The organism is Trinickia mobilis (genome assembly GCF_017315705.1).
In the GTDB taxonomy this organism is placed as follows: Bacteria; Pseudomonadota; Gammaproteobacteria; order Burkholderiales; family Burkholderiaceae; genus Trinickia_A; species Trinickia_A mobilis.
In genome coordinates this window covers 1-57,671 of record NZ_JAFLRF010000016.1, presented here as the reverse complement: position 1 = coordinate 57,671, position 57,671 = coordinate 1, and the positions used below count along the sequence as shown (strand labels likewise).

The window sequence follows — 57,671 nt, the reverse complement described above, 5'->3', positions numbered from 1 at the left end:
CACCGTCAGCGGCAAGCTGCGCTTTTCGAACTCGCGCAGGATGCGCCAGACACCCGCGCGCGAGCCGTACTCGTAGATCGACTCCATGCTCATGTGCCGCGACGGATAGGCCGCCGCGCCGACGATCTCGGACAGGAATTGCTCGGACGCCGGGTCGCCGTGCAGCACGCAGTTTTCGCCGCCCTCTTCGTAATTGAGAACGAACTGGACGGCCACGCGCGCGCGGCCGGGCCAATTGGCCTGCACCGGATAGCGGCCGTAGCCGATCAGGTCGCGAGGATAGTTGGGGTCGAATGACATGGTCGGAAAAGCCTTAGTGCAGGGAAACGCACGGGACGGGAGACGCGCGGGAATCCTGGGCCGTGAAACTGGGCTCGTGCGCCCCGAAAACAAGCGGAAAACCAGATGTTTTCGAGACGCACCGGGATGAGGCCAGTGTAGCGAAAACGTCCGGGAGCGCCCATACACCCGGACAGATAGTGCGAGTCAGACAGAGTGTATGTGCGGCGCAGCAACGGCCTTGTCGGCCGTGCCGGAGGACGGGTTTTCCCGAGGTTTTGCCGCCGGCGCGGCCCCGCCTGCGACCGCCGCCGGACGGGCGATCGCGGGCGCCGGACTGAAGCGCTCGAAGGCGCCGTCGTAGCGCTTCGGCAGCGGCCGCGCGTAATCGCCGCGCTTTGCGGTAAAGAGCTTCAGCGCCACGAGCGCCTCGACCCATTTGACCGCCGCCGTCACGCCCTCCACAACCGGCGCGCCGATCGCGTCCTCGATTTCCGCGCACAGCTCGGCCATGCCGGCGCAGCCGAGCACGATCGCGTCCGAGCCGTCCTCGTCGAGCGCGCGGCGGCATTCGTCGGTGATGAGGCGGCGCGCCGCCGAGCCCGGGCGATCGAGGTCGAGTACGGCCACATCCGTCGCACGGACATTGCGGCAAAACCGTTCCATCCCGTACCGCTCAGCCAGATGCCAGGCCATCCCGCAGGTGCGCGCGAGCGTCGTCACCACCGAGAAGCCCGGTGCCAGGACGCTCGCCGCGTGCATTGCCGCCTCGGCGATGCCGATCACCGGCCCGCGCGCCAGCTCGCGCGCCGCGTACAGGCCCGGGTCGCCGAAGCACGCAATGACGTAGCCGTCGAAGCCTTCCCGCTCACCGGCGCTGATTTCGGCGAGCAGGCCGGGCGTCGCGAGCGCCTCGTCGTAATAGCCTTCGATCGAGGGCGGCCCCATCGTCGGGCTCACCGCGACGACCTCGGTGCCGCTCGCCACGACGCTCGCCGCGCAGCGGCCCATCGCGTCGGTCATTCGCTGCGTCGTATTGGGATTGATCAGTTTGATTCGCATGTCCGTTCTCTGCTTTGCTGAAAATTACTTCGTGCTCACGAGGAGCCGATACACGACACCGCCAACCAGCACGCCGATGAACCACGAGAAGTTCGCCAAACCCTGCAGCGCCGGGATCATCACGCATGCCACCGCGATCGCCGCCGCAGGCAGCAGCGCGAACACCGCGCGATAGTTGACGCCGTTGCGATACCAGTACGCGCCCTTCTCCGAGACCGAATAGAGATCGTCGAGCGTGACCTTCTGGCGCTTGACCAGGTAGAAGTCGACGATCAGCACGCCGTAGAGCGGTCCGATGAAGCTGCCGAGCACATCGAGCGTGTAGTGGATCACCGCCGGGTTGTTGAACAGGTTCCACGGCGTGATGAAGATCGACGCTATCGCGGCCAGCATCCCGCCCGCACGCCAGCTGATGAAGCGCGGCGCGACGTTGGAAAAGTCGAACGCGGGCGAGACGAAGTTCGCGACGATGTTGATGCCGATCGTGGCGATCGTGAAGGTCAGCGCGCCGAGGATCACGGCCGTCGGATAGTCGATGCGGCCGACCGTCTCGACAGGATCGGTAATCAGTTCCCCGAACACCGGCAGCGTCGCCGCCGTCGTGACGACCGTCACGAGCGAGAACGCGAGGAAGTTCACCGGCAAGCCCCAGAAATTGCCGCGCTTCACGCTGCCGAAGCTCTTGCAGTAGCGGGAGAAGTCGCCGAAGTTCAGCATGGGGCCCGAGAAGTACGAGACGACGAGCGAGATCGCCGTGATCATCACCGGCACGACTTCGAGACCGTGGTATTTCACGCCGCCGAGGTTCAAGCCGATGTTGCGCCAACCCGCGCGCCAGATCATGTAGCCGGCGAGAATGAACATCACGACGTACACGGCAGGACCGGCAAAGTCGATGAACTTCTTGATCGTCTCCATGCCGTTCCAGAACACGAGCGCCTGCAGCACCCACAGCAGCATGAAGCCGGCCCAGCCGATCGTCGACAGGCCCGCGAAGCCGTGGTGATGAACGTCCGCGTACGGCATCAGTTGCGGGAAGAACTTGAGCACGACGATCACGAGCGCGCTCGACGCGAGATAAGTTTGGATTCCGTACCAAGCCACCGCGATCAGGCCGCGAATCACCGCGGGCACGTTCGCGCCGAGCACGCCGAACGTCGCCCGGCAAGCGACCGGATACGGCACGCCGTTCAACTGGCTCGGCTTCGCGATCAGGTTGCAGAACGCGTTGACGATGCCGATGCCGATCAGCAGCGCCACGAGCACCTGCCAGCTCGTCAGGCCCAGCGCGAAGAGACTCCCAGCGAACACATAGCCGCCGACGCTGTGCACATCCGACATCCAGAACGCGAAGATATTGTAGGCGCCCCAGCTTTGATGCCGCAGCGGAGCGAGGTCCTCGTTGTAGAGACGCTCGCTGTAGCCCGCCGGAAGATGCGCGTCGCCATGGGCGCCGCCTGCCTCGCTCGCGCCGAACGCCGGCATCGGGGGGCTGTCTTGTGTTGCACTGAACTGAGCCATGACCTCTCCTTGATGAGTGTCGATCGATAGACAATCAAATGTCGATTCGTTCGGCGCCATGCCGTGCCACCCCATGAGGACGACTAACGGCAGCATCGCCAACGCCGCGGATGTCTCCGTACTTACGTACTTGTGTTTTTCGCTGCGACGCGGGCCGCGGGCCTCGTCGAAGCGTTGGGGAGGCGCCGAACCGGAGGGGGTCCGGCGCAAGGTCCGTGCCGACGGCCTTTGCAACGTGTGCTCGGGCCGTGACGCGGAAAATCGCTTCAAATCCGTTCAGGTTCGGTGCGCCGTGCACGCCGCGCGTGCGGGAATGCACAAGCGTTCAACGCAACAACCATTGCCGGCAGTGCATATCGCTCATTTGCCGCCGGATTCCGACCCCGCCAGCGAGCCGAAGACTTCGCGCAGGTCAGTCGCGGCTTGTGCCGGCCGGTCGAGCATCTTCAATTCGACGCTTTGCAGATGGCTCGACATCAACGCCGCTGCCTGCTTCGTGTCTCCTTCCTCGATCGCTGCGAGGATCGCCTCGTGATCCTCGAACGAACACGGGCTGCGTCCAAGCGATTCGTACAATGCCGAGATCAGCGTCGAGCGCGCGACCAGCCCTTCCAGGCAATCGCACAGCACCGTGTTGCCCGTCAGCCCGGCGAGTTCGGTGTGGAATTCGCCCGAAAGCCGTATCCACGCCGGGAAATCGCGGTTTTCGAACGCCTTGCGCTCGCGCCCGATCATGCCGCCGATCGCCTTCAGGCGCCGCGCCCCATGGCCGCGCCCTGCGCAAACCCGCTCGACTACCGCCAGCTCGATAATCCGGCGCATCTCGAACACCTCGTGCACCTCCTGAAGCGACGGGCTGGCCACAAAGGCGCCGCGGTTCGGCTCCAGGTCGACGAGGTGATCCGTCGCCAGTTGAGCGAGCGCCTGCCGGATCGCCCCGCGCTTCGCGCCAAATACCTCGCACAACTGCGCTTCGGTCAGCTTCGCGCCAGGCGCCAGCCGATGCTCGAGGATCGCAGCGCGAATGCGCTCGGCGATCGCTTCGGGTTTCAATCCGCCGGACTCGGCAAGTTTCGTGTCGGACATCATGTGCGTCTCGCTATGGGTTGTATCCTAGATGGGACATTAAAATTGTCAACAATTTTTTTGGCGATTTTCAACAATCTGCCGCGCGTCAGCCCTGTGAGGCTTAGGGCAGGCCTCCTCAAATCCCCTATCAGCCTACTTAAATGCTGAACGGCCGGATCATATCGCGCACTATTTTGTCAACAATTTCAACAGCTGGGCAGCGCGCGCACGGATTGATGCCCGATAAACGCGTAGACGGTTAGTTGCGATCGCCGGGCGATAAAAAAGGCGGGGACGCCCCGCCCTTGGCCCGCTTCTCCCGCGTCAGGCCTAGCTCAGATGCGGGTAATCGGAAGCCGTCAGCCTGAAACCATGCGAGTTCGCGACCAAGCGCGCCTTCGCGCCGACCGGGACCGTCACCAGGTTGTCGACATGGCCGAACGGCAGCCCCGTCAGCACGGGAATACCGATCACCGAACGGATCTGCTCGACCATCGCGTGCAGGTCGTAGCCGTTGTCGTAGTCGAACGCCTGGCCGCCCGAGAAGTCGCCCAGCACGAGCGCCTGCTGTTCGGCCAGGATCCCGGCCAGATGCAGTTGATAAATGAGGCGCTCGATCCGGAACGGCTGCTCGTTGACGTCTTCGAGAAACAGGATGCCGCCCTGCACCGGCGGCATGTACGGCGTGCCGACCAGCGCCGCGATCGTCGCCAGATTGCCGCCCCAGAGCGTCCCGGTCACGTCGACTGTTTGCGTCTGAGGGACGTCGACCACGAGCGTGAAGAACGGCTTGGTCACCGTGTCCCAGAAGTGATGCATCGTGTAGGCGCTCAACTCTGGCGCACCGAAATTGGTGGCGAACATCGGGCCCCCGAAGGTCGTTACGCCCGAGCGCGCGAGCAGCGCGAACTGAATCGCCGTGAAATCGCTGTGGCCGACCAGCACCACCGGCTGGTCGCGCAGGCGCCGCTGCAACCCCTCGTAGTCGAGCCCGTGCAGGATGCGCACCGCGCCGTAGCCGCCGCGCACGGCAAGAACGACGTCAGGCAGCGGCTGCGTTGCGTCGGCGAGGCGGTTCAGGTCGGCTGCGCGCTCGCCGTCGGTGCCGCCGAAGCGCTGGTAGCGGCGCCGGGTGGCCTCCAGACCTTTGACTCGATGTCCTTGCGCGTGCAACCGGGCGAGCCCGCGCTCGACGGCGGCCGGATCCTGCGGATACCCCGAAGGCGCGATCAGTTCGATGGTGCGGTGAGCAGTCATGGCCGTGTGCCGACGAGACGATATTGAAAAGTTTAGACGGGCTCGGCCGGGCCGCGTTCGCGCGCGGCTTCCGCCTCGGCCGCCCGCGCAGCCCGGATCGCGCGGCGCCGGTCGGCGAAAAACGACTTGAGCGCCTGGCCGCACTCGGCTTCCAGCACGCCGCCCGTCACCGACGTATGGTGATTGAGCTGAGGATTCGCGAAGGCGTCGACCACGCTGCCGCATGCGCCCGTCTTCGGATCATAGGCGCCGAACACGACGCGGGCGATGCGCGCGTGCATGATCGCCCCGGCGCACATCAGGCAAGGCTCGAGCGTCACGTAGAGCTCGCAGCCGGGCAAGCGGTAGTTTTCGAGCCCCTGCGCGGCCGCGCGAAGCGCCGCCATCTCGGCGTGGGCCGACGGATCGTGTCCGCTGATCGGATGATTGAAGCCCGTGGCGATCACCTCGTCGCCGCGCACGAGCACGGCGCCGACCGGCACTTCGCCCGCGGCGCGCGCCTTTTCGGCAGCGGCTTGCGCGAGCGCCATGAAGCGGCGGTCGCGCTCGGAGCGCTCGGCAGGATCGGGAGCGCCCGGATTCGGGCGCGACGGCGTGGGAAGCGGATCTGCCGATGGCTCGGCGGGCGTCGCAAGCGCGCAGCTAGAAGCTTCTTCGGCGCTGGCGGATTCAGTGCCGCCGGCTAGGTTGCCCGGCGACATGCTCACGGCTGCTCCATAGGCGCGCCGGCATCCGCGCGTGCCCGCTCGCACAACCGTTGCGCGATGCGTTCGCAATACTCGCGCGGCGCGAGCATCGGGGCGCCGCGCAGCGATTCGAGCGCCATGTCGAGCGCGAGCAGCTTCGCCTCCAGCGCGCAGCGCATCGCCGGGTCGCCGACCGCGCTCAATTCTTTCTGGAGATTGCGCAGCGAGCGCAGCTGTTCGACCGCGGGCGGCAGGAAGCCCGCGTTCTTCAAGATCCGGTTCGCAACGCGCACTTCCTCAGGAACGAGCAGGTCGTCATCCAGTTCCTGGGGCGCGCCGGCACCCGGCAAACCGTCGAACTCGCCCCGCGCGGCCGCGGCGGCAATACGCTGTTCGACTAACGCATCAAGCAATTTCATCTGCGATCCACGACATGGCGGCCCCCGCATTCTAGCAGGCACCCAGATCGCCTCCTGCACCCATCCTGGAAATAAGCGGACTGCGCGCAAAGCCTCGCGGTACGCAATTCGAGACGGATCGCACCGCAACGACGCTATCCTGAATGTCTGCGCCCGAGCGCCAAGTGCTTGTCGCACAATGGCATCGCCGATCGCCGTTAGTGCCCGGCGCGGTCCTGGCGCACATCGCCCCAGCCTGCCGCCTTACTTGCCGAGTTTGACGCGCAGCTCGCGCGCGGTCTCGAGCAATCCCTCGTAGCCCGAGCGCGAATGCGCGGGCAGATCGGGATCGCCGACCAGCGCCCCGAGCGTTTCGATCAAGCTGTACAAGAGCCCTTTCGCAGCGCCTTTGGCAATGCTGCCCGACGAGATCAACGCGTCGACGTGGTTGACTGCGGCGTCGAGATGTTCGAGCCGCTCCTGGCCTTCAGCCGGCTTTTCCGATGGGTCGGACATGGTATTTTCCTCGCGATTCGAGCGGGCCCCGGCGGACGCCGCTGCTTTCTTTTTCTTATATACCCGCGGCGGACGCACGTCCACCGCTCGCCACACCCTGCCCGTTAGCCGTCGACCGCGGCCGATCGCCGGCGAACGTGCCCGTCAGCGCGTCGAGGCGCGGGCCGGAACTCGACGCCCTCGCCTTCAATACGTCTCGAAGTGCAAGCGGCCTTCGCGCTTGAGCCGCGCCCACAGCTCGGCCCAGTCGAGCCCGTCGGCGCCGGCAATCTCCTGCAGCGCCTGCAGCACGCCGTCCTCCATCCCCTTCAGGCCGCACACGTAGAGGTACGTGTTGTCGTCCCTCAAGAGCTGCGCCAGATCGCCGGCACGCTCGCGCATCGCGTCCTGCACGTAGCGCTTCGGCATCTCCGCCGTGCGCGAGAACGCCAGGTTCGTATCGATGAAATCCTTCGGCAGGTTCGTGAGCGGCCCGAAGTACGGCAGCTCCTCTTTCGTGCGCGCGCCGAAAAACAGCATCAGCTTGCCGGTCGCGCCTTTTAGCCGCCTGCGCCGCCGGTACTCGGTCATCGCGCGCATCGGCGCCGAACCGGTGCCGGTGCAGATCATCAGCAAGTGCGAGTTCGGATGATTCGGCATCAGGAACGTCGTGCCGAACGGACCGATCACCGTCACCGTGTCGCCCTTCTTGAGATTGCAGAGGTAGTTCGAGCAGACGCCGTCGGTCGGGTTGCCGCCGTGATCGTGCGTCACGCGCTTCACGGTCAGCGAGACGTTGTTGTAGCGCGGACGCTCGCCGTCGCGCGGGCTCGCGATCGAGTACTGGCGTGCGTGATGCGGCTTGCCGTCCGCGCTCGTGCCGGGCGGCAGGATGCCGATCGACTGCCCCTCCAGCACCGGAAACGGCATCGCGCCGAAATCGAGCACGATGTGGTGGATGTCGCTTTCGACCGACGCGTCGGTCAGCCGGTAGTTGCCGACCACCGTCGCCGTCGTCGGCGACTGGTGCGTGTAGAGGTTCACGTAGGGCTTCGCGGCCGACCACGGCGGCACCGACGCCCCTCGCACCATGTCGGAGGCGACGATCTCGTCGTCCGCTTCGGCCTCGGCGGCCGCGCCCGGCGGCTCGGGGAACGCCGCCGCCGTCGTGTTCTGCGCGGGCAGCTCGTCCCACGTGAGCTGCTCGTCGATGCCGTACGCCTCGGCCTTCAGCACGTGGCGCCAGTTGTCGATCGCGCCGGTCGGGCATGGCGCGATGCAGGCCATGCAGCCGTTGCAGACGTCCGCTTTCACGACGTAGTTGCGCTCGTCGTGCGTGATCGCATCGATGGGGCACGTTTCTTCACACGTGTTGCAGCGGATGCAGATCTCGGGATCGATCAGGTGCTGCTTGATGATTTCGACGGATTCGGGGGCATTCATGTTTCGTCTCTCCGCTAGGCCCGGCCGCGCGATGAATCGAGGCGCCACCCGGACGACGGATGTCACGCGGGCCTGCACTCGCTCAGCCCGCTCAATTGAAACGCACGTATTCGAAATCGAGGGGCTGCCGGTTGATCCCCATCGCGGGCGGCGCGATCCAGTTGGCGAACCTGCCCGGCTCGGCCACCCGCCCCATCAGCGACGCGACGAACGCGCGGTCGTCCGGTGCCGGCAGCCACTTTGCCTCGGCGGCGGCCCATTCCGCCTCGCTCACCACGCGGCCGTCCGGCGACACGCGGATGCCGGCGAAGGTGCCGATCTGCCGATTGAACGCCTTGTGCGGCACCGTCAGGCGGAAGTCGATGCCCGCCTTCTCCAGCACCTTGTTCCAGCGGTTCACGCCCGCGACCGAGTCCTTGATGTAGTCGTCGCGCAGAACCTCGTTCATCGCGTTGAGCATCGGCGCGTCGCGCTCGACGAGCTTGCCGTCTTCCACGCCGAGCAGACGGTAGGTCTGCCCGTGCAGCTGGTGGTCGTCGTCGCGCTTGGTCTCTTCGTAACGGCCCTTGAGGCCCGCGCTGTAGAACGTTGCCGCATTCGACGATTGATCGGCGCCGAACAGGTCGATCGTCACCGAATAGTGGAAGTTCAGGTAGCGCTGGATCGTCTCGAGATCGATCACGCCGGCCGCGCGGAGTGTCGCGGCGTCGCCGGTCTTCAGCTCGTTCATCACCTGCGCGGTGCGCTGCACGACCCGCGACACGCCCGATTCGCCGACGAACATGTGATGCGCTTCCTCGGTCAGCATGAACTTCGTCGTGCGAGCGAGCGGATCGAAGCCCGACTCGGCGAGCGCGGAGAGCTGGAACTTGCCGTCGCGGTCCGTGAAGTACGTGAACATGAAGAACGCGAGCCAATCGGGCGTCTTCTCGTTGAACGCGCCAAGGATGCGCGGATTGTCGCCGTCGCCCGAGCGCCGGCCGAGCAGCGCTTCGGCTTCCTCGCGGCCGTCGCGGCCGAAGTAGCGATGCAGCAGGTACACCATGGCCCACAGATGGCGGCCCTCCTCCACGTTCACTTGGAACAGGTTGCGCAGGTCGTACATCGACGGCGCGGTGAGGCCGAGGTGGCGCTGCTGCTCGACCGAGGCGGGCTCGGTGTCGCCCTGCGTGACGACGATGCGGCGCAGGTTCGCGCGATGCTCGCCCGGCACGTCCTGCCACGCGGCTTCGCCCTTGTGCTCGCCGAAATGAATCTTGCGCTCCGCCTCGCCAAGCGCAAGGAAGATGCCCCAGCGGTAATCGGGCATCTTCACGTAGTCGAAATGCGCCCAGCCGCCCGGGTCGACGCTCACCGCCGTGCGCAGATAAACGTCGAAATGGTGCGAGCCTTCCGGTCCCATGTCCGACCACCACGACAGGAAGTTCGGCTGCCATTGCTCGAGCGCGCGCTGCAGCGTGCGGTCGTCGGCCAAGTTGACGTTGTTCGGGATCTTGTCGCTGTAGTTGATCGTGGACATGTCGGTGCCTCGTGAGGGATCGTGAGGGAGTCGGCGGATGCGGGCCCGGCGTTAGACGCAGTCAGACGGCGCAAGTCAGACGCGCGCCGCGTCGAACTGCGCCTTCGCGCCCTTGCCGTACACCTTGAGCGCGCCCTTCTCGCCCACCGCGTTCGGCCGGTTGAAGATCCAGTTCTGCCACGCGGACAAGCGTCCGAATATGCGCGTCTCCATCGTCTCCGGGCCGTTGAAGCGCAGGTTCGCCTCGAGACCCGTCAGCGCATCGGGCGACATCGCCGCCCGTTCTTCGAGCGCGATGCGGATTTCGTCCGCCCAGTCGAGGTCGTCGGGCGCGGCGGTCACGAGGCCGAGACGCTCGGCCTCCAAGGGCTTGACCGGCTCGCCGATCGTCGCGCGCGCGGCATCGAGCGGCGCGGCCTCGTCGTAGAAGCGGCGCCCGATGCGCGACTGGCGCGTGATCATCGGAAAGAGGCCGAAATTGACCTCCGACAGCGTGATCGCGGGCTCCTCGTCCTCATTGGCGGGCAGCGCCGCCATATAGCCGCGGTCGGCGGCGAACGCGAATTCCGCGAACGTGCCCGCAAAGCACGAGCCGGGCTCGATCAGCGCGAAGAGCGAGCGCGACGACACGTCGATGCGCGCAAGCGTGCGGCGCAACATGCCGATCGTCTCGCGCACGAACCAATGATCGCGGTGCGCCATCAGCGACGCATCGGCCGCGAGCACCGCTTTCGCGTCGCCTTCGGTCTTGAAGATCCAGGTGCCGATGTCGAGTTCGTTGGTTCGCATCGAGAGGATCGCGTCGTCGAGCTCGCGCGCGAACTTGAGCGGCCACCAGTTCGCGCCGGCCGCGACGATGCCGTCGATGTCCGCCGGCTGCACGCCGGCGGGTGCCTTGGCGGTGAACGTCGCGGTGCGCTTCGTGCGGTCGATCGCCACGTCGACGGTGCCGTAGCCCAGGCCGGCCTCGCCCTCGGCGCGTTCGATGCGGGTCAGCGCAACGCCTTTAGCGCCGGCGGGCCGGTCGCTTTCTCCGGCGAGTTCGAGCGCGCGGGCGTGGATCGCCTGCTCGAACCGGTTCGGCTTCACCACCTCGTCGACGAGCCGCCATGCTTTTGCGCGCTCGCCGCGAATGCCCTCGACCACCGTGCAGAAGATGTCGGCGTGATCGTGCCGCACGCGGCGCTTGTCGGTGAGGCGCGTCAGGCCGCCGGTGCCCGGCAGGACCCCGAGCAACGGCACTTCCGGCAGCGCCACCGACGACGACCGATCGTCCACGAGCCAGATTTCGTCGCAGGCCATTGCGAGTTCGTAGCCGCCGCCCGCGCACGAGCCGTTGACCGCCGCGAGAAACTTGAGCCCCGATTCGCGCGAGGCGTCTTCCATGCCATTGCGCGTCTCGTTCGTGAACTTGCAGAAATTCACCTTCCACGCGTGCGACGACAGGCCGAGCATGAAGATGTTCGCGCCCGAGCAGAACACGCGGTCCTTGAGGCTCGTCACGACGACCGTGCGGACTTCGGGATGCTCGAAGCGGATGCGCTGGAGCGCGTCGTGCAGCTCGATGTCGACGCCCAGGTCGTAGGAGTTGAGCTTGAGCTTGTAGCCGTCGCGAATGCCGCCGTCTTCGGCGATGTCGATGCCGAGCGTGGCGACCGGGCCGTCGAACGCGAGCTTCCAGTGCTTGTACTGCGAGGGGTCGGTACGGTAGTCGACACGGGACTGCGGTGTGGACATGAGTGTCTCCTGGTGGTCGCCGTCGTTTTAATGAACAATAGTGCACACCAAGAACCAAGTAAAGCATTTTAATGCATATATTGAGGCGGCCGGGGTAAACCCCGCGCGGCCTCGTACGGCCTCGTACGGCCTCGTACGGCTACGTTTCGGCTGCGAGGCGTGCGGCGAGCCGGTCGCGGAACTGCAGATAGGCGTCGGCGAGCGTCTTGTCGCTCGTGTCGTACGTCATGTCGGCGCGGCCGTACAGTTCGCTGCGGCCGGCGAGAATCCGCTTGAGGTCGTCCATCGCCTCCCGGTTTCCTGACATCGGCCGCAAGTCGCCTTGCGCGATCACGCGGCGCATATGCTCCTCGGGCGACGCCTGCAGCCAGGCCGTGAAGCAGTGCGCGAGCAGCATGCTGAACGTCGCGGGCTCGGACACGAGCCCTCCGGGCGAGGCGATGACCGCCCGCGGGTGCTCGGCGATCACCCCTTCGAGGGCCCGCTGCTCGTAACGCCGGTAGGCGCTCGCCCCGTACAGCGAATGGATCTCGGACGGCGGGCAGCCCGCGAGCTGTTCGATCACGCGGTTCAGCTCGATGAACGGCACCTTCAGCTCCTGCGCGAGCATCCGGCCCAATGTCGACTTGCCCGCGCCGCGCAAGCCGATGAGCGCGATGCGCTCCTTGCGGTGCGGATCGGCGGGCGCCGCCTGGAGCAGGTCCTGCAGCGCGGCGCGGCAACGGTGCAGGGCGGCCTGGTCGCGATCCTGCAGCAGTTCGCGGATCAGCAGCCATTCGGAGGACGACGTCGTGACGTCGCCGATGATCTCCGCGAGCGGGCAGCCGAGCGTGGACGCGATCTGCCGAAGCACTTGCACGGACGGATTGCCCGCTCCGGATTCGAGGTTCGCGAGATGTCGCTCCGAAAGTCCCGTTTCGGTCGCCAGCGCCTTGCGCGTCATGCCGCGCCGAGCGCGCAGCAGGCGCACGCGCTCGCCCATGGCGGCCATGAACGGGTCGCGTTCCGCAGCCTCGGCGCCGCGCGCTTCGTTGTCCGCGGTCTCCTGCCCCGCGCCCTCGGGGTCGGATTGAGACGCTTCAGGGTAAACCTGCTTCATGTTTTTCGTTCCATGACTTCAGTATATGCACTATAGTGCGTGACACGCGCTGTTGCAGACGATAATTTTCGCGAAAATGCTGATGTCCGACAAATCGGAGCGTGCCGCGGCGGCGGCCGCCTGCACCTAGCGGAGCCCCACGCCCGCCACCGGACGGAGACGAGACATGATGGAGAACCCGGCGACGGCGCCCGCGAAGGTGGCCGCGCCGCCGGCCCAGGCGCCGGCGCCCCCGTTCAACTTCGCCGCGCATGTTTTCGGATTGAACGCGTCGAGAGCGCAGAAAGCGGCGTATATCGACGACCACGGCGCCACCACCTACGGCGAACTCGAATCGCGCGCGCGCCGTTTTGCCGCCGCGCTTCGCCGGCTCGACGTGCATCCCGACGAGCGCATCCTCCTCGTCATGCTCGACTCGGCCGACCTGCCTGCCGTCTTTCTCGGCGCGTTGTATGGCGGCGTCGTGCCGGTCGTCGTCAATACGCTGCTGACGCCCGCCGACTATGTGTACATGCTGACGCATAGCCGCGCTCGCGCCGCCGTCGTGTCGTCCGCGCTGCAGTCCGTCGTCGCGCAGGCGCTCGCCGAGTCGGGCCTCGAAAACTGCGTGCAGATCGTCGCGCGCCAGCCCGCCGAGCCCGAGGGCGCCGGGCACGACTTGCGGGTGCTGATCGACGCGGCCGAGCCCGCGGCGCACGCGCTCGCGACGAACGCCGACGACATCGCCTTCTGGCTCTATTCGTCAGGCTCGACCGGCAAGCCGAAGGGCACCGTTCACACGCATGCGAATCTCTATTGGACCGCCGAGCTGTACGGCAAGGCGATCCTCGGCATCCGCGAGACGGACGTCGTGTTTTCCGCCGCGAAGCTGTTCTTCGCCTACGGACTCGGCAATGCCTTGACGTTTCCGCTGTCGGTCGGCGCGACAACGGTGCTGATGGCCGAGCGTCCCACGGCCGATGCGGTGCTGCGCCGCCTAGTCGAGCACAAGCCGACCGTGTTCTACGGCGTGCCGACGTTGTACGCGAACATCGTGGCTTCACCGAACCTGCCCACGCGCGAAGAGGTTGCGCTGCGCATCTGCACCTCGGCGGGCGAGGCCCTGCCGCGCCAGATCGGCGAGCGGTTCGCCGCGCATTTCGGCTGCGAGATCCTCGACGGCCTCGGGTCGACCGAGATGCTGCACATCTTCCTGTCGAACCGGCCCGGCGCGGTGCGCTACGGCACGACCGGCATCCCCGTGCCCGGCTACGAAATCGAGCTGCGCGACGAAAACGGCCGCCTCGTCGCCGACGGCGAAATCGGCGATCTCTACATCAAGGGCCCCAGCTCGGCGGTGATGTACTGGTGCAACCGGGAGAAATCGCGCGCGACGTTCCTCGGCGAGTGGGTCAGAAGCGGCGACAAATACCAGCGCCTCGCCGACGGCTGCTACGTCTACTCGGGACGCAGCGACGACATGCTCAAAGTGAGCGGCCAATACGTGTCGCCGATCGAGGTGGAGATGGTGATGATGCAGCACGACGCGGTGCTCGAAGCGGCGGTCATCGGCGTCGATCATGGCGGGCTCGTGAGGCCCTGCGCGTTCGTCGTCCTGAAGCAGGGCCGCGAGGCGAACGATGAACTTGCCGACGAAATGAAGGCGTTCGTCAAGGCCCGTCTTGCGCCCTTCAAATACCCGAGAGAGATCCACTTCGTCGGCGATCTGCCGAAGACCGCGACGGGCAAGATCCAGCGCTTCAAGCTCCGCGAACAAGCCAGCCAAAAGAATTGAACTACCCCGACGCTCACTATCGTTCGCTGCCCCCCGAGGGGGCGGATGCCTCCCTTGGGGCGGCCCGGCGGGAGGCATCTTGAACTCCCCCCACGCTCACTATCGTTCGCTGTCGACCGGAGTTAGTGCTTTAGCGCTTACTCCGGTCCCATGCAAAGCTCCCCCCAGGGAGGCACCATGAACACCACTGCGTACGACGCCGCGCCCGCGCACGGCAGCGGCTTTGCCGACCTGGCCGCGACCGCTGACCGGGCGGCGCTTCGCCTCGAATATCAATGGCTCGACGCCGACCTGACGCATGCGCCGATCGCTCTGTTCCTGCACGAAGGTCTCGGTTCGATCGCGATGTGGAAGGACTGGCCGAAGACGCTCTGCGAGCGGCTCGGCATGCGGGGCCTCGTCTATTCGCGACCGGGCTACGGACGCTCGACGCCGCGGCCGCACGGCGTCAAATGGCCCGTCGATTTCATGGCGCACCAGGCGCGCGACGTCTTGCCGGCATTCCTCGACGCGCTCGGCATCGACGCCGCCGAGCGAGCGCGCATGTGGCTGATCGGCCATAGCGACGGCGCCTCGATCGCGTTGCTGTACGCGAGCGCCTTTCCGGATGCATTGCGAGGCGCCGTGGTGATCGCGCCGCACGTATTCGTCGAGGACCTGACGGTCGAGAGCATCGCCGAAGCGAAGATCGCGTATGAATCGACAGACTTGCGCGCGCGCCTCGCCCGCCATCACGCGGACGTCGATTCCGCGTTCTACGGCTGGAACGACATCTGGCTGGACCCGGCCTTCCGAAGCTGGACCATCGCCGATGAACTCGCGGGAATTCGATGCCCGCTGATCGAGATCCAAGCCGAGGACGACCACTACGGGACGATGGCGCAGATCGAGACGATTGCGCGCCACGTCCCGCATTCGCGGCTGTGCAAGCTCTCGAGCGGCGGACACTCGCCGCATCGCGGCACGCCCGAAACACTGACGAACAAAATCGCCCGCTTCGTGGCGAGCGTCGAGCATGACGGCGCGCCGTAACAGTGCGCGTGCGCACCCGACACGCGGAAATCCTTGCGGCGAGGCGATTGGCTCCTTGCTCGAAGGGCGTAGGGGACCGGCTCAGCCGGCCGGCTAAGGTGGCCGGCTAAGGTGGCCGACTAAGCCGCTCCAGCCGCCTCGCGAATTTTGAATTCCCTGACAGCAAGCGCGAGGCTCGCGGCCTGATCGCGCATGCTGTGGGCCGCCGCCGACACCTGCTCGACCAAGGCCGCGTTCTGCTGCGTCACGGTATCCATCTGCGCGACCGCGTGATTGACCTGCTCGATGCCGGTGCTCTGCTCGGCGGACGCCGCTGAAATTTCGCTCATGATGCCCGAGACCTGCTTGACCGAATGCAGGATCTCTTCCATCGTCCTGCCCGCTTCGCCGACGAGCGCCGAGCCGTCCTGCACCTTGCTCGCCGAATCCCCGATCAAGGTCTTGATTTCCTTTGCCGCTGCCGCACTGCGTTGCGCGAGCGTGCGCACTTCGCCCGCCACCACCGCGAAGCCGCGCCCTTGCTCGCCCGCGCGCGCCGCCTCGACCGCCGCGTTCAGCGCCAGGATATTCGTTTGAAACGCGATGCCGTCGATGACGCCGATGATGTCCGAGATCTTGTGCGAGCTCGCGGAAATGTCCTCCATCGTGCTCACCACGCGGCTCACCACGTCTCCGCCGCGCGCGGCGATGCCGGATGCCTTGGCCGCGAGCGCCGTGGCCTGCGTCGCGTTGTCCGCGTTGTTCTTCACGGCGCCGGTCAGTTCCTCCATGCTGGCCGCCGTCTCCTGCAGCGATGCCGCCTGCTGCTCGGTGCGCGACGACAAGTCGAGGTTGCCCGCCGCGATTTCCTGCGCCGCAGAAGTGATCGACTCCGTGCTCGCGCGTATCTCGCCGATCACGGACGACAAATTCGTTTGCATGCTGGAAATCGCGTGCAGAAGGCTGTCGTCGTCGCCGGGCTGCAATCGGACGGAAGCCTGCAGATCCCGGCTCGCAATCCGGGTCGCGATTTCCGCTGCATACTTCGGCTCGCCGCCGAGGCTTCGCTTGATGTTGCGCATGATCAGCAGCATCGCGATCGTCACCGCCGCCCCAATCGCGGCCAGCACCGCCAGATTGGTCAGCAGGTTGCGGTAAAACACCTCGTTGATGTCCTGCATGAAGACGCCGGTGGCGAGGGTCCAGTCCCACGGCTCGAAGTATTTGACGAACGTCACCTTGGGGGCGCGCGTGTCGGTGCCGACCAGGATGCCCTCGTAGTCGACATAGCCCTCGCCTTCGCCGCGCGCGGTTTTGACCATCTCGACGAACAGCAGCTTGCCGTTCGTATCGCGGATAGTGCTCACGTCCTTGTTGCGCAGGCTCGCGTTGGTCGCGTGCATCACGACGACCGGGCGGGAATCGAGTATGAACAAATAGCCGTCGGTGCCGTAGCGCATCGTCGACAGACGCTGCTTCGCCTCCTGCTGCGCCGCTTGCTGGGACAGCTTGCCGGCCGCCACTAGAGCCGCGTAGTCTTTGACGATGCCGTCAGCGGTATCGATGATGTTCTTGAGATCCGCGCGGCGATCGCGAATCATCGTGCTGCGTTCCTGCAGCGCACCCCAGCCGCCAAGAAGCAGCAGGCCAAGCCACATGAGCGTAAGTGCGGACCAGAGCTTGGCATTCAGACTGATACGTTTCATGATGAATATCTACTAAGGAGCCCGATTTTTTTTATACTCGCGGCGACAGCAACATTAACGGCAGCATTGCAAAAACATTGAGCGTCCCGCGCTCGATTCGAACCGTGAGCTCAGCGCATCGAGCTTTCGCTCACTTGCCTACGCTGACCGCGCTATCGGCCTCACGTTCCGGCGAAGCGCTTCCTTCGCTCACGGCGACGCCGCGCGAAGCGAGCACTTCGCGCGCGGCCCGGTAGTCGAAGGCGCCCTCCCAGCGCGCCACGACGATCGTCGCGACGGCATTGCCCACCAGATTGACGAGCGCCCGCACCTCGTTCAAGACGCGATCGATGCCGAGAATCAGCGTGACGCCGGCCACCGGAATGATCGCGTGGGCCGACAACGTCGCCGTCAGCGCGACGAGTGCTGCCCCCGCTACGCCCGCACCGCCTTTGGAGGTAATCATCAGCGCCGCGAGCAGGCCGACTTGCTGCAGCAGCGTCAGGTGAATATTCATCGCCTGCGCGATAAAGAGCGAGGTCATCGTCAGGTAGAGTGCGGCGCCGTCCAGGTTGAACGAGTAGCCCGTCGGCACCACGAGCCCGACGATGGACTTCGGGCAGCCGAGCCGTTCGAGCTTTTCCATCAAGCGCGGCAAGACGGACTCGGTCGTCGACGTGCCGAGCACGATCAGCAGCTCTTCACGCAGGTATCGGAGCAGCGCCCACAGCGACACGCCCGCCAGGCGCGAAATCGTGCCCAGCACGAGCACGACGAAGACGATACAAGTCGCGTAGTAGCAGACGATCAAGAGCCCGAGTTGCTGCAGCGTGGCGATACCGTACTTGCCGACCGTGAACGCCATCGCGCCGAACGCGCCGAGCGGCGCGAGGCGCATGATCATTTCGACGATGCGCATGAGCGCGTCGCCGCTTTGTTCGATCACTCTGGACAGGAAGCGCCCGCGCCGCGCGATGATGGACAGCGCGATGCCGAACAGCACCGAAAACAGCAGCACCTGCAGAAGATTGCCGCTCGCAAACGCGCCGATCACCGAATTCGGCACGATCTCTTCGAGCAAGCCGCTCGATGCCTCGGCATGAACCTCCGCGACGTAGCGGCTCACGGCGTGCGCGTCGAGGGCTTTCGGATCGATGTTCATGCCCGCGCCCGGATGCGCGACGTTCGCGACGACGAGCCCGATCAAGAGCGCGACCGTCGTGACGGCCTCGAAATACAGGATCGTGCGCAAGCCGACGCGGCCGACATGCTTGAGGCTTTCCATCCGCGCGATGCCCAGGGTCACCGTGCAGAACACCACCAGCGTGATGACCATCTTGATGAGGCGGATGAAGGTGTCGCCCAACGGCTTCATCTGCACACCGAAATCCGGTGCCAGGAAACCGACGAGAATGCCGGCGGCAAGTCCGATCAGGACTTGCACGTAAAGATGTTTGAGCAGGCGCAAGGTCGTGTCTCCTCAACTCGCTGCTGCTGGACAGGGAAAAAGCGTGACGTCGCGCACGCTGTGTTTTTCATTGCCCCGCTCGCGACACCCGCGCGCACCGCCGGGGAATGGCTCTTTCTTTATGTCTGCCCGCGCGGGGGTGCGCACGCGCCGCTTAGCGCTCGTCCGCACCCCGCGCCTTTGCCGGGAGGCTGCCGCCCCGGCTGGTATCGCTCAAGCGCTTTCGAACAACCGCGTCAGCACAAACTCGCGATGACCCAGCGCCTCGGCTGCGGTCCACCGGCCATTGACGGTTGCCAGCATCGATTCGAGCAGCTTGTCGCCGGCCTGGTCGAGGTTCTGCTCGCGCTGCAGCAGACCCGACACGTCGACGTCGATATGCTCGGACATCGTCCGCACCGTGCGCGGGTTCGCGCAGATCTTGATGACCGGCACGATCGGATTGCCGATCACGTTGCCCTGCCCCGTCGGGAAGAAATGCACGGCGAAGCCGGACGCCGCGCACAGCGTGACCATTTCGGCGGCGGCCGATGACGAATCCATGAACCACAGTCCCGGCCCGGTCGGCGCCTCGGCCTTGTCGAGCACGCCGTCGATCACGCACTTCTTGCCGATCTTCTGGATGTTGCCGAGCGCCTTCTCTTCGATCGTGGTCAAGCCGCCTGCGATGTTGCCCTTGGTCGGCTGCGATTCCGAGAGGTCGTCCGTCTTCCAGCGGTTGATCATGTCCTGATAGCGGTCGAACATGAACTGGAAGCGCTCGCGCACCTGATCGTTCGCGCAGCGCGCGGCGACGAGCTGCTCGCCGCCCGTCAGTTCGGAAGTTTCGCCAAAGACCAGCGTGGTGCCGAGGCCATAGAGCTTGTCGAACGCATTGCCGACCGTCGGGTTCGCGCCGCAGCCCGAGGTCGTGTCCGACTCGCCGCATTTCGTCGACACCCAGAGATCGGAGATCGGGCACGTCTCGCGCTCGAGCGAGGTCGCGTACTGCACCATCTCCTTGGCCGCCTTGGACGCGCGCAGGATCGTGTCGTGATCGCCATGCAGCTCGATGCCGAAGCCCATGACGGGCTTGCCCGTTTGGGCGATGCCGTCGACGACGCGCTTGGTCCAGCCGTCTTCGATCCCGATCACCACCACGGCGGCGACATTCGGATTGCACCCCGCGCCGATCAGCGTGCGGAAATGCAGGTCGAGGTCGGCGCCGAACTGCAGGCGCCCGTACGGATGGGGCAGCGCCATCGTGCCCTTGATGTTGTTTTCAACGGCTTGCGCCGCCGCATTCGACAAATCGTCGACCGGCAGGATGATCACATGGTTGCGCACGCCGACGCGCCCGTTGGCCCGGCGATAGCCGCGAAAAGTCGTGTTGTGGTCGATTACGCTCATGGTGCCTCTCTGCTCTGGCTTGACTGAAAGGAAAGGGATGCCGCGGTGGAGGTAGCGCTTACCAGCGCTTCGTCTTGATGTTGTGCACGTGAGCGTGCTCGCCGGCGCTGATCGGCGCGACGACCCTGCCGATATCGACGCCGTACTTGAACACCGTATCGCCGACGCTCATATCCTTGAGCGCGACCTTGTGGCCGATCGGGATGTCCTGTTTGGCCAGGACGGTGATGACCTCGTCGTCGTCCATGATCCATGCATTCAGGCGCTCGCCTGCCTTGATGCCCTCCACGACCGCCACGCCGACGGTGTCCTTCGATTCGTGCAACACGATATGGATCATCTTTCGCTCCTGTAATGAGGTTGAGCTGATATCCATATCAACTATATCATCTATATGTGTCACGTCAATCGCGCAAGGTAAAATCGGCACGACAAGCCGGAACCGAGGGCCGGAATTCATTAATCTGGGAGGTCGCGATGAATGCGCGTACGTTAGGTGTCTCCGCCGTCGGCGGAACGCGCTACAAGGAAGTGAAGAACGCGCTCCTGGCGGCGCTTGCCGCACAAGAGTGGAAAGGCGGGGAAGCGATTCCGTCGGAAAAGCGCCTTTCCGAGCGCTTCGGCGTGTCGATCGGCACGCTGCGCAAGGCTATCGACGAACTCGTCGCCGACAACATCCTGATTCGCCATCAGGGGCTCGGCACGTTCGTGGCCCAGCACCAGCGCGACCAGCACTACTTCCGGTTCTTTCGGATCGCGCGCCAGGACGGCGACAAGACCTATCCCGTCGTCGAACTCGCCGGCTTCAAGAAGGCGAAGGCCTCGCGCGAAGTGGCGGAACTGCTCGAAATCGAACCGGGCGCGCGCGTGTTTACGTTCACCAACCGGCTTGCTCTGCATGGCGAAGCCATGATGATCGACAACATCACGGTGCCCGAATCCTGCTTTCCGGGGTTGACCGAAGCCGCGCTGCGCGGACGCCCGAGCACGCTCTACAACTTCTATCAGGAGGCGTTCGGCATCAATGTCGTCGGCACCAGCGAACGCGTGCGTGCGGCGAGCGCCAACGAACTCGAAAGCGAATTGCTCGATGTCGCTCAAGGCGATCCGCTGCTCGAGGTGCGGCGCGTCGCCTACTCGTATCATCAGCAGCCGGTCGAAGTGCGCATCTCGCACGTGAACACCGAGCGCTATGAATACGTGGTCGGGATGACCTCGCGCGACGAATCCACCTGATGGGATGTCGGCGCGACGAGCGGAAAATCGGCGTCAGCGCGGTTTGCTCCGCGCGCTCTTCTTGGCGCTTCCGCCGCGCGGCACGTCTTTAGTCGTCAGGGCAGCGCCGCCGTTCATCTGCTCGACCGACGACAAGGCGTCCACATACGACAGGAATTGCTGGAGATATCCCGGCGACAGCTCGCGCATCAGCGAGAGCGACCGGTGCACGAGGCTGCTCGAATTGAGCGGCCCGGCGTTCTTGGGTACTTGGTGCTCCGATTGCCGCAGCTGTCGCTCAGTGCTCAGCTTGGACCAGGTTTCCCTGAAGTAGTCGAGCAACTCCGGTTCCGGAAGGGAAGACGGCCGGAAGATGGTGTTGTCCGCCAGTGGCTCGCCTTTCGCGGACGCCCGGCTGGCGAGGGAGTCGATGAGCCCGCCAAGCGCGCCGCGACGAGGCTCGCGCGGCGCCGCCTCGTGATCGGCATCGGCCGTCTTGGCTGCGGCGTTTTCCAGATCGCTCGCATAGGCCTCGAGCAGGGTGGACAGCCGCTCGTCCAGAATGCGCCGTGCCTCGCCCCGGTGGCCGGAAGCCCGCCGATCGAGCGCTTCGATGAAGCGGAAACGCACAGGGTCCAGCCGATCGGCGCCGCGCTCGCGCCACGCGTCGAGCGTCGCCCGGGCGAGTGTCTCGCCGCTACTCACGATGCCCGCCGTTCGAAGCCGTCGACCTCGGGACCGGCGCGATTTCCACGCGCCGGTTCTTCGCCCGCCCCTCTTCGTCGGCATTGGAGCTGACCGGCTGCTCCGAGCCGAACGCGGCCGCAAAGACCGACGAGGCCGGAACGCCTTCGTCGATGAACGTGCGCGTCACCGTCAACGCGCGCTGGGCCGACAGCTCCCAGTTGTCGGCGAAGCGGCGATTGCCCGAGCGCACCTGCTGGTCATCGGCAAAGCCGCTCACCATCAGGATTTCGTCGCGAGCCTTGAGGTAGGCGGACAGCGGTCCGGCCAAGCTCTTCAATAACTCCCGGCCCTCGGGCTGCAATTGATCGGAGTTCAGCGCGAACAGCACGCTGCCGCTGATGCCGATGCGCCCGTTGACGAGCGTGATCCGCCCCGCCGCCAGCGGGCCCGCCAATGCCTGCTCCAGCGTCTTGCGGCGCTGCGTTTCCATCTGCCGCGCTTTGACCTCCTTCTCGAGATTGGCCGAGAGCTGAAGCTGGATGCCGATCACGCAGACGAGGATCAGCACGAAGGCCCCGAGCAGCGCCGACATCAAGTCGCCGAACGCGGCCCAGATCGGCGCTGCCGGCTCGACGCCGCCGTCGATTTCTACGCTCATTCTGCTTCCGCTCCCGCCGGCGCCCGCTGAATCGCGATGCGCTGCAGGTCTTCGACGATCTGCTTCTGCGACATCATGCTCAGGTCGATGACTTCCCGCGCCTGGGCCACGTAGTAGGCAAGCTGTTCGTCACTGCGCGCGAGGGACTTGTCGAGCGCGGCTTCGATCCGTTGCAGGTGGGTCACGAGCTTGTCGTTCGACTCGCCGAACACCTGCACGGCCGCGCCGAACGCTTCGCCGAGGCTCGCCACCTCGACCGCGCTGCCGGTGACCTGTGCCGCCACCGCCGAGAGATTCCGCGTTTCGGCTGCGACTTTGTCAGTGAACTGCGTGCCGACGCGAGCGAGCAGATCCGCGGACGTGGCGACCAGCGCGTCGACGGCCGAACGCTGCTCGGTCGAGGCATGGTTCACGGCGGCGAGCAGCGTCTCCAGCGTGGCCAGCAGGCGGCTGCGCTCCTCCAGCATCGCGGTGTCGCGCGCCATGCTGTCGGAGAGCTTCTGACGCAACTCGGCGACGACTTCGGCCGCGGCCCTGGGCGCTTCCGACGCCGCTTGCACGAGCCGCGCGATCTCGGCGCTCGTGCCGCTCGCGTGCGCCTGCGTTTCAGAGGCGATGTCGCGCGCGGTGCGCGCGAGCGTGTCGCAGATTTCCTGCTGCTGGCTCGCCGCAAGCGCGCCCGCTTCCGCCCACTCGTTGCGCAGACCGGCGGCCATCGCAGCGAGCGACTCGGTCCAGGCCGCGAGACGCTGCTGATCGCGCGACGCCAATTCGGCCTGCAAATCCGCATGCGAGTGATTCATCGCTCGAAGCAGCGACGCCGAGTGCTGCTCGAAGGCCGCCGCGGCCGCCGTGAGCGCGCGCTGGTTGTGGTCCGCCAAGTTCTCGCCGACGCGCGCTTGCCGCGACAGCGCCTGATCCCAGATGTCCGCGACGTGCTTGGCTGCCGTCTCGATACCGGTCGACAGGCCGTCAAGCTGCCGCTCGACGGCGTGCGTCACGGTGTCGTGGAACGTTGCCGCCTCGCGCTTGAGACCGTCCATGGTGGCCGCGACGACCGGCTCGAGCGCCGCACTCGCCGCGCGCGCACTGCCGGCAACGCTCTCCTTCAGCGACTGCCCCACGGAGGAGGCGAGACGGGCATAGGCGGCTTGCGCGTTGTCGAGGAAGACTTGCTGGCTGGCAATCTGCCGCTCGCTCAAAGCGAGGCTCTGCTGCTCGATGGCCGTCATCATCGTCTGCAGACGCTCCACCAAGGCCGGCATCATCTCGGCCTGCCGCTGCAGCAGCTTGAAGCGCTCCTCGCGCTGATGGGCGTGCGAATAGATCCGCAACACGGTCGCGATCTTCGCGTCGAGCTGCTGAGCCGCCCCGATCCGTTCGCGCCGGCATAACGCGGACAGCAGCCCCAGCATCGCGGAAGTGGCCACGCCTGCAATCGACGTGCCGAACGCAAAGCCAAGCCCCTTGACGGGCGCAGCGAGCGACGCGCGGATCGCGTCGAGGTCCGTCGCGCTTTCGAGCGCCGCCCCGGTGCCCCGCAACGTCGCCACCATGCCGAGCAGCGTGCCCAGCATGCCGAGCAGCACGAGCAAGCCGACCAGATAGGGCGTGAGCGCCGGTCCCGGCAAGGCCGCGCGCTCCCCGTCGATGCGCACTTGCACCGCGCTGCGCAGGCTGGGATGCAATGCGTCGAGCCAGGCGCTGAGCCTCGCCGGCGGCTCGGACAGGTTCGCGACGGCACGCGAGAGCGTGGACGTCGCCTGCTGATAGCGCCGCAATTCGAACGCACCCGCGAGGTAGCAGAGCCCAATCAACATCGTGACGGCCAGCGCCAACGGGTTCGTGCCGACATAGCCGGCACCGATCCAGCACACGGCGAAAAGACCTGCTAAGAAAACAACGAGATCAATACGAAATTTAGGCATGGCGTCTTGGTTAGCTGGCGCGCAGGGCCGCGAGCAGCCCTGCGACCGGTTGAAACCGAACCTCGAGTTCGGCGAGCAACACGCTCTGCATGTCCTTGCGGAACACGTCCAGCCAGGCGCCGGGCGTGATCGTGGGGGCGTCCTGCGACGCTTCGGCGCCGGCGAGCCTCTGCAGCTCGGCTTGGCGCAAGCGCTCGAAGTGCCCCGCGAGCCACACGGGCACGGTGGCGAAGAGACTCTGCTCGCGCGCGGCGAGCGCTCGTTCCATGACGGCATCGACCATCGCGAGCCGCGCCATGCCGCGCGGCCGACCGGCGAGCAAAGCGCGCAGACGGCCGCGCAGCGTGCCGATCTCCGTCTCCATCACCTGCTGCAGCGACACATAGCGCTGGCGAAAGACCGGGTAACCGGCTGCTTCGTCCACCGGGGCTTCCTGGGCGCGCAATGGCGCACGCCCGTCGCGCCGGTTGGACGCGAACGCGCTATCGCCGACGATGGCTTTCGTCAGCGAGCTGCGCACCTGGGCACACAGTTTCGCTTCGTCGCGGCCCTCGCCGCGCACGCCCGAGGCAGGCGCCGGGGGATTGCCGTTCAATGCCGTGGACAGCGCGATGGCGTCGGTCCAGCCGAGCCATTGGCTCAACCGGTCCGAGAGCGATTGGCCGGATTCGGGAATATCGACGTCCGCCAGGCGTGCGAGTAAGCGAACGAGCGGCGCGCCGCCGAGAGCGGCGCGCTGAGGGGCTTGCACCATACTGCGAAAGGCAAAAAAGGCAGTAGTTTACACGCTGACGGCACACGGACCGTCAAACTCGCCGTGGTCGGAACGCTCGCCGCCGAGGCGGTGACCCGGCAAGTCCTACAAATTTTCACGGATCATGGCGAACACGTCGGCGGACTGCCCCTGCAGCATGGCTTTCGCCGAATACAGGACCATTCCGTACGCGGCCCCCCACTCGATCTTCGGCGGCATCACGAGCGTCATCGTATCGACCTTGACGTTCAGAAGCGCGGGGCCGGGCTCGTTCAACCATGTCACGACGGCGTCTTCGAGCTCATCGGCTTTCGCCACCGTGCGCCCCCACAATCCGATCGCCTCGGCAACCTTGCCGAAGTCCGGGTTGAGCAGCCCCGTATAAAGCGGGAGCATGCCTTCGGACTTCTGCTCGATGTCGATAAATCCAAGCTTGCCGTTGTCGAACACGACCACCTTGATGGGCAGCTTCTCCTGCACGGCCGTCATGAGCTCACCGAACATCATGGCGAGCCCGCCATCGCCGGACATGGAAATCACCTGGCGTCCGGGCTGGCACTTTTGCAGCCCCAATGCCATCGGCATGGCCGCCGCCATCGTGCCGTGGAGCAGACTCGAAAACACCCGGCGTTTTCCGTTCGTGTCGATATGCCGATAAAGCCAGACCGTGGGCGTCCCATCGTCGGCGCAGAAGAGTGCATCGCTCGCTGCATGCCGGTTGATCAGCTCGGTCAGATAGATAGGCGGAATCGTTCCGCGGTTCGAGGCGACGGCCTTGGACCGGTGGGTTTCCACCGCGCGGGCATGCCGTTCGACGAGCTTGTCGCGGAACTCGGTCGACGTGCGCGGTTCGAGGCGCGGCAACAACGCCTCCATCGTGGACTTGATATCTCCGACCAGCCCTAATGTAACCGGATGCCGGCGGCCGAGATGATCGGGGGCGAGGTCGATCTGAACGATCTTGGCCTTTTCCGGGTAGAACTGCCGCCATGCGAAGTCGGCGCCCAGCAACAGCAAGGTCTCGCACTCGGATACCGCCAGATAGCCCGCTTCGCTGCCGATAATGCCGGTCATGCCGACGTTGTACGGGTTGTCGTGTTCCAGCGCGTCTTTTGCGCGGGACGTGTGCGCAATGGGCGCCTTGAGCCGCTCGGCTACCGCAAGGATTTCGGCGTGGGCGCCACGGCATCCCGCCCCCCCATAGATCGCGATCTTTTCGCCCGAATTGAGGATGTCGGCGACACGGTCGAGGTCTGCGTCACTCGGCCGGACAACGGGCACATTCGTGTGGACCGAATACGGGACGTCATCGCTGGTATCGGCATGGGCGATGTCGACCGGAACGATCAGCACAGCGACGCCGCCCTTTGCAATTGCGGTCTGACAGGCAATCACGGTTTTGCGCCGCGCCTGCTCCGGCGTAATGATCATGTCGCAGAACACGCTGCACGATCCGTAGATCGCCTTGAAGTCGACTTCCTGCGGAAAGTTGAAGCCGAGTTCCTCGCTCGCCACCTGGGTGGCGATCAGGATGACCGGAGCCCGATTGCGGTTGGCGTCCACCAGGCCGTTGATGAAGTGAAGGCTGCCAGGCCCGCAGCTTCCCGCAACGGCCGTGAGGCTGCCGGTCAACATGGCTTCGGCTTCGGCGGCGAACGCCCCCGCCTCCTCGTGGCGCACATGGACCCACCCGATGCCGCTTTCGTTGATGTGGTGAGCGATGAGATTCAGCGTGTCGCCCACGATCCCGTAGCAATGCTTTACGCCCGCCGAGGCGAGCGTGTCCACAATGACTTCGGCAACTTTCTTGCTCATGTCGGCTCTCCTGAAAGTGCTCCATGCATGAAATGATCAGCCGCCGTTGTGAACCGCAGGCCCGGAGTTCGTCACTGCCGGTCGCGCCGATTCCATCGGTGGGGAGGATTCACTTATCTTGCATGGACTCCTGATTGCCCGATATCACCCCAAGAGGGGATCGGCGCCATGACGGCTCCCCCATGTCTCACGCTTGAAGCGTGCATCAGCTGGTCGACAGCGCGAGCAGGCGTCGGCCGATCTGATCGCCTCGCGGCAATGAATTCGACAGCCGCTCGAGCGTCGAAGTGAAACGGCGCTGTTGCACCTCCGCCTGTTCGGCGTCGCCGCGGGCCTCGTGAATAGCCGCCGCGGTGCGGTGAAGCCGCCAGTCCGCCAGCGGAGTTTCGAATCCTGCCGCGGCCGCGAACGCGGAGTGGATACGGTCGAGTGCCATGACCGGATCGCCGCTCGCGAGCGCCTCGCGCGCAACGACTTCCCAGGCGAGTGCCTGCCACGTCCGGTCTTCGGTGGCGAGGGCGAGCTTCAGGAACGCCTGGGCGTGCGATCGGGCGGTGCGCGGGTCGCCCGCCATCATCGCGGCCTCGGCGGTACCCCATTCGGTTGCCAGTCGCCAGTACCAGTCGAACATGATGGGCGTGGCGTCCATCTGCCGTCGCGCTTCGGCAAACAACGACGCGGCGCGTACGCCGTCCTCCAATCCTATGTACGCGAGGCCGGCGAGCACGATACACGCACGATGTTGCACGGGCAGCAGTGCGCCGGGGTCGCCTTCCACCGCCCGAGCGGTCGGATTTGAAGCCGGCACGAACCGTTCGTACATTTCGATGATCGACTCGTAGTCCATCGTGTGGACGAGCAACCACCCTCTATAGACCTCGAGTGTGCGGGCCGAAAAATAGTCGCCGTTCTCGCGGAACGAAGTCATGCCCTGGTCGAACGATTCCATCGACCGGCCTAGCTCGCCAAGGAAAAGCTGAGCCCACGGCGTACCCAGCCGGAGCATCCACGTCGCCCTCGCGAGGTCGAAGCCCGGATGTTCCACCGCATGCTCGAAGAGGATCCGGTAATTCGCCCGCACAGTTCCGAGCGCTTCGCGATACCGGGTGGAAATGATGCACAGCATGCTGTATTCCATATTCGCCCGGGCGATCAGCAATGGATCCCCCGTCTCGCGCAACGCGCGAATCGCAGTCTCGCACTCGGTCAGATCGGCATGCGACCAGCCGTTGGTCCAAATACGGCGTACGTAGGCACTCACGCGGACCAGCGCACTGACGCGCATGTCGGGATGCGATGCACTGAGCGCAAGCGCTTCGTTCAGCACCTCAATGCAACGTTGCCTGTCGCTCCAGCTAAAGACGTAGGCGAGGCCGAGCATGGCGCGCAATTGCGCATCGAGCCGGCCAATCGAGCGTGCCTGCTCCTCGAGTTCGACCCAGGCTGCCTTGGCGCGCGGATCGTGCGCCGCAGCGTATAGCGACGCGCGTGCCTCGGCAAACTCGAAGCTTTTGAGCGGACGCAAATCAGCCGGCAACTTTGCGATGAGCAAAGCGGCAAAGTCGAGAATCGACTGCGCCTCGCGATACGCGAAGCGAACCTTGGCGGTTTGCAGCGCAATGCGCAGAGAATCGATCGCTTTGAGCCAGTCTCTCGCGTCAGCGAAATGTTGTCCGAGCTCGTATGCCACCTCCGCTCTCTGGTCACGGGCATAGATCGCCTCGAGCCGTTCCGCGATTTGCCGATGCAAACGGGAGCGGCGAGTCAGCCCTTGACGCCCATAGAACGCGTCGCGAATGAGCGCATGGTCGAAACAGAACGCCGCCGCTGCGCCCCCGTCGGGTAAGCGTTTCACTCCGCAACGTTGAATAAAGCGTTGATTGCGTGCCAGCATCTCGCACAGATCGTCGAACTGCTCCGCCGACAGACCCGCGGCCTCGGCCACGGTCGCAGATGAAAAGCAGAGCCCTGCAACGCTGGCGGCTTCAAGCAGATTCCGTTCGTCGGTGCCCAGGCGCCGGATTCTGCCCTCGAGTGCCTGGGTTATCGTGTTTGGCGCTGCCGCGCCGATCGTCCCCAATGGCGCCAGGGGCCGCCAGCCCGTCGCCGTCTTGCGGAGCATGTTGCGCTCCACGAGATCTGCGAGGGTCGCCCGCATAAACAGCGGATTGCCGCCGCAACGTTGCGCGATGAGATAAGACAGTTCTTCCTCGGCAGGGTCGAGATGATCGCGGTCTGTCAGCCACGAAAGCACCGCGTCGCCAGGCAGCGGGCCAAGCGCCAGATCCCGGCATAGGCCCCTCAACGAAAGCTCGTGGTGCAGATGCTCGATCGGGTGTTCGGCCAGCGCCGCCTCATCCGGCCGGTAAGTGGCGACGACCATCAGGCGCAGCGCTCCTGGCTGGCGCGCAATCGCCGCCAGCAAATCTATGGTTGAGTAGTCGGCCCAATGAAGATCTTCGAATATCAGAAGCAGCGGTTGCGTCTGCGTCAGAAAGCTCAGCAAGCCGCTGATCTCCCGCAGCATGCGCTCGCGCGACGCCCCGAGAATCTGCCGATGCAGGGCCTCGCGCACAGGGCTCGCCACCTGGCCCGGGAGCTGCAACGCCCACGTGGGCGCCAGCGTCACCAGCGCGTTCACGACGTCGCTGCCGCCGGTTCCCTGACAAAGCTGCCCGAGAGCCTGCAGAACCGGATAAAACGGCTCCGTGCCGCCATAGCCCTCGACGCAACGCCCTTCAGCGACCCGCGCATCGCCATGTTCGAGCTTTTGGGCGGCAACGAACTGCTTGAGCAACGCTGTCTTGCCGATGCCCGGCTCGCCGGCCACCATCACGACCTGACCGTTTCCGGATCTGGCCCGGTCCATTGCGGCACCCAGTTGCTGCAGTTCGCTCGTGCGCCCGACCAGGCGGCCGAAGCTCTCCTCGCCTGCGACCGGCAGGGGCTCGATTGAAGGGACTTCTACGGGCGCGACGAAACGATAGCCGCGTCCGTGCAGCGTTTCGATGTAGCGAGGGCGCTGCGCGTTATCGCCGAGCCGTGCCCGGATCATCCGTATGTGAGCCTTCACGACTTCGGGCTGCACGTGCACGTCGGGCCACACCGCTTCGAGCAGCGCGTCATGGGTAATCAGCGCACCGCGATTCTCGATCAAAAACCGCAAAACGCCGAAGGTCTTGCGCGTCAGGTCGATCCGCTCGGCTGTCGCGTCGGAATCCAGCCGCCAAAGGCATTCGTTCGCCGTATCCAGACGAAAGCCTTCGAAACTGAACGAAGATAGCGTGCCCGGCCGAGCCTTCATACCAACCTTGCTCCTCAAGCCTGGATCAGGCCCGAATGGGTTGCGCGAGTGACCGCTTCGGCTTGCTCCAGCGAAGCAAGGTCAGGGTAAGGCGGCCGAATTCCAGAAGGGTGAATTTTTGGTCTTAATTTGGTAATCGAATGGTCCAGTCCGCATTACCGCCACGCGTGACGCGTTTGCAATCCCGCCTGGCTGGTTATCCGCAGTATAGAATCGCGACAACCAACGAAGCGAAACTGCCCAGCGAAGCGCTCGCCGCGACGCTGCCGTCGAGCCATCGCCTGCGCGTGACGTTCGAAACGGGCTAGTCGCCCGCGACGCGGCTCCCGGAAAGCCGGACCAGACCCAGACGGCTCGCCAGCGTCACCGCTTCGGTCCGGTTCTTCACCGACAGCTTCGTATAAAGATGCTTTGCATGAGACTTCACGGTCTCGGGCGCGATGCGCAGCCGGATCGCGATCTGCTTGTTGGTCAGCCCGCCCCCCATCAGTCCGACGATCGTGCGTTCACGTTCGCTGAGGCCCATGGCGGCCACGGATCGCGCAGTGTCCGGCACCGTATCACGCCCCGGTTGCGCGTTGGCGGTGCCGCGCCGGCGTCGCGACATCAATGCGCCTGCGTAGGGAAGCAGTTCGCGGACGCCGCCGGCGGGCACGATCGAACCCCGCACGATGCCGTCGATCAGCGTCGCAACGCGCTCGCTGCAGTCGACGAGCGTCTGATGCAGTCCCACCGAAGCCGCCTCCTTCAGCAGCGCGACGAGGGCCTCGACCGCTTCATCGCGCCGACCGGCGGCCAGCAGCGCTTCGACCAGCAGCAGCGCGATCGTCACCGCGCCGTATCGATCGCGTCTCAAAACGGTATCGCTATGGAGCTCCCGCAGCGCCGCGAGGTCGATCGCGGCGGATGTCCGCGCGGATGCCTCGGAGTGCGCCTGCGCGAATGCCTTGGAGTGCGCCTGCGCGAATGCCTTGGAGTGCGCCTGCGCGAATGCCTTGGAGTGCGCCTGCGCGAGCGCCAGCCGCGCCTGCGCGAGCACGTGGTAGCGCGCGATCTCGAAGCGCGCGCTGCTGCTCGCCGCGCCGCATTGCCCGTCCAGCACGGCGAGCCGTTGCGCGCAGAGCGCCGCCTGGTCGATGCGATCCGCGGCCACGTGCATCTCGACCTGCTGCGCGAGGCTGGCGGCGCGCAGCCGCGGCCAGTTGCGCTTCGTCCCAAGCGCGTCCGCCTCGGCCAGCAGCAAGAGCCCTTGTCCCGGTTGCCGCCGGTTCGCGGCGATGCGGGCGAGCAGTCCGTAACCGCGCAGCGCGCCTTCGATCGTGCCGCCCTGCCGGATTCCCGGCAGCCGTGCCGCGACCAGCGCCTCGCTCTCGTCGACGCGGCCCTCCTCGTACAACACCTGCGCCATCACGCAGGCGGGCAGCGCGTCGATCGCCGCCGGGCCGGCGCCGTAGCGGCGCGCGACGTCAAGCGCGTCGTCGGCCAACAAGCGCGCGGCATTGAAATGCATCTGACCGAATTCGGCCGCGGCATCGAGCGCAAGGTCGAACATCGTGGTAATCGCGCGCAGCCGGCCCGGCTGCTCGCCCGGCTCCCGGCGTTCCACCGCGTAGAAACTCTCGGGATCGCCGAAGCGCCAGTACACGCAGCGGCACACCGTCAGCGCGACATGCGCGGTGGGCGTTGCGGCGCCGAGCCGCAGGGCCGAAAGCGCAGCGGCCAATGCCGCCCCTGCATCGTCCTGCAGCACGAGCGCCGCGGCCCGCACGGCCGCGAGCTCGCCGCGCACCGCAACCGCGACCGAGCCCGGCAACGGGCCGGCCTGCCCTTCGATCCGCTGCGCGATCAGCAGCGCTTCGGCGGCCTGGAGCCGGATCAGCATCTGCCACGCGCGCGCAAGATCCAGATGGATGCGCGCCACGCTCACCGCCGGCCGTCCGCGGCCGGCGCGCGCCAACGACAGCACTTCGCCGGCCTCCAGCGAGGCGGGCGGCGCGACGTGAAGCCCTCGCATCGCGAGGGTTTCGGACTGCCCCTGCGGCGGCGCCGCGCAGGGGCGACGCTGCCCCGCTTCCTGATCAATTTCGCAGACAAACGCCTCGTTCATTCCACGCTCCGTCGGACACCAGATCGTCGCAACCGCTCGACGAACTCAGTGCCGTCCAGACTAGACATGACTGTCCGGAGAAGCGTGATGATTCGGTTATTTTTTGGTAAAGGATCGGTTGTCGCCCGGTGTTGTCCGAGCCGCAACCGAAACGAAAGCGATCAATACCGAGGTTTGTAATACGGTGAGCGGTCAGCCGGGCGACACGCGCTCGACCTCGGACGCCAGCATCATCGCGGCCGCGTTGACGGGACGCGGCCGCGCCGACCGCGGCCGATAGACCGCGTCGCCGGCGTCGATCGGCGCGCCCGACAGCGCGCAGCGACCGCGCCGCTTCGCGACGCCCACCTTCCACAACTGGTCGCCGTAACGGCAGGACGTTGCGTCGCACCAGTACACGACCACGATCCCCGCCGAAACGCGATCGACCACGCGCACCACGCATTCGCGGCGCGCGCCGGTTTGCGCAACCGGCACCGTTGCGGCTTCGCGGCGCGGCGCCAAGCGGCTCGCGGCCCGCTCGCACGAGCCGTCGTCGAGCAGGCGCAGCGCGGCGCGCCAGCATTCGTCATCCGCCGGGTCGGCCTGCATGATCACGCTCCCGTGTCGTCGCCGCGCGCGGCGCTCGCCACGGCCGACGCTACGATCGGCCCCTCGCCGCGCATCCGGGCCCGCCAGCTGTTGGGCGGCTCGCCGACCATCCGCCCGAAGACGGTCGTGAAGTGCGCATGCGAGCCGAAGCCACAACTGAGCGCGACGTCGAGCACGCTGAGCGCCGACGAGCGCAGCAGCGTCTGGGCATGCTCGATCCTGCGCCGCAGCAAGTACGTGTGCGGCGAATAGCCGGTGGTCGAGCGGAACTGCGCGGCGAAATGCATGCGGGTGAGGCCGGTGCTGGCGGCGACATCGGCAAGTCCGATCGGCTGCCCGAGATTCGCTTCGATGAAGTCGAGCGCGCGGCGCAGACGCCACTTCGGCAGCGACGCCGCGCGCCGCTCGGCCGCGGTCCCGCTGTCGGCGGCGAATCCTGCCGCCTCGCTGCCGCGCGCTGCATTCGATGTCTGCGTGCTCATGTGCGCCTCCACGGTCGATGCCGATGATGTGCCCGTGACGAAAGCCGGCCGGCTCCCAGGGCAGATATCGACAGTCCCCATTTTGCGCAATCCGGCCGCGGCGCGACATCCCCTCGTCGGGTGAGCGCGACGGGCGCGGCGTCCCTCGTTCGTCCGTTCTCAGGAGCCGCGGCGCGGCTTGATTGCGCCCGCGGGATGGCGCTTCGCGATCGACGAGCGCAGCGCGGAATAGGCCGGCGCGACCATCGGGTAGTCAGCAGGCAGGCCCCACTTCGCGCGGTATTCGGCGGGGGTCATCGCGAAGTGGCGCTGCAGGTGGCGCTTGAGCGACTTCAGCTTGCGTCCGTCTTCGAGACAGACGAGGTAATCATCGCGCACCGATTCGTCGATCGGCACCGCAGCCCGCTGCTGCGCGGCCGGTGCCGACGTCGTGCGCAATGCGGCCAGCGCGCCGTAGGTGCTCGAGATGAACGCCGGCAGATCGGCCGCCGGCAACGGATTGCACGAAACGAAGCTCGCCACGATTTTGGCGGTGAGCTCGATCAGATCGATGTCCTCCATCACGACCGGCCTCGACGGATCAACGGTTCCCGGCGCGCTCGCCGACTAGTGCGCCTTCGTGGCGGCCGGGTCCGCCGGCAGGTCGTCGCTGCGATAGCCGCCACCGAGCGCCTTGGTCAGCACGATGCCCGCCTCGATCTCGTCGCCGGCAAGCTGCACGAGCTCGAGGCGCCCCTCGATGACGGGCGCCTTCGCCTGCATCGCGGTCAACCTGTCGCTCAGGCCGGTCTGGTAGCCCGCCTCGGCACTGTCGCTCGCGAAGCGCAACGCGTCGATCCGGTCACGCTGCAGATGCACGCGATGATCGAGGTCATCGATCTCGCTGCCGCTCTGCGCGACGTCGCGCACCGCGTCGAGCACCGCCTGGTCGTACTGCTCGATCAGCGTGTTGCTGGCCGTGCGCGCGCCGTGCAGGTTTGCGTTCAGGCGGCCGCCGTCGAAGATCGGCAGCGTGAGGCCGGGAATGAGGTTGATCTGCTGGCTCGAATGCATGAACAGGTCGCGCATTCGCAGCGCGTTGAAACCGAAGAACGCGGTGATATCGAAGCTCGGGTAGAACGCCGCTTTCGCCGCATCGATCCGGTCGAACGACGCCTGTACCAGCCAGCGCATCGCCTGCAGATCCGGGCGCCGCGCGAGCAGCTCATACGACAGCGCCGACGGCAGCGAAACCGACGGCGCCGGCAACGGCACCGGTGCGATCGCCGGCAGAGCGTCGGGACCGACGCCCGCCAGCGCGCGCAGCGCCTCGCGCGCGTGGACGACCTGCTCCTGGGTCGAGGCGATCTGCTGGTCGATCGCGAGCAGCTGCGCGCGCGCGCCGGCGGTCTGGGTCAGCGCTTCGAGGCCGCGTTCGTGCCGCGCCGATCGCGTGTCGAGCTCGAACGCGCGCACTTCGCGAAGCTGCCGCAACAGGTCGAGGCTCGCGTAGGTGATCTGGATGCTGTAGTAGAGCTGCGCGACGCCTGCCGACAGCTCGAGCTCGGCCTGCGCCGCCTCCGCGCGCCGCGCGTTCTGCTCGCCGATCGCCGCGCGCACGAGGTCGCGCTGCTTGCCCCAGATGTCGATGTCGTAGTGAGCGTCGACGCCCACGAGCCCGGTCCAATACCACGGCCCGAACGCGCCGATCGCCGGGTCGTGCGACGCATACGCGCTGAGGAAACCGTGACTCGAGACCCGCTCGCGATCGGCAGCCGCCAGCGCGGACATCTGCAGACCGGACCCCGCGCGGATCAGCTCGACCTGCGCGTGGGCCTGCGACACGTGCTCGCGCGCAATGGCGAGCGTCGGCGCATGGGCGAGCGCCAGCTCGACCAGCGTATCGAGCTGCGGATCGTGATACTGCTCCCACCAGCGCGCCGAAGGCCAGCCTTCGTTCGCGAGATGGATGTCGTCGGCGAGGCGGATCTGCTGCGGCGCGATCATCGCGGCGGGCGGACTGTCGTGGTGAATGATCGCGCACGAGGCAAGCAACGGCAGCGCGAGAGACGCGAGCCAGCGGCCGGCCAGCCGTGCAGCCCGTACGTGCGGCAGGGGCGGCAGGCGGCGGCGAAGGACCAAGGCGAAGCGCGTCATCGCCGATCACCCCGCACTCGCGAATTCGCCGGACGCACGGTCGCCTGCCGACCAGCGCGGCAACCCGGCGAGCGCCGCATCGATCCGTTGCGCGTGCCGTTCCAGCGCTTGCCCGCCTGCCGCGCCCGCTGCCCCTGCCGGCGCGGCGCGCAGTCGACTCGGGTCGGCCGGCGCCGGGGTCGTCGCGGCCGGCGGCTCGGCCGCAAGCTGTGACGCGTATCGCGCGAGCGCATCCGCGACATCCGCCTGAAACTTCCCTGCGCGCTCCATCGACGCGCCTCCCGACGGGTCGGTCATCGCCTCGTCGTGAAACGCTTCGAGCGCGACGAGCAGCGCACGGCTCTGCGCGAGCACCGTCTGCGACAGCAGCGTAATCCGCGCCGTCTCGCCCTCGCGCCAGTCGGGTTCGAGCGAGACGCGCGCCAGCACCGTCTCGCAGTCCGCGAGCTTGGCCCACGTTGCGGCCACCGCCGGCGAATCCGTCGCGCGCGGGCCGGTGAGCATCGCCCTCGCACCGACGCGCGCCAGCGCCGCGATCTCGCGCAGCACCGACGCCAGTTGCGCACGCAGCGCATCCGCTTCGCCTTCCGGCCACATCGACATCTGGATGAAGGTTGCCACGCCGACGCCTAACAAGATGCCGGCCATCCGGTCGCGGATCTCGGTGAGATCGGACGGCGGCGAGAACGATTCGAGCAACGCCAGCGCAAACGTAAACATGATCTGGACGCCGGCATAGCTGATCCGCTCGGACCCCGCCGACACCCAGGCGCCGAGCGCGATCACGGGCAGGCTCATCAGCAGCAGCCCCGTCACGCTCTCCAGCCGCGGAATCACGAACGCGACCATGAACAGCGCCAGCGCGCTGCCGACCAGGGCGCCGCTGATCCGCAGCAGGCCATGGCGGCTCGACGCGCCGAGGCTCGGCAGCGCGACCACGAGACACGTCAGCATGATCGTGTGGATGCCCGGCCAATTCACCGCGTTGTAGAACACGTAGCAGATCAGCACCGACAGCAGCGTACGCAGCGAGAAGCGCGCGTAGCGCGGATTCGCGAAGACGTCCGGTTCGAGCAGCGCAGAGCGCGCCGCCGCTTTCTCCGCTTTCTCCGCTTTCTCCGCTGCACCGCCGGCGGCCGCTTCGTCCGGCGGCGGCGGCGCGGCGCCCCGCGCGGCATCGGAGAGCGCACTGAGCGCGCGCTGCATCGCGTCGAGCGCCGGTATCGACGTCGATACCGGCGCGCGCTCGGGTGCGCTCCAGTGCAGCCATTGCGCGTCGTCGCCGAGCGCGTGGTCGAGCGACACGAGTTCGACCTGCACCGCGCGGATGGCATCGATCTGCCCGGCGCCGTGCGCGACGGCATCGTCGGGAAGCACCGCCGCAGCCTCGACGATGCGCGATACCGCAGTCACGCAGGCCAGCATCGCCGACACATCCTCGTTGCTGTAACGGTGACGCATTGCCGCGAAGCGCATGAGCTTCTGCAACGACAATGCACCGCGCTCGAGATCGAGCGAGCCGATCCGCACGGCCGGCGCATGCACGTCGAGCACGGCGGCGAGCCGCGCATGGGCCGTCGCGAGCTGCCGCTGCATCGCGGCGCGCAGCTGCCGCTCCGGCTCGGCCGGCAAAAACAGCGTGTTGATGAGCAGCGACACTGCCACGGCGTAGTTGACCGCCGACCACACCCATAACAAGCTACGCACCAGCGCTTCCGCGTTGTCGGTCAGATCGCCGAAGCTCTGCGCGTAAATCACGATCAGCGAGACGAGAAAGAAAACGAGCCCGAATTTCGTCACGGCCCGCATCAGATAGGTGCTGCAAAAAAAGATCGCGCTCGCAACGATGATGCGCAGCAGCGGATAGTCGAACGTCAGCGCGTAGAGTCCGATCGTGCAGGCGATCGCGCACGTCGTGCCGATCACGAGATTCAATGCGATCACGCGGGTCAGCACGATGTTCGCCTGCGTGACGAAGAACACCACGATCAGCGACAACGCAAGCTCGGGCACTCGCAACGTCATCGACGCGACGATCACGATCGCGCTGCCGAGCACGCAGCGCATCGTCACGTTGCCGCGCCCCGGAAACGCGGCGAGCTCGTAGCGCAGGAAGGCTGCGAGCTCCGCGAGCGGCCGCGGCCAGGCGAGACGGCGCCCGACGCCGTCGAGGCCGCTCATGACGGCGCTCCATCGGGCGTCGCGCGGTTGTCGCGGCGTTCGGGCTGCAGCACGGCGACGGCGGACGTGCCGATCCGGAACAGCTGCGGATCAGGATGATCGACCTCGATCTTCACCGGAAAGCGCTGCGCAACGTGCACCCAGTTGATGCTGCGCTGAATGTTCGGCAGACCGTTCGCGGCGCCCCCGCCGTCCTGCGGCTCGACGCCGAAGCCGATCGAGTCGACCGAGCCGCTGAAACGGATGCGGGTATTGCTCATCAGGTAGACGGTCGCGCGGGTGCCGGGCCGGATGTTGCCGAGCTCGTTCTCGCGGAAATTGGCGATCACGTACCAGTGCCGCGTATCGATCAGCGTGAAGACGGGCTTTTGCGCGGACACGAACTGCCCGACGGACGTGCGCAGCTCGACGACGCGGCCATCGAACGGCGCGCGCACGGTCGCATATTCGAGGTTGAGCTGCGCCGTCGCGATTTCGGCGAGCAGCACCGCGCGCTGCGCGACGAGCGCGGCGACGCTGCTGACCGCCGCCTGCGCCTCGCGCGCCTGCGATTGCGCGGCCGCGAGCTCGGCCAGCGCGGCGCGCTGCGCGGTGCGTGCGCGGTCCAGTTCGTCGGCGGAGAGGTAGCCCTTCGCGATCAGCGGCTCCATTCTCGCCAGCGTGTCCCCCGCCTGCTTCGCGGCGGCCTGCGCGCGCACGACCGCCGACTTTGCAGCGTCGGCGCTGAATCCTTGCGCATTGACGGTGCGCTGCGTCAGCGGAATCTGCGCATCGAGTTGCGCGAGTGCCGCCTGCGCGCGCTGCAACGCGAACTGATACGGCCGCGGATCGATCTCGAACAGCAGGTCGCCCTGCTTCACCGCCTGGTTGTCGCGCACCGCGAGCGTCACGATCTTGCCGCTGACTTCGGGCGAGACGCCGATCGTGTCGGCGTACGCATACGCGTCGTCGGTGCGCGGCGCGGTATCCACGCGCCAGATCACGGCGATGATCGCGACGACGGCCAGTACGACCAGCAGCATGGCAGGCCAGGTTCGCGGACGCTGTTTTCCTGCGTCCGTGCTGTGGGCAGCGGTCATGGTCACACGGTCGGTTAGAGGTTGAAGCCAACTACCCAGAGCGCGATCGAAAACAGCACCGTCAGCGCCGGGTAGACGATCGCGGGCGGCGCGAGCCAATCGCCGCGGCCGCTGCGCGACAGCAGCACGTGCACGCACGCCACCAGCAGCACGCCGCCCGCGATGCAGAACAGCCAGTCCGGAAAGTACGCGCCCAGCACGCCGACCGACGGCGCGTCGCTACACGCAGTGAGCGGCGCGCACGGCATCAGGATCGTCCACGCATGGCGCCCAGGGCGCAAACCACTCGACATCGCCGTCTCCCCCTGATGGCAGGCAATGAAGCAATTCGGTTCAGCGGCGCGCGGCTCAGCGCGTCAGGTTCACTTTCGCGAGATCGATCAGCTCGCTGCCGCGGCCGTCCATTACCGCCCTCATCATGAAGAGGCCGAAATGCCAGGCTTCATCGAGGGTGGTCTTCGGCGGCATGATCAGTTCCTGGCGCGCGCTGACGACGTCGACGAGCGCGGGCCCGTCGTAGGCGAGCGCTTCCGCGAGCGCGCCTTCGAGCTCCTGCGGTTGCTCGACGCGGATGCCCTTCACGCCCACCGCTTCGGCCATGCGCGCGAAGTTCGGATTGACGAGGTCGCAACCGGAATCGACGAAGCCCGACGCGCGCATTTCAATTTCGACGAAGCCCAGCGTGCCGTTGTTCAGCACGATCACCTTCACCGGCAGCTCCGCCTGAACGAGCGTGATGAAGTCGCCCATCATCATCGTGAACCCGCCGTCACCGGACATCGAGACCACCTGGCGGCCGGGATACGCGGCCTGTGCGCCGATCGCATGCAGCATCGCGTTCGCCATCGAGCCGTGATTGAACGAACCGATCAGCCGGCGCCGGCCGTTGAGCTTCAGATAGCGCGCCGTCCATGCGATCGGCGTTCCGACGTCGCAGGTGAAGATCGCGTCGTCGGCCGCGAGCTGGCTCACGAGCCGCGTCACATACTGCGGATGGATCATCGTGCTCGACGGATTGCTCTCGGCGAGCGAGTCGAGATCCTTGCGCGCCTGCCGGTAATGCGCGAGCGCGCTGTCGAGATGCGCCGAATCGGTCTTTTCGTCGAGGGCGGGCAGCAACGCGGCGAGCGTGTCCTTGACCGTGCCGAGCAGGCCGAGATCGAGCGAACAGCGGTTGCCGAGCGCTTCGGGACGCACGTCGATTTGCGCGATCTTCGCGTTCTCCGGATAGAACTGCCGGTAGGGAAAATCGGTGCCGAGCAGCAGCAGCATGTCGCACGCCTTCATCGCGGCGTAGCCCGACGCGAACCCCACCATGCCCGTCATGCCGACGTCGTACGGGTTGTCGTGCTCGACGGACTCCTTGCCGCGCAGCGAGTGCACGACAGGCGCCTTCAGGCGCTTCGCGAGCTCGACCACTTCGTCGTGCGCGCCCGCGCAGCCCGCGCCACACATCAGCGTCACGCGCGATGCCGCCTGCAGCATGCCCGCGAGGCACGAGATCTCGTCGTCGGCCGGACGCAGCACGGGCGGCGTCGACGGCACCAGCCAAGGCGCAACCTCGGCAATCGTCGGCGACAGCGCGACGTCGCCCGGAATCACGACGACCGCCACGCCGCGCCGTCCGACCGCGACCCGCATCGCGCGGGTCAGGATCTGCGGCAGCTGGCCGACGTTCGACACGAGTTCCACGTAGTGGCTGCACTCCTTGAACAGGGTTTCCGGATGCGTTGCCTGAAAGTAGTCGATGCCGATCTCCGAGCTCGGAATGTGCGCGGCGATCGCAAGCACGGGCACGCCGCTGCGGTGGCAGTCGAACAGCCCGTTGATCAAGTGCAGGTTGCCCGGTCCGCAACTGCCGGCGCACACCGCCAGGCGGCCGGTGAGATGCGCTTCCGCACCGGCCGCGAAGGCGGCGCCTTCCTCGTGCCGCACGTGGATCCAGTCGATCTTGCCGGAGCGCCTGAGCGAATCGGAGATGCCGTTCAACGAGTCGCCGACGACGCCGTAAATGCGCTTCACGCCGGCGTGCGCCAAGGCATCGACCAGGTAGTCTGCTGCGGTAGTCATGATGCCTCCCGCTGGGCCGCCCCGAGGGGCGTAGCAGGGAATTCGCGGAGCACCGCTCCGCGCCTGCGCAGCCGGCCGGCTTCGCAAAGCCGGCCGTGGACGGCATCGGCCCCCTCGGGGGGCGCTTTGCATGGGACCGGAGTAAGCGCTAAAGCGCTAACTCCGGTCGACAGCGAACGGTAGTGAGCGTGGGGGTAGTTCATGATGCGTCTCCTGTGATCGCGCGTCGCTCTCAGCCCGTGTGGCGCTGCGTCAGATTGCAGGCACGTGGGCGGGCGGCCTCGGGTTGACTTCGACGATGGTGTCGCGGCTCGTCCGGGCGTGCTTTAGGATTCGCACGGTGACGTTTCGAAATTGCCCGAATCGACAGACCGAGCTTTAACCCTAGGTGGATTGAGCCTCGGCCCCCGCTGTCGATTCGATGCACGGGTAGCGCGCTTCAGCGAGAGTCGATGGATTTTGACATCACGGCGTCGCGTTCGGCCTTCAGAAGATCGATGAAGCGGGCTGCGAGGCTGTCAGGCGGCCTCCCGCCCGGCCGGATAAGCATCGTCTCAATGGGCAAACAAGGCTGAAAGGGCCGCAGCACGATGGGCAAACCGGTCAATTCGCGGGCTGGCAGCGGGTCGACAATGGCGAGTCCCAGCCCTTCGGCCACAAGGCCGCACCGCGCTGCCGTGTACTGCGCCATCAGGACAAAGCGTGGCTCAATGCCCGCGCGTGCAAATGACTCCTCGATCGCCTGCTGAAAAACCCCCGGGGCACCCGCGATCAAAGGGACGCCCACAAGATCGGACACGGCGATGGTCCGTTTGCGAGCCAACGCGTGCCGCCGCGGCAGCGCACAGACCGCGTCGACCGTGAGGAAGGATTCGCACTCGACTCCGGTGTAGCCGGAGCGCGGCCGCACGAGGCCAATGTCGCACTGCCCGGTCGACGCCCATGACCAGATCGTGTCGGGGCTTGGCACGTGAAGCGAGACACGCACTCCGGGACTAGCCAAACCTAACTGTCGGATGGCGCGCGGCACGAACCGGGAGGCTAGCGATGGCTGGCACGCCACACGCAGCAACCCGGCTCCTATTTCCCGTATCTGGCGCCCCGCCTGCCGAAGCTGATCGAGCCCGGCATAGGTCCGCTCGACTTCGCGCGAGAAGGCTTCTCCCTCCTTTGTCGGCAATGCGCTTCCATGCCCTCGTACAAATAGCGCAAAGCCAAGGTCCGCTTCGAGCTGCGCAATCGCGCGACTGACATGCGGCTGGCCGATGCCAAGCGCTTGCGCTGCTCTCGTCATCCCGCCGTGACGCATCACGGCACGAAACAGGTCGATATGGGCCGGGTTCATCATGCCTCATTTGCATGGAAACGGTGATTCCCGGCATTTGACAGCATGGACCAGCGTACCGTCAAATCGCAGTGGCGAATCCGGGAAAGGTAACGCCCATGCCCAACGTGCTCTTCTTTTCGACCCTCACCATTCTGGCCGGGGCCAGCGTGGCTGTTCAGCAGGTACTGAACGCAAGCCTGCGCGTGGCCCTGAACTCGGCCGCCTGGTCGGGCTTCGTGAGCTACTTCGTCGGGGTCGCCTGCATGGCGCTGCTCGCGCTTGCTCTGCGCGATCCCATCCCTTCGGTGGCCGTAGCGGGGCGCATCCCCTGGTGGGCATTCAGCGGTGGGCTGTTCGGCGCAATCTTCATCGCCCTTGCCATTTTCCTGATCCCCAAGCTCGGGGCTGCGACCTTTATCGTCCTGCTCGTGACCGGTCAGATGCTCGCATCGGTGACGATCGACCATTTCGGATGGTTGGGCCTCCCCGAACACCCGATTGATCTTCCTCGCCTCATTGGGACCGCACTCCTGGTCGCGGGTTGTGTCCTCATCCGGCGGTAAAAGAGCAGCATGAATCGACGCCAACATCATGACGCGCATGAGCCGTTTGACCAGGCCCGCGCACGCGCCTCGACAGGCCGCTCGCTCGACGGGGGCGCGATGGACGACGCTCAAGCACGCCCGTCCTTCATCGGCTGGTTGCCCTACATCGTCGCGGCGACCTTCTTCATGGAGTACCTCGACACCACGGTGATCGCCACGGCCCTGCCGCAGATGGCGCACTCGTTCGGCGTGGGTCCGAACAGCCTGAGTCTCGGCATGACCGCCTATATGCTGGCGCTGGCGATTTTCATTCCGGTGAGCGGCTGGGTCGCCGACCGGTGCGGTTCCCGCACGGTGTTCTTTAGCGCAATTGCCGTGTTCACGCTGGCCTCAGTGTTGTGCGGGATGTCGCAAAACGTGATGGAGTTCACCGCCGCGCGCCTGCTGCAGGGTATAGGCGGGGCGATGATGGTGCCGGTGGGCCGCCTTATCGTGGTGCGCAGCACCGAGAAAAGCCGCCTGATGCATGCCATTTCAACCATCACGTGGCCGGCGACTGTCGCGCCGGTGGTCGGGCCGCCGGTGGGCGGCTTCATCACGACCTACGCGAACTGGCGCTGGATCTTTCTGCTGAACGTGCCGTTCGGTATCGCCGTGATGGCCGTGGTCGTCGCACTGGTGCCGAACCTGCGCGGCAGCGAACGCCGGCCGCTCGACTTCGTCGGCCTGCTGCTGAGCGGCGCTACCCTCACCTCGATCCTGTACGGCGCCGAACTCGCCAGCCAGCCCGGTGAGAATCCGTGGGCGGCAGGCGCCTTCGTGGCGGCGGGGCTCGTGCTCGGCTTGGTCGCGTTCCGGCACGCGCAGCGTCATCCTCACCCGCTGATCGACGTGTCGACGCTCAAGATCCCGACCTTCGCGGTGACCATCGGGACCGGCTCGTTCACCCGCATCGGCATCAACGCGGTGCCGTATCTGATGCCGCTGCTGTTCCAGATCGGCTTCGGCCTGTCGGCATTCAAGTCGGGGCTGTTGCTCCTCGCCAGCGCGCTCGGCAACCTCGGCATGAAGGCGTTGACCACCCGCATCCTGCAACGCCACGGCTTCCGTGTGGTGTCGATAGTCGATGTCGCGGTCGCAGGCGTCTTCACGATCGCCTGCGGCCTGCTGACGCCGGAGTCGCCGCTCGCGTGGGTGCTGATCGTGGTGTTCGTCTACGGCGTGGCGCGCTCGATGCAGTTCGCGACGCTCGCCACCCTCGCCTACGCGGACGTCGCCCAGCCCCAGATGAACGCAGCCAGCACGCTTTGGAGCGCGGCGGCGCAAATGACGATCGGCCTCGGCATCGCCTTCGGCGCGGTGGCCTTGCGCGGCGCAGCGGTGTTCAACGGCGAGTTGTCCGGCCATGTCTTCACGCTGGACGACTTCCGCATGGCCTTTCTCGGCGCCGGGTTGGTCACGCTGGTGTCGATGTGGGGCTACTGGCGGATGGCGCACGACGCCGGTCAGAGCGTGCGGGGTGGCTCGCGGAGGCAGGACGCTTCCTGAGAGCGGCGCCCACTGACATGCGCCGCGGCCGCTTGACTCGTGGCAGCGCGTGAACCGTCTTGTGGAAGCGGAGATCAAGACACTCGTGGCGGAACTAGTCTTGCGGAGTGCCAAACGTATACCCCACCGGCCTGGGGGGACCTGGTCTCGCAGGTCTTTCGAGGAAGCCGACCTGCACGTGGATTCCCCGCGTGCCCTGACATCGGGCTTGCCGAATGGACACAGGCTGTTTATTCGACCGTCGGGGAACGCCGTAGTGAACCAGGTCCACACGAACATCGGCGTCTTCATGAGCGTCATGCCAGGCGCACGCATGTTCAGCACCGTCACAATGAGGAGGGAATGACCTTTTCATCTGCTACGAAGCATAAGAAAATGAAGTCAGTTTCCAAAGCAGCAGATCGGAATTCTTTTATCGCAGCAGTTCTTGCGAACGAGGACGAGGAAGGCCAATGACACGGTACGAATCACTTGCAAGCGCAATGGCTGAGGAAATTCGTTCGGGCAGCATTGCCATTGGCTCGCGTATGCCCTCCTTGCGTCAGGTGATCGCACAGCACGGCGTCAGCCAATCAACTGCATCACGGGCATACTACCTGCTCGAAGAATGGGGTCTCGTCCGGGCTCAGGAACGCTCAGGCTATTACGTCGCACCCGGCGCGGGTATCGACAGCGGGTCGCGACATCGCGCTCCCTCGCCGGCTGAAACCAGCAAGGTGGACATCAGCGACCTGGTTTTCTCGGTACTCGATGCCGCAAAACGCCCTGGAATCGTGCCGCTTGGATCCGCCTTCCCCTCACCGCACCTCTTCCCTTTGCCAAGACTTGCGAAGTCGCTCGCGCATGCCGCACGCCTCATCAGCCCATGGAGCACGGTCGTCGATTTGCCACCAGGCAACGAGCATCTGCGACGGCAGATCGCGCTTCGCTACATGGGCATGGGCATCTCGCAGCCCATGGAGGAGATCGTCGTGACAAACGGTGCTCTTGAAGCGCTGAATCTTTGTCTCACGGCCGTGACGCGTCCAGGTGACGTCGTCGCCGTGGAGTCGCCCGGCTTTTACGCAGCCCTTCAAGCGATCGAGCGCCTCGATCTGCGCGCTGTCGAGATTCCGGTCGATCCGGTAACCGGCCTCGACCTCGATGCGCTTTCCGCTGCATTGGACAAGCATCCGATCCGGGCCTGCTGGTTCATGACGAACTTCCAGAATCCCACCGGCGTCACACTTTCACTCGAGAAGAAGAAAGCGCTGGTCGAATTGCTCGCGAAACATGAAATCCCGCTGATCGAGGACGACGTCTACGGCGAGTTGCATTTCCAGGCGGAATATCCGCTACCTGCGTTGGCTTTTGATCACAAAGGCCTCGTCATGCATTGCGGATCATTTTCCAAGACCCTTGCTCCCGGCTACCGGATCGGTTGGGCCTCTGCTGGCCGCTTCACCGACCGGGTACAAAAACTAAAACTGATGACAACGTTGTCGGCCAGCATTCCGGTTCAAGCCGGCATTGCCGATTACCTTCAACACGGTGGTTATGATCGACACCTAAGAAAAGTCCGAAACGCATTGCGTGCGCAGTTGCGAGAGATGGAGACCTCGATCCGCCGATGGATGCCTCAAGGCGTGCGGAGGGCGCATCCAACCGGAGGATATTTCATCTGGCTTGAGTTCCCGGAACCCATCGATGCGATGGAACTTCACCGCCTTGCGATCGAGCGCGGTATCAGCCTTGCTCCCGGGCCGATTTTTTCAGCCACCCATGCGTTCGAGAATTGCATTCGCCTGAACTACGGGCATCCTTGGACCCCTCATATTGACGACGCGATGCGTTCCTTGGGTACGTTGCTTGTGCACCCGTCAGTGCGCCGCGCAACCTGAAACCTGGTGGGGCGACCCACACCAGAAGGCGTGCTTCAGCGACCGGCCGTCGAAGCCAATATCGCGATGCAAATTAGCAGACTAGCAAAGCACACCGCGAGTCCGACTGCGACTAGCGGCAAGAACACCGGTTTCACCGAGGCCATATCGGCCTCATGTGATGCCGCTTTTCGAACGCCGAAGAAGCTCCAGAATACGATTCGTAGCATTCTCAGAAAAATCATGGCGTACCTCGATCAGTTTAGCAGCGTGAATCCTACGGTGTGACCCCCCGATATTAGTCATCGCGCAAAGTTTCGCACAGAAGCAGCTGGCAAATATTCAAGCGGAGCAGTCGCGCTTGCAGGATCTGATTGCGTGCCCTTCCCTGTCCGGGATTGTCTGGTCGCGCCAAGATGCAGATGGCGATTTCCTCGGATCCACCGGGAAACCTGCGTCGAATGATTCCAAAAATGCCGGCATCTAACGACCGCTGCGGGCTGAGCCCCTTTCCTGTACCCCGGTAGGCAGGACCGGCCTTGCCCGGACGACAGTGATTCGGCCGCCTAAAACGTTCTTAACTGCCACCACGTTTCAGACGGTAGCTGCTTCTTGCAGCAAAGACTGCCTCACATTATTGTCGTTAGCGCATTGAAGTGCTTTTTACTCAGGTAGCCGGCATGGCGTCTGCCGCGGCAGACCTGACGGGCGGATGCCATCGTGATGACCTAAGCCCTCCACTCGACACCCTTTCGCCTGCTTTCGGGAAAGAGACGGCGACTGGCCAGGCGATGCCAAAGCCTGCTGCACCGAGGCGGCGGTCATCAGGTTGCGCCCAAGCATGCAGCTTCCGCGCCGCCGCATCATGCTCCAGATGATCAAGGCCTGAAGAGCCAGAACCGCTTTCCATATCGACCATGTACGAATACAACGAATTTGATAAGGCGTTCCTGCTGAGCCGTGCCGCGCAGTTTCGCGACCAGATCGAACGCTGGCAAGATGGCAAGCTGAGCGAAGACGAGTTCCGCCCGCTGCGCCTGCAAAACGGCTGGTATGTGCAGCGGCATGCCCCCATGCTGCGCGTCGCTGTTCCGTATGGAGAATTATCGAGCGCACAGCTTCGCGCGCTGGCGCGCGTAGCGCGAGAGTACGACGAGCCTGAGGCAGACGTCTACCGCACGGCGCTGGAAGCGCAGAGCAAACTGGGCACTGTGCACCTGCCAACGCATCACGCCCATTTCACAACACGCACCAATGTTCAGTTCAACTGGATTCCGTTGTCGAAAGCGGCCGATGTTATGGACCTGCTCGCGACAGTCAACATGCATGGCATCCAGACAAGCGGAAACTGTATCCGCAATATCTCCTGCGATGAACGCGCTGGTGTCGCACCCGACGAAATTGAGGATCCGCGTCCATTCGCCGAAATCATGCGCCAGTGGACTACGCTGCACCCTGAATTTGCATTCCTGCCTCGCAAGTTCAAGATCGCGATTTCCGGCGCCAGTGAAGACCGTGCGGCCACAGAATGGCATGACGTCGGGCTTTGCCTGCGGTACGGGCACAACGGCGAACTGGGTTTTCGCGTCACCGTCGGCGGCGGGATGGGTCGCACGCCTGTGATCGGTACGGTGCTGCGGGAATTTCTGCCCTGGCGGCACATCATGAATTACATCGAGGCGGTGGTGCGCGTATACAACCAATACGGTCGCCGAGACAACAAGTACAAAGCGCGGATCAAGATTCTCGTAAAGGCTGAGGGTCAACGCTACATCGACGAGGTCGAAGCAGAGTTTCGCCAGATTGTCGAACACGACGGCGGCCCCCACACCATTCCGCAAGCGGAACTCGACCGGGTCAGCGCGTATTTCGTTGCGCCTGCGCGCGCCGCTTCCGGTCGTCCGGTGGATCCGCAGGTGGCAGCGGCGCTGCACGCGACCGCGGCTCAGACACCCCAGCTCCAGCGCTGGCTGGAACGCAGCGTCGCGCCTCATAAGGATCCGTCGATGCGGATCGTGACGCTGTCGTTCAAGCGCCTGCTTCAGGCACCTGGCGACGCGTCGGCCGATCAGCTCGACCTCGTGGCTGATCTCGTCGACCGCTTCTCCGCCGGAGAAGCGCGCGTCACGCATACACAGAACATCGTGCTGCCGTGGGTTCACGCGAACGATCTTCTCCCACTATGGGAAGCGGCCCGCAGCGCGCGACTTGCCAGCGCCAACGTACACCTGCTAACAGACATGATCTCGTGCCCCGGAGGAGATTTTTGCGCGCTCGCCAATGCACGGTCGCTTCCGATCGCGCAGGCTATCACCGAGCGTTACCAGGACCTGGATGAACTCAATGACATCGGGGAAATCGACCTGCACATCAGCGGCTGCATCAATTCGTGTGGTCATCACCACAGCGGCCACATTGGGATTCTCGGCGTCGACAAGGACGGCCAGGAATGGTACCAGGTGACGCTCGGCGGTTCCGATGGCTCCCTGGCGAGTGGTCCTACCCAGCCGGGAAAAGTAATCGGCCCATCGTTCGCGGCGCACGAGGTCCCCGAAGTAATCGAGGCGATACTTTCAACCTATCTGGATATCCGGGCAGATTCAAGCACACGGCGCGAGTCCTTCATTCAAACGGTTCGGCGCGTTGGACCGGATCCGTTCAAGGCCGCGGCGAACAGCGCTCGCTCGATAACAGAGAAGACAGCATGACTAGCCCGACACGCATCAGACTTTTGACGTCCTTCGACCATGCGCTAGATTCCAGCGAACTCGTGTTGGTGCTCGCAAATGACATTGATCCTGTCTCATGCAAGGATGAGATCGAGAACGCCAAGCGTGTCGATCTGCACTTTCCGCAATTCACGGATGGTCGAGCGTACAGTCAGGCATACCTGATACGCCGGCGACTACGTTTCAAAGGCGACTTGCGAGCGACTGGCGATGTGCTGGCCGATCAGCTCATCCAGATGGAACGAACAGGCTTCTCCAGCGCAGTTTTGAAAGACGGTATCGACCCCGCTGACGCGCAGCGGCAACTGGACCGTTTCCCGGCGTTCTACCAAGGTGACGTTGCTCACGGAGCGCCATTTCTGCGAGCCGACTCATCTAAAAGCGAGGTGTAGTAAGAAGCTGGGCTATGAGTTGCGTGACGTGATGGCGACGCGTCGATCCGCAAGGTCATCAAGCATCAGGGCCGTCCCGGTGCGCATCGCAAAAAAATTGACGAGGTCGATCCAGCCTCCCACGTCATCCGGATCGCGTGACGCATCACGCCGGTGGCCGGATCGTTGAACAGCACACGGCCCAGATGCGGGTCGATGTGTTTCGGATTGTTCATATGAGTGCCCAAAGGATTAGTACGGTACATTCAGGCCGCCGCCGGCGAACGTGGAATGACGAAAGCCGGGGAATTCGTGGCACGAGTGTACCTCGCCCTATTTGTATATACAAATTTCTGACCGATCAAATCTCGCCGAAAGTATGAAATAGATTCCGCGGACAGACGAGAGATAGCAAGGTAGATCACGGTGTCCGGCAGTACCTCTGGATCGGCACATCGGCAAAATATGTATAGACAATGTTTAATGACGCTGCTACCTTGCGAAGTCAATGAGGCCGCTTGCGCAGCCGGTGCCCGATCAGAATCGATGGTGCGGTCGCGGCGCTGAAAGCAAGGAACGAACGAAATGAACGAGACAAATCAGACTCTTGGCGGACGGAAAGCATGGACGATTGTCGCACTCGTGTTTCTGTTCATGCTGATCAACTTCGCAGATAAGGCGGTCGTTGGCTTGTCCAGCACGGCGATCATCAAGGAACTAGGACTGACCCATGCACAGTTTGGCGCACTGGGAAGCGCTTTTTTTCTGCTGTTCTCAATTTCGGGTGTGGTAGTCGGGTTCCTGTCCAACCGTGTCTCAACCAAACGCATCATGCTGATGATGAGTGTGATATGGGCTTTGGCGCTTGTACCCATGACAGGCACCGTCAGCTTTGTTGCGCTGTTCGGCAGCCGGGTAATTCTCGGCGCCGCAGAAGGGCCGGCGTTTCCCATCGCGCTTCACGCCGTCTACAAATGGTTCGGCGACAAGCGCCGCGCCGTGCCGACCAGCGTTGTTGCATCCGGCGCCGCGTTCGGAGCCGGCGTGGTCGCGCCGCTCATCACGTGGATCATCGTGCATTACAGTTGGCATGCCGCCTTTGCCGCGCTGGCCGTGTCTGGTCTGGCCTGGGCCATCGTCTGGACGGCTGTCGGGCAGGACGGGCCCGTAGGCAACGCGATACCAGACGGCGTGCAGCCCGCCCGCATTCCGTACCGCTATCTGATTCTGAGCCGTACCGCGCTGGGCGTGTACATCGCAGGATTCGCCGCATACTGGATGATTGCGCTTAACATCGTCTGGCTCGCCAACTACCTGATCAAGGCTGTTCACCTCGCCCCCTCGACGGCGGCCTGGGTGATTGCCCTCCCCTCGGTCATGCAGATCGTGCTGGCCCCCGGCTTCGCATTCATATCGCAACAGCTCACAAAGAATGGGTATTCGAGCCGCCTTGCACGGGGTGCGTTCGGCTGCGCGTGCGTGGTCGGCGCCGGCGCGGCGCTAGCCTTTGTACCCATGTTGCCCCTTGGCCCATTGAAGATTTTTCTGATTGGCCTCGCCTTCTCGATAGGCAGCGTTATCTTCACGCTCGGTTCGACGCTGATCGGAGAGATCTGTCCTTCCTCGCAGCGCGGCGCACTGCTGGGCATTACCAACTCGGTTCACACCCTCGCCGGCCTGATCGCGCCCGTCGCTATGGGCCTGATTGTCGACGTGGGCACGGACCCCGTCGACGGTTTCCGCACCGGATATCTTTATGCGGGTCTGCTCGTCATCGCTCTCGGTATAGTGGCGGCCCTGCTGATTCATCCGGAAGCCGATCTGCGCCGCTTTCGCCGACGCGGCATTGCGCCAGCATCGCCGGGCGAAACGATGTCGCCCGCGCACACCCAATCGCATATGTCCGCACCGCCGCCTCAAGGCGGGCTGTCGGATTAGACATCTTTTTTTTCAGGAGACCTTCTATGCAATCAATCCACTTCACCTATCTGAACCGTCTGGACGTCGAACGACTGGACTTGACGGACGCGGAGATTCTGGCTGCCGTGGAATCGGCGCTGGCCGCCCAGGGCAATCGCCAAACCGTGATCGAACCACGTGTCCATCTGATTCCGAAGGATTCGGCAGAAGGACACTTCAACGTCCTGCGCGGGGTCATTCACCCACTCGGCCTCGCGGGCGTGAAAGTCGTTGGCGATTTCGTCAACAACTATCATCGCGGCTTGCCTTCGGAGCTAGCCGTGCTTAATCTCTTCGATCCCGAGACGGGAGCCCCGAAGGCCATCCTCGATGCAACATCGATCACCGACATGCGCACCGGCGCGATGACCGCACTGGGAGCCAAATATCTGGCCCGCAAAGGCAGCAAGGTGCTTGCGCACATCGGTGCGCGCGGCACGTCCTACTGGAACGTACGATTGCTCGACCATCTGTTCGACTTCGACGAAATCCGCGTGCATTCGCGGCGCGAGGAAAGCCGCAATGCGTTCGCCCAGCGGCTGTCTCACGATCTCGGCAAGCCAGTCCGCGTCACTGAGGACTGGGAGTCCTGCGTATGCGGCGCAGACATTGTGGTAGAAGCGTCGCGCCTGCCAAAGCCGGAACCGCTGCTAAAAACCGAGTGGATCAAGCGCGGAGCGCTAGTGATGCCCTATGGCACGATGAGCGCCGTCGAGCTCTCGCTGACGGATATCATGAACAAGATGGTGGTTGACGATTGGGGACAATGCCGCAAGGGTCTGCCATTCGGCGCACTCAGGCAGCACGTCGACAGCGACCGCCTTTCGGAAGAAACGCTACATGCGGAGCTTGGCGAGATCGTGGCAGGCAAGAAGGCCGGCCGCCAGAACGACGACGAGACGATCCTGTTCTGGCATCGCGGCCTGAGTCTCAGCGACATCGGGCTTGGTCACGCGATGCTCGAGAAAGCCAAGCGCCTCGGTATCGGACAATCGTTGCAGTTCGCCTGACATACGCGCCCGGGCCGACCTCGTATAGTCAAGAACCGGCATCGTACGAGGCTGTCGCCGCCGCCAACCGGCGCGGCAGCCTCCGCGGTTCTCCATGGCTATACAATAGGCGGCTACACATCATGCTCTACTGAATATGGAAAAGACCCTCCCGACCTCGACTCCCGCTTACCAGCAACTGAAAACGCACGTATTGAAGATGATAGAGACGGAAGAGTGGCGCCGCGGCGACATGATTCCGACGGAGGAGTTGCTTGCGAAGGAGTTCGGTCTTTCACGCATGACCGTCAATCGCGCGCTTCGCGAACTGGTAACCGAACGCGTCCTGACACGCGTAAGGGGCTGTGGAACCTTCGTCGCCGACACCCGCTATGAGTCCACGCTCATCGAAATCCGCAGCATCTCGGAGGAGATCAATAGCCGCGGCGACAGACATACCAGCAAACTGCTACTGCTCGAGGCCACGCATGATCCTCTCGTCGTGCAAACCCTCGAACTGTCGACGAACGATCCGGCGTTTCACTCGCGCATTGTCCATTTCGAGAACGGCGTGCCGATCCAGCTCGAAGATCGCTACGTGAACGGACTGGTGTTTCCAGAATACCTCACTCAGGACTTCGAAGCGCAAACGCCAAACCAGTACATGACGAACGTCGCTCCTGCCCAGGGCGTACAGTACTGGGTGACTGCACGTCAGGCGCCATCTGCCGTGCGTCAGGTGCTGAAGATGGCAATCGGCGAACCGTGTCTCGTGCTGCACCGGCGCACCAGGGCGAGAGGTCAAGTCGCCACCGACGTCATGCTTTGGCATCCAGCGAGCCGTTACCAGTTGAGCGGGCAGTTTTGACCCATCTTGCGGGTTCAGCTTGACAGCCGTAGAGCTCACTCAGCATCAACCCGCGCGTGACGACGCACCCAACACGCTTCCTGTTTTAGCTAGCGGCCCCTTGTCTCAGTGGCCCGCCCGCCGTATTTCTACGCCCCTTCCCGAACGCGGTCCCTAAGCGGCCGGCGATGCCGTCGTGAACCAGCGCCTTCATGCGATTGGCGCGGCGATTGGCGAACAGATAAGCGTGGTGCGGACGGGCAGCGTCGAACACCTTGACCACCCGTGCCAGCGCTGTATCGAAACCGGCCCGCATGTCCGGCGGATCGACCGCCAGCCCCACCTTATCGATGCGGATCACCTAAGCCGCTCGCGCAGCCACGCCGCACATGCAGTTGCTTCTGCGGTCGGCCAACTGACCGCAATCGATTGCTCGAGCCTTGGCACGCAGCAACCACCTAGGCCTTGAATTCGCCGCTGTAACGGCGGCGTCGACGACGACGTCCAACCGGTGCTCGCCCCTCGATCGTGTTAGTTTGCATACCTATTTAATAAGCGGACACGATACTCTCAAGCTCTTTGCGCCCGTTCAAGACAGGCTGCCCGTATGCTTACCGCGCTCCGCCGATTTCCATCTCGCCTTGCCGCATGCCTGCCCCGTACAGCCCGTGAAGCGATTGACCTGCCGCGCGCCAACACCTTCTCCCCCGCCCCGGCTCGGGGCGCATCCAGTACCGAATTCAAACGCTGATGCCCAAACGTGTTGCATTTGTATTTACATTATTTCGCAACACCGCGCACGACCTCACATAGCGAAAGCTTTTCGCAAGACATTTTTCGTGAGAATGGCTACAGAAAAGGCTCAGCGAGAATGTGCGGCTAATTCTCCTAAGCATTTCACGAAAAATTATTTTTAAACTGTTGCAAGAATATGTATATACGAATAGGCTATCACGTCGGCGCCGGAATGTCGCCCGAGAGCGCGCAAGGCAGCGAAGCGCGGTGACCAACGAAAGCTTCATAAAAGCTGGAAAATATCCATGAGGAATCCTGTCAGAAAGATCATTGGCGCCATATTGTTGTTGCCGGCGCTGACAAGTCATGCCGCCGTCGTTCTGGACGGCAGAACAACGACGCCTGAAATGATCGCCAGAATCGCAGACGGCGAGTCGGTGATCGTCCCGCCCGAAGCGCTGCAGCGCGTGACGCAAGGCCACGAACTGGTGCTTGAGGCCGCCATGCAGGGTCAGCGCATCTACGGTCTCACAGTGGGCGTCGGCCTTAACAAGGACCGTCAGATGGTCGACGCTCAAGGCCAACTTACGCCTGAGGTCATCGCCGCTTCGACACGCTTTAACGCAGCGCTCCTTCATGCCCACTCTGCTGGAGTCGGACCGGACATGGATACGCGTACAGCTCGGGCAGTATTGGCGACGCGCTTGAATCAGATTCTGGTCGGTGCTTCAGGCGTTCAACCCGCCGTAGCCAACAAGTACGTCCAGTTCCTCAATACGGACATTACACCCGCCATGCCTGCGGAAGGCTCGATCGGCGAAGCTGACATAACGATCCTCAGCCACGTCGGACTGACCATGATGGGGGAAGGAGAGGTGTACTACAAGGGCGAGAAGGTCCCGACAGCCCAGGCGTTGAAGGAGGCCGGCATCAAGCCCATCCAGCCGTGGGGCAAGGACGCGCTTGGGATGCTCAGCTCAAACGCGTATTCCACGGGCATGGCGGCACTGGCTCTGGTCGACCTCAAGCAGCTTGCACACGTCGAAAAGCTTGTGTTCGCCATGAGCCTGCAAGGTCTGAACGGCAACGTATCGCCGTTTCTCGAGGATTCCCTTGCCCTGCACCCCTACCCTGAAGTAGTCAGCGCAGGCGCGCAACTGCGCTCGATCCTCGCCGGCAGCAGTCTTTGGCAACGTGACGACGAACGTGCCCTGCAAGATCCGCTAAGTTACCGGGACGCCCCGTATCTGCTTGGTGAGATCGACAAGAGCTACAGCGAAGACGAGCGACTGATCGAGCTGCAGTTGAACTCGTCGGACGACAACCCGGGCGTGGATGTCGGTGTCAAGCCGAAAAGCGACCTCTGGCAGGCGCGGCGCAGCTACCTTGAGGGCAAGAATGTTTATGGCGCCGTGCTGCCAAACGCCAACTTCGAGCCCTGGCCGTTCGTGCTGGCGTTCGAACAGACAGGTATCGCGCTCGCACACGGTTCACTTGCCTCTGCTGAGCGCATCATCAAGCTCAACGACCCGCACTTCACGCACCTAAGCCGCTTCCTCGGCACGGATCATACGCTGCACGCGTTCGGTGCAATGGAGAAGCCGCCCCTCGCACTGGCTGAAGCGAATAAGGCGCTCGCGATGCCGGTTTCAATGGACTTCCTGCCTGCCGCCGGCGACATAGAAGACATCGCCACCAATGCTCCAGAGGTGATCCGGCACGTGCGGACCGAGATCGACAACTCCTTTCAGTTGACAGGTATCGAACTGATCTCAGCTGCGCAGGCGGTTCAGTTGCGCCAGCAGAAAGGCACTGGTTTTACGTTGTCGCCGCAAACGCAGGCGTTGCTCGATGCACTGCGCAAGACAGTCCCGTTCCGTGATTCGGACCTGCCCTTTACACCGGAGTTTCGGGCCGCCGCGACCCTGCTTCAACATTACCCGGGCTGATCCACGCAATATGCCCGTTGCCCCGCAGTTCATGAAGCCGGGGCAGCGGCGCACGTATCGTGCGCTTTCGGTTATTCCATCACTATAGATCGAAGCCGTTCCTTCGCGCGACGACAGGTTCCGGGCAGTTGCGCCGGAATACAGTTTCATTACGTTATTTTCAATAATATATTTAGGATCACTAAGATGAAGAAGATGTGGTTAGCGGCGGCCATCGCTGCATTCGGACCCGTTGCGGCTCACGCGCAAAGCAGCGTCACGCTATATGGCATCCTGGATGAGGGCATTGAACTCAACACCAACGCGACACATATAGTCAATGGCGTGAATGTCGGGGGCCGCAGAGTCTACCTGGACTCGATCGACGGCCAGAACGGCAGCCGCTGGGGGATACGCGGATCGGAAGATCTTGGCGACGGCCTCAAAGCCATTTTCGACATTCAAGGCGGCATCAACATCAATACCGGCGCGTTCGCGCAAGGGGGCACTCCGTTCGGCCGCACCACCTACGTCGGGTTGAGCAGCAAGAGCTACGGCACGCTGACGCTCGGCCGGCAGTACGATCTGGTCGTTGCCTATGTCCAGCCCGTGACCAGCACGGGCTATATCGGCGGATCGACGACTTTCGGGCACCCTGTCGATCTTGACAATCTCGTCAACACGCTGCGCGTGAACAACAGCATCAAATATGTGAGCCCTAATTTCAACGGCTTTAACTTCGGCGCCGAAGCGAGTCTGGGCGGACAGCCGGGCAACATCACGGGCGGCAGCGGCTACTCGTTCGGCGCTTCATACGCGCGCGGTCCGCTGACACTCGGTGCCGGGTACAACTTCTTCAAGAACCCAACCGGACCTAGCGCAGGAACCGGGTTGTTCACTGATAACACAAGCGGTGCCACCTCGTTGAGCGGAGCGCTGAACAGCAACTATGTGACGGCCAGTTCGTATCAGGTCGCCGCTGTCGGCGGCACCTATGCGATCGGTCCGGCTGTGATTGGCCTGACTTACAGCAACACCCAGTATGGGAATGTAGCCGCGCTCGCCAGCGCTTCGCCGAAGTTCAACAATATCGAAACCGGACTGCGCTGGAATTTCTCCCCGGCATTCTTCGCCGGCATCGCCTACAACTACACGACGAGCACAGGCGTCCGGGTACACGGCAACACCCTGGGTAACCAGCACTACAACCAGGTGTCCGTACTGGCCGACTATTTCCTGTCAAAGCGAACCGATGTGTATTTCACCGGCGCCTTCCAGAAGGCGTCAGGTATAAGCTCAACAGGCAGCGAGGCCGTGGCGAATATCGGCGGCTATGGTGACTCCTCGAACGAGCGCCAGGCAATTTTGCGTTTCGCCTTTCGGCACCGGTTCTGATACGTCGCGCCGGAAAGAAACGACATTTGCCGTCACCCTCCCCATGGCCGTGCTTTCGCGTCAGGCGATCATGGGGCGGCCCGGACCAGGCGCTGCGCGCCTCGCTGAAGCGTCGTCAATTTAAATCCGCTCCGATTTTTCCCAGGCGCCCACACCGGGACGCAGGTCATCGGCAACGAAGATGCGTACCACCTTATTTGCCGACACCCGGCGGTCAGTCTTCGCTTAGCAGTGTTGGTATTCGCTTCTCGATAGCAGGCCGCAGTCAACCGATTCGGAGAGTGCGCCGATCGATACTAAGGTGGCACTGTCGACTTGCGGTTCGACGCGATTACCCCGATTACGGTTCGACGCTCATCGAAGCATTCGCTGGTCGACTGACAGAGGGAATAAAAATCTTCCAGAGGCAGCAGTCTTGCCTATACGGATGGACTCGCCGAAGCTAGCACATGACCCGACCTCGGACCGCCTCGATCCTGGACGAATCATGCGCTGCCTTCGCGTGCCGCTAGGCTTAATCGCTGCCCTTCGGCGCCGTGTC

47 protein-coding genes and 1 pseudogene (1 of these 48 running past the window's edge) are annotated in these 57,671 nt (G+C 64.6%); 14 read left to right on the top strand and 34 right to left on the bottom strand.

Features of this window, described 5'->3' with window-relative positions:
• The 12 genes from puuE to J3489_RS21530 all read right to left on the bottom strand — a co-directional run.
• A protein-coding gene (puuE, locus tag J3489_RS21585) for an allantoinase PuuE (protein WP_207001468.1) crosses the window boundary here: on the bottom strand, positions 1–300 show its 5' end (the start). 654 nt of this gene lie to the left of the window's left edge; only the first 300 of its 954 coding nucleotides appear in the window; the start codon lies at positions 298–300; its stop codon lies off the left edge, out of view.
• Positions 301–486: 186 nt separating this feature from the next.
• Positions 487–1,341 carry an aspartate/glutamate racemase family protein gene (locus J3489_RS21580; RefSeq protein ID WP_242540188.1) on the bottom strand — a complete coding sequence of 285 codons (855 nt, stop codon included), beginning with the start codon at positions 1,339–1,341 and terminating at the stop codon, positions 487–489.
• Between the two features lie 24 nt (positions 1,342–1,365).
• On the bottom strand, positions 1,366–2,862 hold the full coding sequence (locus J3489_RS21575; protein WP_207001466.1) for an NCS1 family nucleobase:cation symporter-1: 1,497 nt from the start codon (positions 2,860–2,862) through the stop codon (positions 1,366–1,368).
• 360 nt (positions 2,863–3,222) lie between these two features.
• Entirely contained in the window at positions 3,223–3,948 is a 726-nt protein-coding gene (locus J3489_RS21570; RefSeq protein ID WP_207001567.1) for a GntR family transcriptional regulator, read from the bottom strand.
• Between the two features lie 312 nt (positions 3,949–4,260).
• Positions 4,261–5,187, bottom strand: a complete 927-nt coding sequence (ldcA, locus tag J3489_RS21565; protein ID WP_207001464.1) for a muramoyltetrapeptide carboxypeptidase — start codon at positions 5,185–5,187, stop codon at positions 4,261–4,263.
• 32 nt (positions 5,188–5,219) lie between these two features.
• Entirely contained in the window at positions 5,220–5,894 is a 675-nt protein-coding gene (gene tadA, locus J3489_RS21560; protein ID WP_309491398.1) for a tRNA adenosine(34) deaminase TadA, read from the bottom strand.
• The gene (locus J3489_RS21555) at positions 5,891–6,292 is read right to left on the bottom strand and encodes a DnaJ family domain-containing protein (RefSeq protein ID WP_207001462.1); all 402 of its coding nucleotides are present in this window, start codon (positions 6,290–6,292) and stop codon (positions 5,891–5,893) included. Before J3489_RS21555 ends, tadA begins: the two co-directional genes overlap by 4 nt.
• 243 nt (positions 6,293–6,535) lie before the next feature.
• Entirely contained in the window at positions 6,536–6,787 is a 252-nt protein-coding gene (locus tag J3489_RS21550; RefSeq protein ID WP_207001460.1) for a hypothetical protein, read from the bottom strand.
• A 186-nt stretch (positions 6,788–6,973) separates the two neighbouring features.
• Positions 6,974–8,209 (bottom strand): benzoyl-CoA 2,3-epoxidase subunit BoxA, encoded by a 1,236-nt coding sequence (gene boxA / locus J3489_RS21545; protein ID WP_207001458.1) that lies wholly within the window; start codon positions 8,207–8,209, stop codon positions 6,974–6,976.
• A 91-nt stretch (positions 8,210–8,300) separates the two neighbouring features.
• Positions 8,301–9,728, bottom strand: coding sequence for a benzoyl-CoA 2,3-epoxidase subunit BoxB (boxB, locus tag J3489_RS21540; protein WP_207001456.1), 1,428 nt, complete (start codon positions 9,726–9,728; stop codon positions 8,301–8,303).
• 75 nt (positions 9,729–9,803) lie between these two features.
• A complete protein-coding gene (gene boxC, locus J3489_RS21535) occupies positions 9,804–11,465 on the bottom strand; it encodes a 2,3-epoxybenzoyl-CoA dihydrolase (protein ID WP_207001454.1) in 1,662 nt (553 codons plus the stop codon).
• A gap of 139 nt (positions 11,466–11,604) precedes the next feature.
• Positions 11,605–12,564, bottom strand: a complete 960-nt coding sequence (locus J3489_RS21530; protein ID WP_207001451.1) for a helix-turn-helix transcriptional regulator — start codon at positions 12,562–12,564, stop codon at positions 11,605–11,607.
• Positions 12,565–12,733: 169 nt separating this feature from the next.
• Between J3489_RS21530 and J3489_RS21525 the strand changes: the two genes are divergently transcribed.
• Both J3489_RS21525 and J3489_RS21520 read left to right on the top strand, forming a co-directional pair.
• Positions 12,734–14,338, top strand: coding sequence for a benzoate-CoA ligase family protein (locus tag J3489_RS21525; RefSeq protein WP_374193473.1), 1,605 nt, complete (start codon positions 12,734–12,736; stop codon positions 14,336–14,338).
• Positions 14,339–14,515: 177 nt separating this feature from the next.
• The gene (locus J3489_RS21520; RefSeq protein ID WP_207001448.1) at positions 14,516–15,370 is read left to right on the top strand and encodes an alpha/beta fold hydrolase; all 855 of its coding nucleotides are present in this window, start codon (positions 14,516–14,518) and stop codon (positions 15,368–15,370) included.
• A gap of 119 nt (positions 15,371–15,489) precedes the next feature.
• Here J3489_RS21520 and J3489_RS21515 read toward each other — a convergent pair whose 3' ends face one another.
• The 4 genes from J3489_RS21515 to J3489_RS21500 all read right to left on the bottom strand — a co-directional run bounded on the left by J3489_RS21515 (position 15,490) and on the right by J3489_RS21500 (position 20,231).
• Positions 15,490–17,055: a methyl-accepting chemotaxis protein gene (locus J3489_RS21515; protein ID WP_207001446.1), complete on the bottom strand. Its 1,566-nt coding sequence runs from the start codon at positions 17,053–17,055 to the stop codon at positions 15,490–15,492.
• 130 nt (positions 17,056–17,185) lie between these two features.
• The gene (gene dctA / locus J3489_RS21510; RefSeq protein WP_207001444.1) at positions 17,186–18,502 is read right to left on the bottom strand and encodes a C4-dicarboxylate transporter DctA; all 1,317 of its coding nucleotides are present in this window, start codon (positions 18,500–18,502) and stop codon (positions 17,186–17,188) included.
• A 213-nt stretch (positions 18,503–18,715) separates the two neighbouring features.
• A complete protein-coding gene (locus J3489_RS21505) occupies positions 18,716–19,891 on the bottom strand; it encodes a UxaA family hydrolase (protein WP_207001442.1) in 1,176 nt (391 codons plus the stop codon).
• A 58-nt stretch (positions 19,892–19,949) separates the two neighbouring features.
• Entirely contained in the window at positions 19,950–20,231 is a 282-nt protein-coding gene (locus J3489_RS21500; RefSeq protein ID WP_207001440.1) for a UxaA family hydrolase, read from the bottom strand.
• Positions 20,232–20,368: 137 nt separating this feature from the next.
• Here J3489_RS21500 and J3489_RS21495 point away from each other — a divergent pair, with 137 nt between their 5' ends.
• Positions 20,369–21,127 (top strand): GntR family transcriptional regulator, encoded by a 759-nt coding sequence (locus J3489_RS21495; protein WP_207001438.1) that lies wholly within the window; start codon positions 20,369–20,371, stop codon positions 21,125–21,127.
• 33 nt (positions 21,128–21,160) lie between these two features.
• Here the strand turns inward: J3489_RS21495 and J3489_RS21490 are convergent, their stop codons facing one another.
• The 6 genes from J3489_RS21490 to J3489_RS21465 all read right to left on the bottom strand — a co-directional run bounded on the left by J3489_RS21490 (position 21,161) and on the right by J3489_RS21465 (position 30,252).
• Positions 21,161–21,811, bottom strand: coding sequence for a DUF2894 domain-containing protein (locus J3489_RS21490; protein WP_207001436.1), 651 nt, complete (start codon positions 21,809–21,811; stop codon positions 21,161–21,163).
• A complete protein-coding gene (locus tag J3489_RS21485; RefSeq protein WP_207001434.1) occupies positions 21,804–22,451 on the bottom strand; it encodes an OmpA family protein in 648 nt (215 codons plus the stop codon). Before J3489_RS21485 ends, J3489_RS21490 begins: the two co-directional genes overlap by 8 nt.
• Positions 22,448–24,379 carry a DUF802 domain-containing protein gene (locus J3489_RS21480; RefSeq protein WP_207001431.1) on the bottom strand — a complete coding sequence of 644 codons (1,932 nt, stop codon included), beginning with the start codon at positions 24,377–24,379 and terminating at the stop codon, positions 22,448–22,450. Before J3489_RS21480 ends, J3489_RS21485 begins: the two co-directional genes overlap by 4 nt.
• 10 nt (positions 24,380–24,389) lie before the next feature.
• On the bottom strand, positions 24,390–25,133 hold the full coding sequence (locus tag J3489_RS21475) for a DUF3348 domain-containing protein (RefSeq protein WP_207001429.1): 744 nt from the start codon (positions 25,131–25,133) through the stop codon (positions 24,390–24,392).
• 105 nt (positions 25,134–25,238) lie between these two features.
• Positions 25,239–26,948: a thiamine pyrophosphate-dependent enzyme gene (locus J3489_RS21470; RefSeq protein WP_207001427.1), complete on the bottom strand. Its 1,710-nt coding sequence runs from the start codon at positions 26,946–26,948 to the stop codon at positions 25,239–25,241.
• Positions 26,949–27,153: 205 nt separating this feature from the next.
• Positions 27,154–30,252 (bottom strand): ATP-binding protein, encoded by a 3,099-nt coding sequence (locus J3489_RS21465; RefSeq protein ID WP_207001426.1) that lies wholly within the window; start codon positions 30,250–30,252, stop codon positions 27,154–27,156.
• Between the two features lie 140 nt (positions 30,253–30,392).
• Here J3489_RS21465 and J3489_RS21460 point away from each other — a divergent pair, with 140 nt between their 5' ends.
• Complete coding sequence (locus J3489_RS21460; RefSeq protein WP_207001424.1) at positions 30,393–30,560, top strand: hypothetical protein; 168 nt, start codon at positions 30,393–30,395, stop codon at positions 30,558–30,560.
• On the opposite strand, the gene J3489_RS21455 is transcribed toward J3489_RS21460, so the two are convergent.
• The 10 genes and pseudogenes from J3489_RS21455 to J3489_RS21410 form a co-directional block, all read right to left on the bottom strand.
• Positions 30,557–32,209, bottom strand: a complete 1,653-nt coding sequence (locus J3489_RS21455; protein WP_207001422.1) for a helix-turn-helix transcriptional regulator — start codon at positions 32,207–32,209, stop codon at positions 30,557–30,559. The two genes, J3489_RS21460 and J3489_RS21455, sit on opposite strands and share 4 nt — an antisense overlap.
• Positions 32,210–32,551: 342 nt before the next feature.
• Positions 32,552–32,950 carry a DUF3331 domain-containing protein gene (locus J3489_RS21450; RefSeq protein WP_207001420.1) on the bottom strand — a complete coding sequence of 133 codons (399 nt, stop codon included), beginning with the start codon at positions 32,948–32,950 and terminating at the stop codon, positions 32,552–32,554.
• 2 nt (positions 32,951–32,952) lie between these two features.
• Positions 32,953–33,354, bottom strand: a pseudogene (locus J3489_RS21445) (helix-turn-helix domain-containing protein); the annotation flags it as partial.
• 237 nt (positions 33,355–33,591) lie between these two features.
• The gene (locus J3489_RS21440; RefSeq protein ID WP_207001564.1) at positions 33,592–33,993 is read right to left on the bottom strand and encodes a Ros/MucR family transcriptional regulator; all 402 of its coding nucleotides are present in this window, start codon (positions 33,991–33,993) and stop codon (positions 33,592–33,594) included.
• A 45-nt stretch (positions 33,994–34,038) separates the two neighbouring features.
• The gene (locus tag J3489_RS21435; RefSeq protein WP_207001416.1) at positions 34,039–35,568 is read right to left on the bottom strand and encodes an MdtP family multidrug efflux transporter outer membrane subunit; all 1,530 of its coding nucleotides are present in this window, start codon (positions 35,566–35,568) and stop codon (positions 34,039–34,041) included.
• Between the two features lie 6 nt (positions 35,569–35,574).
• Positions 35,575–37,749 carry an FUSC family protein gene (locus tag J3489_RS21430; RefSeq protein ID WP_207001414.1) on the bottom strand — a complete coding sequence of 725 codons (2,175 nt, stop codon included), beginning with the start codon at positions 37,747–37,749 and terminating at the stop codon, positions 35,575–35,577.
• The gene (gene mdtN, locus J3489_RS21425; RefSeq protein WP_207001412.1) at positions 37,746–38,828 is read right to left on the bottom strand and encodes a multidrug transporter subunit MdtN; all 1,083 of its coding nucleotides are present in this window, start codon (positions 38,826–38,828) and stop codon (positions 37,746–37,748) included. The genes J3489_RS21430 and mdtN overlap by 4 nt, the downstream gene beginning before the upstream one ends.
• A 14-nt stretch (positions 38,829–38,842) precedes the next feature.
• Complete coding sequence (locus J3489_RS21420; protein ID WP_242540187.1) at positions 38,843–39,121, bottom strand: YtcA family lipoprotein; 279 nt, start codon at positions 39,119–39,121, stop codon at positions 38,843–38,845.
• A gap of 55 nt (positions 39,122–39,176) precedes the next feature.
• Positions 39,177–40,898, bottom strand: coding sequence for a ubiquinone-dependent pyruvate dehydrogenase (gene poxB / locus J3489_RS21415; RefSeq protein ID WP_207001410.1), 1,722 nt, complete (start codon positions 40,896–40,898; stop codon positions 39,177–39,179).
• A 439-nt stretch (positions 40,899–41,337) separates the two neighbouring features.
• A complete protein-coding gene (locus J3489_RS21410) occupies positions 41,338–42,246 on the bottom strand; it encodes a LysR family transcriptional regulator (protein WP_207001408.1) in 909 nt (302 codons plus the stop codon).
• A 95-nt stretch (positions 42,247–42,341) separates the two neighbouring features.
• On the opposite strand from J3489_RS21410, the gene J3489_RS21405 reads away from it, so the two are divergent.
• The 3 genes from J3489_RS21405 (at position 42,342) to J3489_RS21395 (ending at position 46,198) form a co-directional block, all read left to right on the top strand.
• Entirely contained in the window at positions 42,342–42,788 is a 447-nt protein-coding gene (locus tag J3489_RS21405; RefSeq protein WP_207001406.1) for a DMT family transporter, read from the top strand.
• Positions 42,789–42,887: 99 nt separating this feature from the next.
• Positions 42,888–44,318, top strand: a complete 1,431-nt coding sequence (locus J3489_RS21400) for an MFS transporter (protein ID WP_207001560.1) — start codon at positions 42,888–42,890, stop codon at positions 44,316–44,318.
• A gap of 452 nt (positions 44,319–44,770) precedes the next feature.
• Positions 44,771–46,198, top strand: coding sequence for an aminotransferase-like domain-containing protein (locus J3489_RS21395; RefSeq protein WP_207001404.1), 1,428 nt, complete (start codon positions 44,771–44,773; stop codon positions 46,196–46,198).
• A gap of 35 nt (positions 46,199–46,233) precedes the next feature.
• Here the strand turns inward: J3489_RS21395 and J3489_RS21390 are convergent, their stop codons facing one another.
• Positions 46,234–46,422 (bottom strand): DUF2970 domain-containing protein, encoded by a 189-nt coding sequence (locus J3489_RS21390; RefSeq protein WP_207001402.1) that lies wholly within the window; start codon positions 46,420–46,422, stop codon positions 46,234–46,236.
• 672 nt (positions 46,423–47,094) lie between these two features.
• Here J3489_RS21390 and J3489_RS21385 point away from each other — a divergent pair.
• The 5 genes from J3489_RS21385 to hutC all read left to right on the top strand — a co-directional run bounded on the left by J3489_RS21385 (position 47,095) and on the right by hutC (position 53,093).
• A complete protein-coding gene (locus J3489_RS21385) occupies positions 47,095–48,885 on the top strand; it encodes a nitrite/sulfite reductase (protein WP_207001400.1) in 1,791 nt (596 codons plus the stop codon).
• Positions 48,882–49,298 (top strand): DUF934 domain-containing protein, encoded by a 417-nt coding sequence (locus J3489_RS21380; RefSeq protein ID WP_207001398.1) that lies wholly within the window; start codon positions 48,882–48,884, stop codon positions 49,296–49,298. The genes J3489_RS21385 and J3489_RS21380 overlap by 4 nt, the downstream gene beginning before the upstream one ends.
• A gap of 564 nt (positions 49,299–49,862) precedes the next feature.
• Positions 49,863–51,215: an MFS transporter gene (locus tag J3489_RS21375; protein WP_242540186.1), complete on the top strand. Its 1,353-nt coding sequence runs from the start codon at positions 49,863–49,865 to the stop codon at positions 51,213–51,215.
• A 26-nt stretch (positions 51,216–51,241) separates the two neighbouring features.
• A complete protein-coding gene (locus tag J3489_RS21370) occupies positions 51,242–52,246 on the top strand; it encodes an ornithine cyclodeaminase family protein (RefSeq protein WP_207001396.1) in 1,005 nt (334 codons plus the stop codon).
• Between the two features lie 136 nt (positions 52,247–52,382).
• Positions 52,383–53,093, top strand: coding sequence for a histidine utilization transcriptional repressor HutC (gene hutC, locus J3489_RS21365; RefSeq protein WP_207001394.1), 711 nt, complete (start codon positions 52,383–52,385; stop codon positions 53,091–53,093).
• 85 nt (positions 53,094–53,178) lie between these two features.
• Here hutC and tnpB read toward each other — a convergent pair whose 3' ends face one another.
• The gene (gene tnpB, locus J3489_RS21360) at positions 53,179–53,433 is read right to left on the bottom strand and encodes an IS66 family insertion sequence element accessory protein TnpB (protein WP_207001392.1); all 255 of its coding nucleotides are present in this window, start codon (positions 53,431–53,433) and stop codon (positions 53,179–53,181) included.
• 679 nt (positions 53,434–54,112) lie between these two features.
• On the opposite strand from tnpB, the gene J3489_RS21355 reads away from it, so the two are divergent.
• Together J3489_RS21355 and J3489_RS21350 are read left to right on the top strand one after the other, a co-directional pair.
• Positions 54,113–55,756, top strand: a complete 1,644-nt coding sequence (locus tag J3489_RS21355; protein WP_207001390.1) for an HAL/PAL/TAL family ammonia-lyase — start codon at positions 54,113–54,115, stop codon at positions 55,754–55,756.
• A gap of 186 nt (positions 55,757–55,942) precedes the next feature.
• Positions 55,943–57,130, top strand: a complete 1,188-nt coding sequence (locus J3489_RS21350) for a porin (protein WP_207001388.1) — start codon at positions 55,943–55,945, stop codon at positions 57,128–57,130.
• Positions 57,131–57,671 lie beyond the last annotated feature (541 nt).

Bases quoted from the DNA above. Each gene is read 5' to 3' on its own strand.
- J3489_RS21580 (WP_242540188.1), bottom strand. From the start codon at position 1,341: ATGCGAATCAAACTGATCAATCCCAATACGACGCAGCGAATGACCGAC.
- J3489_RS21575 (WP_207001466.1), bottom strand. From the start codon at position 2,862: ATGGCTCAGTTCAGTGCAACACAAGACAGCCCCCCGATGCCGGCGTTC.
- J3489_RS21570 (WP_207001567.1), bottom strand. From the start codon at position 3,948: ATGTCCGACACGAAACTTGCCGAGTCCGGCGGATTGAAACCCGAAGCG.
- ldcA (WP_207001464.1), bottom strand. From the start codon at position 5,187: ATGACTGCTCACCGCACCATCGAACTGATCGCGCCTTCGGGGTATCCG.
- J3489_RS21555 (WP_207001462.1), bottom strand. From the start codon at position 6,292: ATGAAATTGCTTGATGCGTTAGTCGAACAGCGTATTGCCGCCGCGGCC.
- J3489_RS21550 (WP_207001460.1), bottom strand. From the start codon at position 6,787: ATGTCCGACCCATCGGAAAAGCCGGCTGAAGGCCAGGAGCGGCTCGAA.
- boxA (WP_207001458.1), bottom strand. From the start codon at position 8,209: ATGAATGCCCCCGAATCCGTCGAAATCATCAAGCAGCACCTGATCGAT.
- boxB (WP_207001456.1), bottom strand. From the start codon at position 9,728: ATGTCCACGATCAACTACAGCGACAAGATCCCGAACAACGTCAACTTG.
- boxC (WP_207001454.1), bottom strand. From the start codon at position 11,465: ATGTCCACACCGCAGTCCCGTGTCGACTACCGTACCGACCCCTCGCAG.
- J3489_RS21530 (WP_207001451.1), bottom strand. From the start codon at position 12,564: ATGAAGCAGGTTTACCCTGAAGCGTCTCAATCCGACCCCGAGGGCGCG.
- J3489_RS21525 (WP_374193473.1), top strand. From the start codon at position 12,734: ATGGAGAACCCGGCGACGGCGCCCGCGAAGGTGGCCGCGCCGCCGGCC.
- J3489_RS21520 (WP_207001448.1), top strand. From the start codon at position 14,516: ATGAACACCACTGCGTACGACGCCGCGCCCGCGCACGGCAGCGGCTTT.
- J3489_RS21515 (WP_207001446.1), bottom strand. From the start codon at position 17,055: ATGAAACGTATCAGTCTGAATGCCAAGCTCTGGTCCGCACTTACGCTC.
- J3489_RS21505 (WP_207001442.1), bottom strand. From the start codon at position 19,891: ATGAGCGTAATCGACCACAACACGACTTTTCGCGGCTATCGCCGGGCC.
- J3489_RS21500 (WP_207001440.1), bottom strand. From the start codon at position 20,231: ATGATCCATATCGTGTTGCACGAATCGAAGGACACCGTCGGCGTGGCG.
- J3489_RS21495 (WP_207001438.1), top strand. From the start codon at position 20,369: ATGAATGCGCGTACGTTAGGTGTCTCCGCCGTCGGCGGAACGCGCTAC.
- J3489_RS21485 (WP_207001434.1), bottom strand. From the start codon at position 22,451: ATGAGCGTAGAAATCGACGGCGGCGTCGAGCCGGCAGCGCCGATCTGG.
- J3489_RS21480 (WP_207001431.1), bottom strand. From the start codon at position 24,379: ATGCCTAAATTTCGTATTGATCTCGTTGTTTTCTTAGCAGGTCTTTTC.
- J3489_RS21475 (WP_207001429.1), bottom strand. From the start codon at position 25,133: ATGGTGCAAGCCCCTCAGCGCGCCGCTCTCGGCGGCGCGCCGCTCGTT.
- J3489_RS21470 (WP_207001427.1), bottom strand. From the start codon at position 26,948: ATGAGCAAGAAAGTTGCCGAAGTCATTGTGGACACGCTCGCCTCGGCG.
- J3489_RS21465 (WP_207001426.1), bottom strand. From the start codon at position 30,252: ATGAAGGCTCGGCCGGGCACGCTATCTTCGTTCAGTTTCGAAGGCTTT.
- J3489_RS21460 (WP_207001424.1), top strand. From the start codon at position 30,393: ATGGTCCAGTCCGCATTACCGCCACGCGTGACGCGTTTGCAATCCCGC.
- J3489_RS21450 (WP_207001420.1), bottom strand. From the start codon at position 32,950: ATGCAGGCCGACCCGGCGGATGACGAATGCTGGCGCGCCGCGCTGCGC.
- J3489_RS21440 (WP_207001564.1), bottom strand. From the start codon at position 33,993: ATGGAGGACATCGATCTGATCGAGCTCACCGCCAAAATCGTGGCGAGC.
- J3489_RS21435 (WP_207001416.1), bottom strand. From the start codon at position 35,568: ATGACGCGCTTCGCCTTGGTCCTTCGCCGCCGCCTGCCGCCCCTGCCG.
- J3489_RS21430 (WP_207001414.1), bottom strand. From the start codon at position 37,749: ATGAGCGGCCTCGACGGCGTCGGGCGCCGTCTCGCCTGGCCGCGGCCG.
- mdtN (WP_207001412.1), bottom strand. From the start codon at position 38,828: ATGACCGCTGCCCACAGCACGGACGCAGGAAAACAGCGTCCGCGAACC.
- J3489_RS21420 (WP_242540187.1), bottom strand. From the start codon at position 39,121: ATGTCGAGTGGTTTGCGCCCTGGGCGCCATGCGTGGACGATCCTGATG.
- poxB (WP_207001410.1), bottom strand. From the start codon at position 40,898: ATGACTACCGCAGCAGACTACCTGGTCGATGCCTTGGCGCACGCCGGC.
- J3489_RS21410 (WP_207001408.1), bottom strand. From the start codon at position 42,246: ATGATGAACCCGGCCCATATCGACCTGTTTCGTGCCGTGATGCGTCAC.
- J3489_RS21405 (WP_207001406.1), top strand. From the start codon at position 42,342: ATGCCCAACGTGCTCTTCTTTTCGACCCTCACCATTCTGGCCGGGGCC.
- J3489_RS21400 (WP_207001560.1), top strand. From the start codon at position 42,888: ATGGACGACGCTCAAGCACGCCCGTCCTTCATCGGCTGGTTGCCCTAC.
- J3489_RS21395 (WP_207001404.1), top strand. From the start codon at position 44,771: ATGACACGGTACGAATCACTTGCAAGCGCAATGGCTGAGGAAATTCGT.
- J3489_RS21390 (WP_207001402.1), bottom strand. From the start codon at position 46,422: ATGATTTTTCTGAGAATGCTACGAATCGTATTCTGGAGCTTCTTCGGC.
- J3489_RS21385 (WP_207001400.1), top strand. From the start codon at position 47,095: ATGTACGAATACAACGAATTTGATAAGGCGTTCCTGCTGAGCCGTGCC.
- J3489_RS21380 (WP_207001398.1), top strand. From the start codon at position 48,882: ATGACTAGCCCGACACGCATCAGACTTTTGACGTCCTTCGACCATGCG.
- J3489_RS21375 (WP_242540186.1), top strand. From the start codon at position 49,863: ATGAACGAGACAAATCAGACTCTTGGCGGACGGAAAGCATGGACGATT.
- J3489_RS21370 (WP_207001396.1), top strand. From the start codon at position 51,242: ATGCAATCAATCCACTTCACCTATCTGAACCGTCTGGACGTCGAACGA.
- hutC (WP_207001394.1), top strand. From the start codon at position 52,383: ATGGAAAAGACCCTCCCGACCTCGACTCCCGCTTACCAGCAACTGAAA.
- J3489_RS21355 (WP_207001390.1), top strand. From the start codon at position 54,113: ATGAGGAATCCTGTCAGAAAGATCATTGGCGCCATATTGTTGTTGCCG.
- J3489_RS21350 (WP_207001388.1), top strand. From the start codon at position 55,943: ATGAAGAAGATGTGGTTAGCGGCGGCCATCGCTGCATTCGGACCCGTT.